Raw genomic sequence first — 57671 nt, 5'->3', positions numbered from 1 at the left:
TTCAGACGTGTTCAAAGTGTTTACAGTTTGTTGATCAATATGAACATTTCATGCACGTCTTACTTATCAGGTGACGGTGCAGAGGAGTCGGTAATGCCAAAAGAAGAACAAAAACAGATCAATGAACATGAATTGCACACTGAGTCACACAAAGAACGCATTCAGGCGTCTTGGTATCGTTGTGAGCAGTTTGGTCTGGATCACACCAGCCAGCCCGATTTTGCCACCTTAGGAAAGGGGACGCTCAATGACTTGGTGGATCAGCATCGTAGTTTACTTGAGACCACAGAAAATGAAGTGTTGCCCTATTATGAAAATATTCTGAGCAACTCTGCTTGCATGATTGTTTTGGCAGATCGTCAAGGTCATGTCTTGAATACCTGGGGGCAGCCACGTTTTGGCAGTGCCGCAGAGCACGGTTTAGTGGGGGGCAATCAGTGGACTGAAAAGGGCGTGGGCACCAACGCGATTGGTACGGCGTTGATGACGGGTGAAGCCATACAGGTGGGGCGAGACGAACACTACCTTCGCGCGAACCGTTTTATGGTCGGTTCCGCATCGCCCATTTACAACACAAAAAACGACCTTGTCGGCGTGCTCGACATTTCTTCCGACGCCTATTTACCGCAGGATCATACGTTCGGCATGGTAAAGCTCATGTCGTTGAGTGTTGAAAATAGACTGATTTTTTCCGCGTTTCAGCAAGAGTACTTTATCCTCAGTTTTAATACCAATGTGGTCAGTTTGGACAGTCATTGGTCGGGTATTTTGGTGCTCGATGAAAACGGCACCATTGTCTCGGCCAATCGCCGTGCTGAAGTGGTGCTGGCGCGGGATTTGGCCTTGCTTAATATCAATCAAATTTTTGATATCGAAATGCGTGAAATCAAACACCACCCCGTCAGTTTGCCGCTGAAACTGATGGCCATGGGGCGTTACCAATTCTACGTCAAAGTCATTCCGCCGACACAGCAAGTGATGCGTGTTCCAGATTTTCGTCATCACAGTGAGTATGTTGCGCCATCGCCACAGTCCAGTATAGGAACAGCGAAAACGGGTGACGCTGTCAAAACGAGCGCCCCTGTTAAGGCGAGTGCCCCTGTTAAGACGAGTGCCTCCTTGCCAGAAAATGTTATTCCACTTGATGAATTGCATCACGGTGATGAGCGTGTTGAGCGCCTTGTGCGTCAAGCCCATAAGATTATGGAAAAAGACATCCCTATTTTGATTCATGGGGAAACAGGCGCAGGCAAAGAAATCTTTGTACGCAGTTTGCATTACCACAGTTCTCGCGCCAAGGAGATGCTGGTGGCGGTGAATTGCGCAGCGATTCCAGCCGAACTGGTGGAGTCAGAGTTATTTGGTTATGAAAAAGGCGCGTTTACCGGCGCACAAAATCGTGGCTCCATTGGCTTAATACGTCGGGCTCATCGAGGGACGTTATTTTTAGATGAAATTGGCGAAATGCCCATGGCGGTACAGTCGCGTTTGTTGCGTGTGTTACAAGAGCGCGTGGTGACACCTTTGGGTTCAACAGAGACCTATCCCGTGGATATTAAGTTGATCTCAGCGACCAATCGTCATTTAAAAGAAGAGATCAAAAGTGGTCAATTCAGACAAGATTTGTATTACCGTATTTCAGGGCTAAACATAGAATTACCGGCCTTGCGAAAGCGGGCAGACAAGGCGGCTTTGATCCGTTATTTGCACAAACGCTTACGTTTTGAAGAGCCTGGTCCCGACTTATCGCCGAAGATGCTTGATCTTCTGGTCAGTCACCCTTGGCCAGGGAACATGCGACAGTTGGCACATGTATTAAAGGTTGGCATGGCAATGGCCGATGAAGAAGTATTGGAAGAGTGGCATTTGCCGGACGACTTTTTCGATGATCTAGAGGCAATGGCGTCATCGCCTGAACAGACACAGGATAGGATTCCCTCAACAGCAACAGAAGCGACCCTAGGTCGAGGGTCAGAAGGGGTTGAAGCCCCCTTAGAAGAAATGATTCCGTATTTATTAGGCAAGTTTAAAGGCAATGTGACGCAAACGGCCAAGGCCGCAGGCGTCAGTCGCAATACGGTTTATAAATACGGCAAATTAAAAAATACGCTAAATTAGTCAGATTAGTTTCGCGTACACAACAGTGGGTAATACTATGTCAAGATCGCAAGAACGTACGTAAAAAAATGATTTGTTCGTTTATCGAACATTAATGGCGCAAGTGCCAATACTGCTGGTGAGTGGGTTGATCGGTGAGCAGTTGTTTTCCTTCACGCTGTTTGCGTCGGTTTTTCTCGCGGTGGCGACACAGCTGGCCTACAGCTTGTTTAAAGGTCAACTGGCGTTTTCGGTGTTGGCTGGCATATTGATGATGGTTGTGTCTTCTCTGTTGATTCAAAGCCAATACGGTTTAACAGAGATGCACTTTCATATTTTTGCTTCCATGGTGGTGTTGCTTATCTACCACAAATGGCAACCGATTATTGCCGCCTTGGTCACCACCGCTTTGTATCACGTGGTGTTTATGTACGTGCAAATGGCGAATGTGCACGTGGGTGACATGCCCATCATGGTTTTCTCAGGCCACCACAATATGAATTTAATGCTGGTTCATTGCTTGTTTGCCACTGCAGAGGCGGGTGTCTTGATTTACATGGCGCACCTTATGACAAAAGCGTCTTCCAGTAACAATAAAGTGGCGTCTGCTATTGAGCAGGTGTCGAAAGAAAATGATCTGTCGGTTCGCGTGCCAAACCCTTCCTCTTCAGCGGAATATGCGCTTAATCAATTGCTTGATACTCTGTCTTCGCTGTTTGGTGATTATCAGAGAATTGCGGCGACATTAACTCAATCAAGTGATCAAATTAGTTGTGTTGCTGACAGGGCAAACGCGAGTGTGGAGCAAAGTAAGCACCGTTCAATAGAGACGGCTTCTGCCACAGAAGAAGTGTCGCAGTCCATGAAGTCTGTGGCTCAGAGCAGCTTGGAGTCAGCAGACATTGTGGGTGCGTTAGAGAAAGAAATTATTGAGGATCAACAACAAGCCTTGACCATCATGAAAGACATGGAGTTATTGTCAGACGACACCAAGCGTGTATCGGATTCGCTTCAAGCTCTGACGTCGGATGTTAATGCCATCACGTCGTTGCTGCAGTCGATTCGAAGCATTTCAGAGCAAACCAATTTGCTGGCTTTGAACGCGGCAATTGAAGCGGCTAGGGCAGGCGAAACCGGTCGAGGTTTTGCGGTGGTGGCGGACGAAGTCAGAGCCTTGGCGTCCCGTTCGAGTCAATCAACAGATGACATTGAGAAGGTGTTAGAGCGACTGAATGCCAGCGTCGCAAACACGGTCACGTCGATGGAATCGGGGCAGAAAAGAACGCAGCTCAACGTCGAGCACGCATTGACCATTTCTAATGGCCTAAATAAACGAGCAGAAGACGTCAGTGCCATCGCGGTGAGCAGTCAGACAGTAGCGCAAAGCACTCTTGAGCAAGATAAGGTGGTTGCGTTGATCAGTCAAAAAGTGACCGAAAATGCGGACACTATCCAAGTCTTGTTTGATTTAATGACGGAGTTAGCACAAAGTCGAAATGATGTGAACCGGGTGACGCAGGAGTACCAAGAAAAAGCCCGTCTGTTTAAAATATAAACAGACGTTAGGGCGGCCGTAAGGCGAGTCAATAGGTCTCGTTTTCAGAATGCACATAGAGTGTCTGTGTGCCTTCAAAATCCACATCGATATGAAACACAATTGGGCGACAGCAAACTTGGCAATCTTCAATGTATTCCTGGTTGTCGTCCATGGGTTCAATAATGACGTCGATGTCTTCCCCACAGTAAGGGCAGTTGATACTTTCTTCAGTTAATCCGGTCATAGCGTGTCCTTAATGGGATGTTATTGCCTTAGTTGTGCGTTTATTTGAACGCTGGCTCTTTAGAACGTAGCAAATACACATTTGGATTGCCTGCCTCTTAGTCTTTCAAATCTCTTCGGACCATACAGCCCATTCAGGTAACACGTTAGCTTGTCTTTAGAGGGCCAATTTTTTCAGCAATCACTGCGCTACGGCTCACCCAGACTTGATTTCGACCTTTATTTTTCGGCTGCTTCAACGCTTTTTGGGCGTAACTTAATACGGTTTCAGGGGAGTCGTCTGGGTCAATAAAGAAGGCCAGCCCCACCGAGACAGTAATATTAAGCGATACATTGTAGTATTTGGACACGAAAGGTTTTTTCTGAACAAAGGCTTGTATTCGTTTTACCAAAGACAACACCTCGCAAGGCGTCAAGTTGTCGGTGCAAATAACAAAGTCGTCGAGGTGATGTCGAGCGGTAAACAGGGTCTTGTGTTTGCAGATGTGTCGAAGCACTTCCCCCATCCAAGTGATCAGCAGATTTCCCACATCGCGGCCATGGGTGTCGGTGATTTTTTTAAACAAATCCACGTTAATCATCATGATGCTTAATGGTGTTGTATGCTTGGTGCTGCGCCATTGGCTGTGCAGCTTATCGCTGTATAAATCGTAACCTCTTTGATTATTAAGGCCGCTCAATTCGTCGTGTAAAATTTCCTTCGATGCGATTTCTAAATCATCAGAAATAGAGGCAAGGTTGGTTTCCATGTTCAATAGTTGAGACTGCTGCGCTTCAATAATCGCCTGTTGCTCTTCAATGACTTTGGACTGTCTTTCAATAAAGTCACGGGTTGAAAGTTGCATCGACTTTATGTTGGAAAAGACCGCTTCTTTAAGTTGCTCTATGGTGCACTCACTTTTACTGAAGGACTCAAGGTCTTTCAAATGCTGATCAAATTCGGTTTCAAAGTCCCCCAAAAACGATAAAGATTTATCATTCACATTGTTACTGTTTTGTATCTTGGTCGACATGAACTTGAAGTAGTGCGCTAGGTTACCTAAATACTCTTTGTCTTTTTCAACGCGCTTATCGTTTAAGCGATGCATTGACCAGGATAGGCGTGACAATATGTCCATGGACTGAAAAAATTTGGTTTTGCCTTCGTGTATTTTCAGGCCAATGATTTCTTCTCGAATGGCTTGGATGTCGCTGTTCTTTGGGTTTTCTCGACAAAGGATGCTGCTTAACCTGTCTAAATCAACACCAAGGCGATTAGTGGCAATGACGATGTCAGCGTGCATGATTTTTTCAACGCCTTCTGAGTACAGGCTGGGTAAGAGGCTTTTCCCGCCGTAGCTCGCTTCCATCGCCGAGCTGACGGCAATGGAAATGTCTTGTGAGATGTGTGCGATTTGATCGAGTGCTTCGTGTGTTGACAACTCACCTGAAAGAAACTGCGATTTTAATGACAAGATAGTGCGTTCTTGGTGTTTATTGAAGATTCGTTTATCAAAGGATTCAAAGTTTTTTGCCAGCGCCGTGATCGCCTTAGTAACGTCTTTTTTGTCTTCTTTGATACCGTCTTTTATTTGTCCAGAAACAATGATGAGCTGCGAATAAATCGCTTTCATATTTTCTGACGCCAATAACCCATTGCATGAGCTAATAGCCTTATCAATTGAGGGGGCAAGGCTTGGGTGCAATTCTTTTAAGGGGGTTAAGATCGCGTAAACCCCTTCTAGCATGATGGTGCTTTTTGCTTGCTCGCTAAAAGCATGTGGCTTTTTTGTTGTGGGTTTCGTCATTGGATACACATAAACCTGGTCAATCGTTATCGTGGTATTCGATTTTTAGAAATAAAATCAAGATAATATAAGAAAAGCTTAAGAGCAAAACTTAATAAAATAGAAACGTGAAATAAGCTTCTTGTTCAGGGAAAAGGAGTGACAACGGTCATAGAGTAATATCCCTATAGTTTTACAAAAAATCATTATATTTCAGTGATTAAGGCTGTCTATGATTGGGTACAAAAGATTACAAAAAAGAGTGGAAAGTAACAATGAAGCGCTTTACAGGTCGTGTTGAATTTGAATTCGCTGGCAGAGCGGTAGAATAAAAAACAAAAAAAGCACGACAGTCACTTTAGCATGTCGTGCTTTTGTAGAGCAGGAAAAGGCGGCCTTACTTAAGGTGCCTTTGTTAGGCTGCGATCAACGTGTCGCGGTCAAAATTTTACGCACGATATCCAGTGTCAAATCGCCGGTTTCGGACAGCGCTGTCAGCCCCATTTTTTCCATGTTCACAACGACACTGTCAATGCCCGCATCGTCGATGCCATAGTGGGTCAGGTTGGTGACGATGTCCAATGAGTTGAAGAACGCTTCTGTTTTGTCGATAGCAAGATCAATTTTCTCGTCGTCTGTGCCTTCGGTGATGTCCCATACGCGTTCAGAAAATTGCAATAGCTTGGCGCGTTTATGCTCTTTGCGTTCACGCAGTACGTTCGGCAAGATGATTGCGAGTGTTCTGCCGTGGGCAATACCAAATTGTGCGGTCATTTCATGGCCAATCATGTGTGTAGACCAATCTTGGGGAACACCTGCACCAATAATGCCGTTCAGCGCGTTCGTTGCTGACCAGATAAAGTTTTTGCGAGCGTCTATGTCGTCATTGTCTGCGTAAGTGACTGGGCCGTCTTCAATCAATGTTTTTAGTACGCCTTCACCGATACGGTCCTGCACTTTTGCATTGACGGGCTGGGTTAAGTATTGCTCGATAACATGCACAAACGCGTCAGCAACGCCGTTGGCAATCTGCTCTTTTGGCAGTGTTTTGGTAAGGTCTGGGTCAAGTACGGAGAACTTAGGGAAGACCAGCGGTGACATAAAGGGGTATTTTTGTTCCTTAAAGGTGATCACGCCCCCCATGTTCATTTCAGAGCCCGTTGCCGGTAAGGTGGCCACGCAGCCTAGCGTAATAGCATCGTTTGCTGGGACGGGATTGAAGCCATGGAACAAAAGTTCATGGTAATCCTCTGAAGGGTGTTTGGCCGCAAGCGCAATGAATTTTGTGCCATCCATGACTGAACCACCACCGACGGCAAGAAGGAAATCAACGTTTTCCGTTTTTACAATCTCAATGGCGTTTAACAAGGTGGTGTATTGTGGGTTTGGCTCTATACCGCCAAACTCAATAATATCTCGGTGTCCAAGACTGGCGCGAACCGTGTCGATCGTGCCGTATTTTTTTGCACTTTGACCGCCAAAGGTAATCATCACTTTGGCGTCCGCTGGAATTAACTGGTCAAGCTCTGCTAAACGATCTTGGCCAAAGACAATGTGCGTTGGATTGTAGTAATCAAAGTTATTCATGTCATACCTCGTTGGTGGTGTTGATTTCGATGTATGCACTATAGTGAGATTGAATGGTTGATTATAGGCACAAAAGACCTTTTATGATGCCTAATCGTTCAGATGGGGTTTGAAATGTGCAATTAAGGTGTTTATTTTAAACAGTCACGTTATTATGGCGGCTTACGCAGTGGGAGAAAACGATGACTGAGAAATTGACAAGGTATCAGCAATTACTGACAGAGCTGGCGGCAGATGAGGGATTTAATGCTTCTCTTATTTCTGGTGTGGGTTGCTTTCGTGCGTCACAGCCAGAATCAAAAACACACGCTTTTTATGAGCCGCTAATCTGTTTAATGGGGCAGGGCACAAAGCGCTGTTATGTGGGCGACCGTGATTTTACCTATCAATCAGGGGATTTCTTTATTAATTTTTTGCCGATGCCGGTAAGTACCGAGGTGGTGTCGGCCAGTGTTGATCAGCCATTGCTGTCCGCTTCTCTGGAAATCAATTTGATTAAATTGGCAGACATGGTGCTGCGCATTGAGCGTTTAGCTGGCCAAGCCCCTGAAATCAGCTGTGAAAAATCTTCTTCTTTGATGATAGGCAGAGCGGAAAATACGTTGGTTGAGTTATTTATCAAGCTGTTAGAAATCAGTCATGACCCTTTGGATGCAAAGATCTTAGGTGAGCAAGTGGTCGACGAGATTTATTACCGTCTATTAACCAGTGAGCACGGTCATGCCTTGCGTTTGCTGCTAAATCAGTATGGTGAGATTCAGCCGATTTCTCGGGCGGTGAATTATATACACTCTCACACCCATCAAACGATTCACGTGCAAGAGTTGGCTGAGTTGGCCAATATGAGCAAAACACGCTTCTTTACGGCTTTTAAGCAGATTATGCATGTCCCACCCATGCAATACATTAAATCCAGCAAGCTGCAAAAAGCGCAAACACTGTTAAGGCAAGGTATGAGCGCTACCGAGGCCAGTTTCCAAGTGGGTTACAACAGTTTTTCTCAATTTAGCCGAGAATATAAGCGCTTCTTTGGCTTCTCACCATCAAAGACTCATTAGGTTAGAGGGTTTGATTTTCAAGCATTCGCTGTAAAAAAGCACCGGACGTTTGTGTGCACTGACGTCCGGCGCGGTCTTTTGTTCAGGTGTGAATTAATGCGCTCGTAGGTTTTTGTACGATTTCAAAATAAACATGTCTTTTTGCTTCATGTTCACCATCAAATTCATTGTCGTTACCATAAAGGGCAGTTGCACTAAGCCCTGTTGTTGGCCGACGGGAACAAGCGCCATCATTGGGTTGGGTTTGTATGCTTTTGGGCTTTTGCTGTCGCTGAGTGCAATCAGTGTTTTGGCAAGAGCATTCGCTTGCTGATCAGCAAGGTAGCCCAATTTGCCTTCTGGCACATTGGCGCAATCACCTAGGGCAAAAAGATGTTGGGTGCCTTCCACGCGAAAATGACCGTCGACTTTTAGGCGGCTCTGGTCGTCCAGTGTATGACCGAAATGCTGACTCATGATGTCTGTGTTCGGTGTGACGCCTGCGCAGGTGTATACTAGGTTGGCTTGATCTAAGAGTGGGTCTTGATCCGTCAGGCGTTTGTTATAAATAAGGTGAACGCCGAGTTTGCGCAGCTGCTTGTCGGCGACTTTAGCGGCTTTCTCGCTTAGCTCTGGGACAAGGCGTGCTCCGCCGTGCACCAAGGTCACTTTTTTATCAGGGTGGTGGTCGGCTATTTCTCCGGCCAACTCAACACCGACAATGCCGCCGCCAATAATAAGAACGTTATTAGCTTGTACCAGCGTTTGGTTGGCATCGATTAATTCGATTTCTCGCTCAGAAAGTTGCATCGCCTGTTGAGATTTTGCAAGGGGTAAGGAAGCGTATGAAGAGCCGCTGGCAATGACGGCCACATCAAATTCCAATCTGCTGCCGTCTGTCAGTTCTGCGTGGTTTGGTGCAAGAGTCGCGACTTCACCTTGATGAAAGTGACCCTGAATAAACTTGGCATAAGGCAGTCTTGAGCGTAATCCAAGTTCAGGTTGTGCGAGGGTTCTTAGTGCGGCGTAAGTCACTTCAAAATAGTCTTTTTTATCAACCAGTGTGACATGGTTAAACCCTGCTTTTGCAAGATCTTGAGCAACACGAGCACCGGCAAAACCGCCGCCGATGATTAATACTTTGCTGTCTTTCTTCATCATTAATCCCTGAGGTGTCTCTTGTATTATTGAAATGGCTTTTATCGCGTATTTAGTGGTGAATGGAGCGATAAAGTTCAATATTAAGGAAAGTTAATATAACAGGTTTTATGTTGCAAAAGGGCAAGTATTTAGCGTGTACTTCTTTTTAAGTAAATTTAATCATAAAAATACACTATTTATGATTGAGCACAGTAGCCACATTAATACGGCGTGAAAGGCGCTGTTTTTGACAATGGTTTTAGCGGGTATCTGATAACGACTTGTCATAAAGACCCCAACCCCTGTTAAGCCACTGCTCCCCGCGGAAATAGCCCAAGCACTGAGAAATAAAAATCCTAGAGACGTCGGATTTGGCGATAAGGGCAGCAACATCGGACTAACGATGGCAATAGTGACAATAGGGTGTACGCCAATTAGGCTCATTAAAATCATGCCCGCTAAAATCAATGCAAACATGACGGGACTAAAGGTGAAGTTATCCAGGTTAAAGAGTTCAGGGTAGCTCATGATGACGGCGCTAATGCCGCTTGAAAACAGTCCGGCGGCAAGGAACAACGAAAATTGGCTGCCAATTCGAGGCAGTTTGTCATGAACGAAGCGTTGCAAGCGGTCTTTTCGAGAAGGGGCCTTCATCAGAAGCAAGGTTGCGCCAGGCGCCAATAGGCAAATTAATACTAGGATACTGATGTCTGGCCAAATGAAGTGTCCAACAATGACGGACACCGCCAAAAATAAAGGCGTAAGCAAGCTTTCTCGACGAATCGGGTAGCCCTCAAAGTCGCCTTTGGTTTTTTGATAGGCTTCGGCACTGGAAAGTATCGCGGTAATGAGTCCCATGACTAAGCCCGGTATCAGGGTTTTCTGCCATTCCATGCCGGGCGCATAGATCAAGGCAACGCCTGTTGCGACGAAAAAAGGTGACCACCAAGCGGCGGCAGAAAAATTTCGTGTTAAAACAAATTGTTGTGTAGAGGTGAGCTTTTTTGCTCCTTTCATGCGATCAGCAAAAACCATGATGGCCGATAGGTTAATAACAGCGCCCAGCACTTGCACACCGACGGCGGTGTTTAAAATAGCGTGCAAGCCTTTTGGTAAGCTGCGATCTTGATCCGTTGCGTTGGTTAAATCCAAAAAAGACACAGCAACAAACATCGCAAGCATGGGGATGTTGACGGCAAAGATTTTTTCCCATGTCATCCAGTTTCCCTTAAAGGCGGCAAATGAAAGTGCCGCAAGGCCAATGCCCATTAACCAACCCACTTGGCGTTTTGCGCTTGGGGCGAGGGTTCGCCACATGGCCATGTTGGCAATCCATGCCGCCAGTGTTGGCCATAGCACAGAAAGGTAGTCAAAGGCTGAGCCCAAATACAGCACCAACGTGGCCAGTACGAACCACCCGGTGAGGGTGTTTATCCCGTGTTTTAATAAAAAGAGCAATCGAACTGTCCTTAGTGCTGCGTATGGCGGTTAATCGAATAACGCGTGTGTGTGATAGTGATTGTTTTCTAGGTAGGCGATATGCCCTGCGGGCACCAGTGTCCAGCTGTCAGTTCGGTGATCCAGTGGCTCTGAACCAATCACGATGTGGTCATCAAATTGCTTTGCATAAAGGCTCGGGGCTTTGTCGTCGCTAGAAAAGCGAACCGCAATGATGCGTTTTCCATCGGAAAAAACAGAAGTAAAACGAAACGGTTCGTCGATATTTTTGTCTTTCATTAGGTCGAGAATTTGCAAAAGAGTGACGCGAATGGCTTGCTCGGCATGTGTTTCTAAACCGTTTGCGATCATCAATAGAAAGATGAGTTCGGAGTCGGTGGCACCTTTGCGTTCTTGATAGAGGTGCTCTGGTATCAGTCTATCCAGTTGCCAGCGCAGTGCTTCATAGCCCCCAATCTGGCCATTATGCATAAATAACCAATTTTTATAGCCAAAAGGATGGCAGTTTGCTCGGCTGGTTTCCGTGCCGGTTGAGGCTCGAACATGAGCAAAGAACAACCCGCTCTTGATGTGCTTCGCGAGACTTTTTAAATTGCTGTCGCTCCAAGCGGGGAGGATTTCATGGTAAAGACCAGGTTCTTCCCGCTCGTCATACCAACCAAGCCCAAAGCCATCGGCGTTGACGGTAACAGAAGATTTTCTGGCGCTTAGGCTTTGATGTATTAACGAGTGCTCCTGTTTAAAAAGCAACGATTCAAGGTAAACGGGCAGGCCTTGATACGCCATCCAACGACACATGATTTTCTCCTCGCAAGTCAGCGATGTTTAATGAAATGAGCATACTCCCTTTTTACAGTGTTTGCCTATCCGCTCTAATGCGTAGGGGCAGTGCGGATGACCACTTGATCGCCATCTACCGTAAAAAAGAAGCAATCGCGTCGATTGGTGTGACAGGCAGGGCCTTGTTGATCGACTTTCAGTAAAATGGCATCACCATCGCAGTCAAAAGACAAAGACACCAAGGTCTGCCTGTGCCCTGAGCTTTCTCCCTTACGCCAGTAGGTTTGACGGGAACGAGACCAGTAGCACACTTGACCTGTTTCTAGGGTTTCTCGAATGGACTTTTCATTCATGTAAGCCAGCATCAGCACTTCGCCGGTATCGTGTTGCTGTGCGATGGCCGCAACCAAGCCATGCTCATCGGTTTTTAAATTGGCCAATACGGTATCAAGAGACAATGTTTCGCCTTTGGCAAGGTTTTCGTACGCTTTTAAACTCATGCTGTTTCCCTATGTGTAAGTAAGAGAATATCTTAACTTAAATGCCTAAGCCGACCTAGCATCAAAGAAAAGGTAACGAGACAAATGCCAAGAGATTATCCAACAATTTTTTAAGTAATTGAAAATACGTAAGAAAGGCGGTTGATATTTCGGATTGGCTGCGTATAATTGCGCACCAAGGTCAACGAGACCTCCTTTATGGTGTCTCTGCTGGTCCCCTCGCAACAATAAACCGTTAATCTGGTCAGGTCCGGAAGGAAGCAGCCACAGCGGTGGCCTTGTGTGCCGAGGTGCGGCTGGTAGAGATGCCACCTATTATCTCCCCATTTTATATATTCAATTCTTCCTACCTCTAATAAATACCATTTCATTTACTGTAAAACAGTTTAAATTTTTGCTGATAAGCCAAGTTCTACATTTACGCTCCTGCTAGGAACGTGGCGTGAGGGGTTGACAGTTTAGTGCCATAGGTGCACTTTGATTTAACAATTCATTTATGTTTATGGATCACATTAAATGCCTAAGATCGGAATGCCTGAAATCAGAAAGCCGCAATTAATTGACGCTACAATGGAAGCGATAAATGCGGTGGGCTTGCAAAAAGCGAGTGTGGTGATGATAAGCAGCTATGCTGGCGTATCACCGGCCATTATTAACCATTATTTCGGAGGGAAGAGCGGTCTTCTCGAAGCGACAATGCGATCGGTTTTGCAGCAACTTTCTGAAGGCGTGAAAAGCCGTTTAAGAGCGGCTGGACCAGACAATCCCGTTTTGCGTATTGAAGCGATAGTGGGCGGTAATTTTTCTCAGAATCAGGTTGAAAATAAGGTGGTTAAGACTTGGTTAGCCTTCTGGTCTCAATCAATGCACGATGAAGCGCTCTTTCGATTGCAGCGAGTGAATGAAAAGCGTTTGTTATCACACCTCTTGTTAGAGTTGAAAAAATTGCTACCGGCTGAAAAAGCCTTATTTGTCGCACAAGGTATTGCTGCGCTGATTGATGGTATTTGGCTAAGAGGTGCGCTGTCACCAGAAGGGATTAATACAGAGTTAGCGCAACAAATGGTGACAAACTATTTAGAATTGCAGTTAGCCTAGTCTGATTATAAAGGTGTGCGATATTAATTTTGCGCTGTTGTTGGCGTTGCAGTTATTGCCATTAATGTCGCACACAGTTATCTAAGCGTTCTCTGTTTGCTCCGTTGTAAAATGCTTTCCGAGTAGGGCGTAATAAAAGTTTTTATCGCCTAGAACCCCCACTAGCGTCCCATTTTCAACCAAAAGAACAGGATGGCCTGTACGGTAACGTATTTCGATGGCATGACGCATAGAGATATCAGGATTTGCCATGGCGAACGAATCCGTTGGCAGTTGATTAATGTCTTCGCCGTCTTGCCATTGGCAGAGGCGAATTGATGTCCCTTGCTGCGTAGCAGACTGTACTTGGCCAGCAGAGTCTGTCGTTAAGAACGTCTGATTATTCGAATCCAACACGAGTGTGCCATTCTCTTGCGTAAGTTGGTTCGTTTCTGTCATTAACGAACGGCCTTTTAGCACATTAAGTGGGTTGGTATGGGCAACAAATTGCGCAACGTATTCGTTGGTAGGATTGAGCACGATCTCTTCAGGGCTGCCATGTTGAATGATCTTGGCTGACTCCATAATCGCGATGTTAGTGCCGATTTTGAGCGCTTCATCAAGGTCATGACTGACAAATAAGATCGTTTTATTAAGGCGTTGCTGTAGTTCGATCAACTCATCTTGCAATTGGCTGCGAATCAAAGGGTCTAGCGCTGAAAAGGGTTCATCCATTAGCAATATGTCCGTATCCATGGCGAACGCTCTGGCCAAACCAACGCGCTGTTGCATCCCGCCAGACAGCTCATGGGCGAATTTGTCGGCCCATTCATTCAACCCCACCATTTCAAGCTTTTCCATTGCCTTTTCGAGGCGTTCTTTTCTACCCATGCCTTGCATCTCTAGACCAAAAGCCACGTTATCAAGAACCGTTAACCAAGGCATGAGGGCGAAATTCTGAAACACCATAGAAATACGACGCGTGCGCATACTGCGTAATGTGGCATCATCACAAGAGCCGATATCGACCATGGCATCCCCGTCACGAACTAAGAGTTCTCCTCGGGTCACGGGGTTCAATCCATTCACCGCCCTAAGAAGGCTGGATTTGCCTGAGCCAGACAACCCCATTAGGACGCAAATCTCACCTTCGGCGACATTCAGATTGGCATTGTGCACACCGACAACGTTGCCTCCTAAATCAATGATTTCTTGACGGTTTTTACCTTGGTCCAACAACGAAAGGCTGTTATCCGGTTGATCTCCGAATACAACATCAAGGTTACGAATACTAATAGCGGACATGATTAACCTTCCTCTTTGGCGCCGGGTTTTTTAAAGATACGATCAAGAATGATGGCAACCAGCACAATAGCGAGTCCGGCTTCAAAACCTTGAGAAATATTGACCGTGTTGAGTGCGCGGATAACGGGTTTGCCGAGGCCATCTGCGCCCACGAGTGCGGCTATGACTACCATGGACAAGGACAGCATGATGCACTGGGTGATTCCGGCCATAATGCTGGGCATGGCGGCGGGTAGTTCGACCTTAAAAAGCAGTTTTGACGGTGTCGCGCCAAAGGCTTTACCGGCTTCAATGAGGTTGTCAGGCACTTTGCTGATACCAAGATAGGTCAAGCGAATGGGCGCAGCGATGGCGAAGATAATGGTGGAAATAAGGCCGGGCACAACCCCTAAACCAAACAACACTAAGGTCGGTATAAGGTAGACGAAGGTGGGAATGGTTTGCATCATATCGAGCACAGGGCGCATGAAGGTGTATAGCTTTGGTTTATGGGCCGCCAAAATACCAATCGGAACCCCCATTACTACCGACAGTGTGGTGGCGGTTAATACCAAGACAAAGGTTTCAATCATCTCTTGCCAGTAACCCAAATTCAGGATGAGTAATAAAGCGACAACCACAAAGATGACCAAAGAGAGACTGCGATGCAGGGCCCAAGCAATGGCGGCCGTCATAATCATAGGAACGTAAGGAGGAAGCCACTGGAACAGTTCAACAACCGTGAGAATAACCCACTCTAAGGAAAGAGAAATAGCATCGAAAAAACCTGCAGCATTAAATGTTAACCAATCAATAAACGCTTCTGTCCAATCACCGAGGGGTATTTTATGTTCTGTAATCCAATTCATAGAATGGCCTTTTTTTACACGTAGATATCCAATAAACAGTGCAAATGCACTGAATATTGGAGTATTGAATGAGATCTCTAGATTGAATTAAAGGTCAAGATAGTTGCGAACTGCTGGCAATGCTGCGTCGCCGTTTTTCGTTGTAACGCCTTCAAGCCAGTCGTTTAATGCCTCTGGATTTGCTTGTAACCAAGTGCGAGCGGCAACTTTTGGTTTCATGCCGTCATTAAGAATAGAACCCATAATCTCGTTCTCCATTTCTAAAGAAAAAGACAAGTTTTTCAACAAAGTTCCAACGTTCGGGCATTCTTGCGTGTAGTTTTTTCGTACGTTTGTATGAACACTGGCGCCACCATAATTAGGGCCAAAAAAGTCATCACCACCCGATAGGTAAGTCATGTCTATATTGGCATTCATTGGATGAGGAGCCCAACCTAAGAAGACAACCCACTGCTCACGTTTAGCCGAACGTGAAACCTGAGAAATCATACCCGCCTCACTGGATTCAACCAATTTGAAGCCTTTAAGACCAAAAGCGTTGTCGTCAATCATGCTTTGAATAAGACGGTTGCCGTCGTTACCAGGCTCGATGCCATAGATACGATTTTTCAGTTCGCCTTTAAATTTAGCGATGTCAGCGAAGCTTTTTAAGCCAGCATCATAAGCATATTGAGGCACGGCGAGGGTATATTTTGCACCTTCAAGGTTCGCGCGAACCGTTTCAACCGTGCCATTTTCTCGGTATTTGGCGATGTCGGCTTCCATTGTTGGCATCCAGTTACCTAGGAATACGTCGATGTCTCCATTTGAAAGAGAGGTATACGTAACCGGCACTGAAAGAAGCTGTGTGGAAGATTGATACCCCATGCCATTAACCAATTCCGTCGCAACGGCGGTTGTTGCGGTAATGTCAGTCCAGCCTACGTCAGAGAAGCGCACGGTGCTGCATTGTTCCGCGAACGCGGCAGGCGCGGCCAAGCTGGTCGCGACGGTGAGGCCAACCATACAGGTTAAGCGTGCTAGTTTAGGGCGAATGAGTGTGTTTTTTTCCTGTCGTGATGTCATGTCACTGTCCTTTTATTAAAATAGTGTTTTATCGTGTGGTGCTTACGATTCTGATTGCGTTTGTTCAAGTGGTTTGCCTAAAGCACGTTTGGGCTTGCCTAGGCGTTGTCGACTTTGCCATTGGTCATCAATCCAGATGTCAACATCGGTCTTTTCTAAAGCGGGCTTGCCTAAAATCATGTCTGCGGCTTTTTCGGCCACCATAATCGTTGGCGCATTGAGGTTGCCGTTTGGAATGGTTGGGAAAACAGAAGAGTCGACGATACGAAGGTGTTTGATCCCTCTTACACGGCATTGGTTATCGACAACCGCCATGGCGTCGTCATCGCTGCCCATCTTACAAGTGCAAGAAGGGTGATACGCGCTTTCAACATTCTCACGAACCCACTGGTCGATTGCTTCATCGGACGTTATCTGTGTGCCTGGTTGAATTTCTTCACCTCGAAACGCATCCATAGCCGGTTGGTTGAGCAATTCGCGCGTAAGACGGATGGTGTCGCGCCAATCTTGCTTATCTTGCGGTGTACCAATGTAGTTGAATAAAATTTTGGGAAAGGTTTTAGGGTCCGAAGAGGTAATCCAGACGCGCCCACGGCTTTGTGGTTTATTCGGTCCTACGTGAACCTGAAAACCATGCCCATCAATGGCTTTTCCGCCGTCATAGCGCATCGCCGCGGGTAAAAAATGGTATTGAATATTCGGCCATTTTATATTGGCTCTTGAGCGAATAAAGCCGCAAGATTCAAAGTGGTTGGTGGCGCCCAGTCCGCTCTTAAACATCATCCAGCGTGAGCCAATAAGGCCTTTACTGACCAGGTTAAGCTTACTGTTTAGGGTGATGGGTTGTTTACAATGGTATTGAAAATAGACTTCTAAGTGATCTTGTAGATTTTCTCCGACCCCTGGCAAATGCTGGACAACCGGCACACCTGCGGATTGCAGAACGTCTTCAGGGCCGATGCCTGACAGTTGTAAAAGTTGTGGCGAGCCAATGGAACCCGCGGCTGAAATGACTTCTTTGTTAGCCAACACTTCATTGACTTGGCCGTTTTGCTCGTATTGCACACCAACAGCTTGCTTGCCGTCTAACAGCACTTTTCGCGTCAATACGCCGCTTAACAGTGTCAGGTTCGGGCGTTTCAATGCATCGCGTAAGTAGGCATTAGAGGTGGAGGCACGCACACCATTTTTTACGGTCATGTGCATGGCGCCAAACCCTTCCTGACGGAAGCCGTTATAGTCTTCGGTTGTCGGGTAGCCTGCGTCTTTACCTGCATTAATGAAGGCCTGATAAAGCGGATTGAGTGCCATGTCATTGCCATTGCAAGTGGCCAGAGGGCCATTGCTCCCTCTGTATTCGTCGCCCCCTTTGTCCCAACTTTCTGCCTTCTTAAAATAGGGCAGACAGTCCTGATAGCTCCAGCCGTGTGCGCCGTGTTCTTGCCATTCATCAAAATCACAGGCATGCCCACGCACATACACCATGCCATTAATCGAAGACCCGCCGCCCAATACCTTGCCTCTAGGGCAGTGCATGGCGCGATAATCTAAAAAGGGTTCCTTTTCGCTATGAAATTGCCAAGCGTATTTTGGCGTATTCATGGGATAAGAAAGGGCAGTTGGCATCTGAATAAACAGACTTTTGTCGCTGCCACCCGCTTCTAACAGTAAAACCGTGTGTTTGCCGTCTTCGGTAAGGCGGTTAGCCAAGACGCAGCCCGCTGAACCAGCACCAATGATGATGTAATCGTAAGTATTTTTATCTGACATTTTTAGATCGCCCATCGTCAAAGGTTACTGGTAAGGACACTCAACGTTGCCCAGTTCTACATAAACGCTTTTGACTTGAGTGTAATGATTCAGCGTTTCCATGCCGTTTTCACGACCGATGCCCGATTGCTTGTAACCGCCGACGGGCATTTCTGCAGGAGAGGCGCCCCAAGTATTGATCCAGCAAATGCCCGCTTGGAGACGTGCAATAACACGATGAGCGCGCGAGAAGTCGGTTGAAAATAACCCGGCAGCCAAACCATACTCGGTATCATTGGCTCGCTGAATGACTTCTTCTTCGTCGCTGAAGCGTAGAATGGACATAACTGGCCCAAAGATCTCTTCTTTCACATTCGGCATATCGTCGGTGCAGTCGACAAAAACCGTTGGCTGTACGAAGAAGCCCTTGTCGAAAGGATGGTCTGTAACCCGCTCTCCACCGCATGCCAAGCGAGCGCCGGCGGCTTTTGCGTCATCTATGGCAGACAATACTTTTCCTAGGTGTTCTGCTGAAATGAGTGCGCCTACTTGGGTGTCTAAATCCGTTGGGTCACCAATGATCATTTTTTTAGTACGTTCAACGATCTTTTGCACAAACTCATCGTAGATGGCGTCATGAACAAAGACTCGAGTGCCGTTTGTACATACTTCGCCTTGAGTATAAAAATTGGCCAACATGGCTCCGGAGACGGCGTTATCAATGTCAGCATCTTCGAAGACGATTAAAGGAGATTTGCCCCCCAGCTCCATTGTCACTTCTTTTAATGAACCGGCGGCATCGGCCATGACTTTTTTTCCGGTACCGCATTCACCGGTAAAAGAGACTTTGGCGATTTCTGGATGACGGGATAGGGCTTGACCCACGCGATAGTCACCTTGTACTACGTTAAAAACACCATCAGGTAAGCCCGCTTCGGTGAATATTTCAGCGAGTTTCAGAACACTCAGAGGGGTTTCCTCTGAAGGTTTAAAGATCATGCAATTGCCGGCTGCAAGGGCAGGGCCTGATTTCCACATGGCAATTTGAATCGGATAGTTCCAAGCACCAATGCCTGCGCAGATGCCAAGGGGTTCACGGCGACTGTAAAAAAAGTTATTGCCGCCTAGATCTTGCTGTTGTCCGTGCAATGTTGGAGCCAGACCGGCGTAATATTCAATGACATCTGCGCCCGTGACGATATCAACGCAGTTGGCTTCTTGTAAGGGTTTGCCCGTGTCCAGCACTTCTAAAAGCGCCAGTTCATCATTCCGCTCTCGAAGGAGGGCAACCGCTCGCATTAATATTCTGCCTCTTTCAACACCGCTCATGGATGACCACACCTTAAAGCCCGCTTTGGCCGATTCGACCGCAGAGTCAACATCAGCGAGAGAGGCTTGTTGTACTTCCGCTAGGACGTCTCCGGTTGCTGGATTGATGCTGTTAAAGGTTTCACCAGAGGTGGCTTCTTGGTAACGACCATTGATATAGAGTGCTGTTTGCATGACTGTGTATTCCGCTAATAAATTCGCTTGGATTAAAGAACAATAAGACCGTAATGTGAGTGCTTTTTTGTTAATTAATCATTTAATTAAAAATAATACTGTCAATTTCTTGCACAAATGTCAAAGTTGCTTCTTAAAGTTTTAAGTGTACAAATGGATTTCAAGGCAAAATTAAGAGGCTTGGCGCTCTAAAATGGCAGAGTGGCTTTTTTATTTAAATTATTGATTTTAAATAAATTATTTATATTTTTTCTTCTGGTTTACGTGCTTTTATGAGAGGGGGAATTGCCTTGGTGTGGCGTTTTTTCATTTGAGCTATTAATTTATCGACTGAGTCGGTCATTAAAGAGTAGAAAAAGACAAAAATAAGTAAAAAAACAAGAGCGCCCAGTCAAGAGCGCTTTGCGTATCACGCATGTTAGCTGACAAATTTCATAGAAATAGAATTGACACAATGTCGTATGTTTTTGTCTGTCAGTCTTTCGCCTTCAAAGACGTGACCCAAGTGCCCATGACATTGTGAACAGACAATTTCGGTTCGTCGACCATCGGCGTCTGGTACTCGGGTAACCGCACCAGGAATCTCGTCGTCAAAACTTGGCCAGCCACAATGAGAAAGAAACTTGTGCTCGGAGGTGTAAAGAGGGGCATCGCATTGGCGACAAACGTACAAGCCTTGCACCATGGTGTCTGTGTATTCGCCAGCAAAAGGAGGCTCTGTGCCTTTATCAAGAATGACACTGGCTTCTTTTGGGGTAAGTTTGTTGTATTCTTTCTTCATATCACTTTACTCTTGTTTGTTGTGATGCGTTGATCGGACCTTAAAAAGGATGGCTTGATTATGTCATGCTTTGACGGCAAATTTTGCGATCAAAAAGGCTTTAATTTACGGCACATCAAGGCGTGTTTATTTTGTATACTTGGCGCGATGCGGTTTTGGATTGATTCAGCCGTTTACTCTTAGCGCCAACTACCTCTAAGGTGGACGGGGTTTATTTTTTATTGTGTTGAGTGCGTATGTCACTCGTTATGAGTAGGAGTGTTGAATGTCTTTAAAAAATTCGGTGTCTGCGTTGGCCTTGAGTGTTGCTTGTCTTGTTGGGTCCACCAGTGTCTTTGCGTTGGAGGATTTTTGTTCGCCACGATTAGACACTTATTTGAAAGGGTTGCAAAAAACCGTGGATTCAAAGTACATGCCAGATAGCCAGAAAGAAACAGCGCAAAAAGTTATGGACAAAATTAAGGCCAGTCGCAACGAGACTCAAGACTGTGTATTAATGGAAAAGCTTAAATCCTAATTGACTTATTCATCATCAATAACGCCATACCCGCTTACAGAGAAGGAGCCACGCTAATATGTCGATTGTGATGACGCAAAGGCGTACGGTACAAACACTCAAAGATCTGCATGAGGTGACGGCAGACAATACGTTGTCCTTAGACAGTAAGTTGCAAAAAATCCTTCAAGTTGGTGTGGCGCAGTTTTCTTTGCCATTTGGTCTGATCAGTTCCATCAAGGGGGATCGGTATCGGGTGGAATACAGCCAAACGCCGAACGGAGAAGTGCTGCCGGGCACTGAGTTTGAGCTTGGTGATACTTACTGTGTTCATACTCTGCAAAGCGATGCGCCGACGTCTTATTTTCATACCGCGTTGAGTGATATTAAAGAGCACCCTTGTTATCAAAACTTCGGCTTAGAAGCGTATATTGGTGTTGTGATTTACGTGGGGGGAGAGCGTTGGGGCACCCTCAACTTCTCCAGCCCCGACCCAAAAGAAGCGGCCTTTGGGGAAGACGATGACGAGATTATGAAATTACTGGCTCAGTGGGTCGGTAATGAAATGACTCGGCATCAAGACGAAAGCCGTTTAAAAGAAGCCGAACGTCATCAACGCCTGATTTTAGAAGCCATTCATGAAGGCCTGTTTGGTGTTGACTTGGAAGGGCGTATTCGTTTTGCCAATCCAGCGGCAAGTCAAATGCTGGGTTATGCGCCCGATGATATGCTCGGGCAGTCTATTTTCACCGTGCTTGGCGGGAGCACTTTGAGCACACAGACTCCGTCCGCCGTTCTTCAACCCGTTCTTCAACCTATTCAAGACACCCTACAAACGGGCAAGACGCGTTCGGTATCGGGTCAGCGTTTTTATCGTCGCAATGACACGTCTTTTGCCTGTGAGTACACCTGTATCGCGTTACGCTCTGAATCCGGTGCATTGGATGGCGCCGTGATTTCTTTTCAGGACAGAACGGAGCAGCTCCAATCTGAACAGGCAATACTTGAACAAAAAACCCTGTTTGAATCTCTGTTTGTGAATGCCCCTGAAGCCGTGGTGTTAGTGGGCGCCAATCGAAAAATAAAGATGGTCAACCCTGCTTTTACTTCCCTCTTCGGCTACGTTTTAGAAGATGTTGTTGAGTTAAGTTCAGAGATCCTTTACTCCGACAATGATGACTTTGTACGTCAGGGTCAGGCGTATCATATGGCGGGCAGTGATGTGCTTGACCGGAACAGAGTGAGTTATAAGGATAAGCAGGGCCAGCATTTTTGCGCTGAGACCATCGGTAGCATTATTCGTCATCCCGATGGCAGTTTAGGCGGGTATATTGCGCACATTCGAGACGTGAGAGAGCGGCTGTCTTTTGAGCAAAAAATGTTGGATACCCATTTGCGCCTTTCTATTGCAGCCGATGCAGCCGGTATTGGTGTATGGAAACTGGATTTACAGACGGGGCATTTGGATTGGGATGACTGGATGTACCGCTTGTACGGTGTCGCTCCGGACGAAAAGGTAGCGCCTTGGCAAGTCTGGGAAGCCAGTGTTTACCCAGAAGAGAAGCGCAAGCTTAAGGCCATAATTGCGGATTTGCAGGGGTGCCAAGTCAAGATGCGGGGGCAAGGTTCGTCATTGATTATTGATGAGTTAGATGTGGATTTTAGAATTTCACGTCAAGACGACCAGATTCGCTATTTAAAATCCAATGCCTCTCTCATGTTTAATAGCGACGGTATCGCCACGTATATTATCGGCGTCAACATAGACATTACGTCTCAAAAAGAGACGGAAGTTATGTTACGTAAAGCAAGTGAACAAGCGCTTGCCGCGAGTAAGGCGAAAAGCGATTTCTTAGCCACCATGAGCCACGAAATCCGTACGCCGTTAAATGGGGTGCTCGGCATGGCTGAGTTGCTTGCAAGCTCAGCGTTAAGTGAAGAACAAAGCGAGCGTTTAAAGATTCTGCAAGAGTCGGGCAATGGCCTATTAGGGCTGATCAACGACTTGTTGGACTTCTCAAAAATTGAAGCCGGCCAGCTGTCAATGGAATGCGTGGACTTTGACCTGGAAAAAGCCCTTTATGACGTGATTTGTCTGCTTACGGTCAAAGCAGAGAAGAAGGGAATTGAGTTACGTTTGGCGTATCAAGAAGATTGCCCGCGATATTTTGTCGGCGATGTGTACCGAATTAAGCAGATTGCCACCAATTTGATCGGTAACGCCATCAAGTTTACCCATGAAGGCCATGTGAGTGTCTATGTTGAAGGGACAACGGAAAATAATGGTGTCACCTCGCTCACATTGCGTGTGGAAGATACCGGTGTCGGCATAGAAGAAAGTGCGCAATCAGCTTTATTTAGTGCTTTTACTCAGGCGGACAGCACCATCACCCGTAAGTTTGGCGGTACGGGCTTGGGGTTAGCCATTACTAAACAGCTAATTGGTTTGATGCAGGGTGAGATTCATCTTCAAAGTCAGTTGGGGAAAGGCTCTACCTTTACGGTTACCTTGGCATTGCCTGAGAGTCATTCAACCTTGCCGTCTGTGCAACCACCATCGCGTTACAATGCCTTACAGGAATCACTGTCTTCTGAGGGTATGCTAGGCGGCTCGGCGAGTGGGCATGGTCATCGTGGACGCGTGCTGGTGGTGGAAGACATGAAAACCAACATGGCCGTTGCCCAAGGCATTTTAACCAAGTTAGGTTGCGAGGTCATTGCGGCGCAAGATGGGGCCATGGGGGTTGAGCTATGGGAAGCGCATCACCCTGATCTAATACTCATGGATCTGCATATGCCTGTTATGGACGGGTTGACCGCCATGCGACATATTCGCCAATCAGAGAAGCAAAAAAAGGGCAAGCGTGTGCCGATATTGGCCTTAACCGCAGATATTTTGGCTAAAACAGTGACCGAGGTCTCACGCGCAGGCGGTGATGGCCTTATTCCAAAGCCCTTCAATCAAAAGGAGATTATCGTAATGCTTGACAATTGGTTGCCAGTCCAAGAGCAACACGTTTTCCAAAACCTGTCAGATGTGGTGTTGGATGAGGCTGTTTTGGAGGAACTGAAAACCGTATTGGAAGACGATTTTTATACCTTGGTCGATGCATTTTTTGCGGATGCAGACCGCATTATGGACTTTTTTGAGTCGCTTGTTTCTTCTGGTGCAGAAAAAGACAGCGAAGGAATTTGCCATTCAGCGCACAGTTTGAAGTCCATCAGTCGCAGTATGGGAGCATGGCGTTTGTCGGACATGGCACAATACATGGAACATGAGAGTCGAGAGGGCGGTGTGACATTACTCCCCGAAAAACTTCATGCCATACGAACATGCTACGTTGAAACGAAAACAGCGTTACAGGAAAAGGTAAAAAACCTATGAAGGTGCTGATTGTTGATGACACCAACACAGATCGACTGCTTCTAAAAATGTACCTGTCTAAACTGGGTTACGAGGTGCTTGAGGCCGATAATGGTCAATCGGGTATTGATCTGTTCATGTCACACGTCGATGAATTAGATCTGATCCTAATGGACGTCAACATGCCAGGTTTGAATGGTTTTGACACGGTGAAGCGGATTCGTGATATCCAGAGACAACATCAGCAAGAGTGGTTGCCCATTATCTTCTTGAGTGCCAGCGCCAGGGACGATGACATTGAAGAAGGTATTTTGGCCGGAGGTGATGATTACCTGACCAAACCAATCAGTCAGAAAATACTGGCAGTGAAAATGTTGGCGATGCGACGTATTGCCGATATGAGACGTCGTTTGGTTGACACTAACTTGGTGTTGGAGCGGCTGGCGTTTGTGGACTATTTAACCGGTGTCGCCAGTCGTCGTGCGTTTGATGATGCGCTTGATAAGCAGATGGCTTTGACGCAAAAAACCGCCGTGCCCTTTGTCTGTGGTGTGTTTGATTTGGACAATTTCAAACGCATTAATGATACCTTCGGTCACGATGCTGGAGACGCCGTTTTGGTGTCTATTGTTGATCGTGTAAAAGCGCAACTAACAGAAGAGGATGTGATCGGTCGTCTTGGTGGGGAAGAGTTTGGGCTGATTCTGACGGGTGTTGATCAAAATGATGCATTTCAAGCACTGGACACCCTCCGCAAAAAAATCATGACGGGGTTAATACAGTACGGTATGGAAGAAATAAAAATGACGGCTAGCGTCGGCGGAACGGTTTTTGTAAAAGGCAGTCAGCTAGATAAGGTTGCTTTGGTCAAGCAGGCCGATCGAGCCTTGTATGAAGCGAAAAACACGGGACGAAATAAGGTGGTTTGTTGTTAACAACTAACGACTCACAAAGCATCGACCAGAACCAAAAAAACCGATCACGTTGTGATCGGTTTTTTTATGGCATTATTAACGACAATGTCGTTAATAATGCGTCAGTTCAGTGCTAGGCAACAGAAGCTGTGTCGTTTTCGGCGATTTTTTGGTTTACCGTCGCTAATAAGGCTTGAATTGAAGAAGAAACAATGTCGGTATCAATGGCCACGCCATTGAAACGATCACCATCAATATTGACTTGAACATAAGCGATGGCTTGAGAATCACTGCCCACTGTTAATGCGTGTTCTTGGTATTGAATAATGTCGACACGCATATTGAAGTGTTGCCCCAACGCTTCGCTAAAGGCAGACAAGGCACCGTTACCATTACCGGCAATTTTGACAGTGCCATCTTGTGTGACCAATTCCGCTTGAACCGTGTCCACATCGTCTTTGGTTAGATCGTATTTGCCCAATCGATAAGGGGTTGTGCCTGTCATAAAGCTGCTTTCAAACAAGTCTTTCATTGACTGTGCATCGACGACGCCACCGTCTTTTTCAGCCAGCTGTTGCACGATGGGGCTGAATTCCACTTGCAACCAGCGTGGCAAAGCCAAACCGTATTCTTGTTCAAGGGTGTAGGCGATGCCGCCTTTACCAGACTGGCTGTTCACACGAATGACTTCTTGGTAACTACGGCCCACATCACGAGGGTCGATAGGCAAATACGCCACGTCCCAAGGTTTGTCGTCTGTCTGGTTGGCCAAGCACTTCTTAATGGCATCTTGGTGAGAGCCAGAGAACGCGGTAAACACCAATTCGCCCGCATAGGGGTGACGCGGATGAACTTGCAACAAGGTGCAGGCTTGAACCACACTGATAATACGGTCCATATCGTTCAATGAAAGTTTTGGGTCAATGCCTTGGCTGTACATGTTCATCGCCATGGTCACAACGTCCATATTGCCGGTACGTTCGCCGTTGCCTAGCAAGGTGCCTTCGATGCGATCGGCGCCCGCCATAATGCCAAGCTCTGCTGCTGCCACGCCACAACCACGGTCGTTATGGGTGTGAAGGCTAACAAGCATGCTGTCGCGCTTCTGTACATTGCGGCAGAAGTATTCGATTTGATCGGCGTAGCGGTTTGGTGTGGAGACTTCCACTGTTGCTGGCAAGTTAATGATAACTTTGTTATCTGGTGTAGGTTGCCAAACGTCGGTTACGGCATCGACAACTTCTACGGCGAAATCCATTTCGGTGCCGGTGAAGCTTTCAGGTGAATATTGAAAGACCCACTCTGTTTCAGGGTGTTTTTCAGCGTGCTCTTTGACGCATTTTGCACCATTAATAGCAATTTTTTTAACGCCTTCTTTGTCCATGCGGAACACTTGCTCGCGCTGTGTCGTTGATGTGGAGTTGTACACATGAACGATGGCTTTTTTTGCGCCTTTCAAGGATTTATAGGTGCGTTCGATTAACTCAGGGCGGGCTTGTGTTAATACTTGAATATACACATCGTCTGGCACTTGATTTTCTTCGATTAACCAGCGAACAAAGTCAAAGTCTAACTGAGACGCAGCAGGAAAACCCACTTCAATTTCTTTAAAGCCAACGTCCACCAAAAGTGCAAAAAATTGTTTTTTCTGCTCAACCGTCATTGGCTCAACCAAGGCTTGGTTGCCATCACGAAGGTCGACACTCGACCAGATAGGAGCGTGAGTAATGTCGTTGTCAGGCCAAGTACGATCTTTTATCGCAACAGGTTTAAACGGCGTATATTTGGTGTGATCAAAAGCGGTCATGGTGTTTCCCTTATTCATGTGGTCGAGCGGGTAAGCTCTGTTTGTTATTTGAGTCACTTGGTTAAGTGATTGTCTATGTCTCTATCATAGCGGACTTTGTTAGGTAAAAGATTGCGTTTTTAGGTGGAAAAATCAATACAAATAGCATTATATTGCGTATTCCTTTCGTAGATTGGCAGTATAAGGTAGTTTAAATGCGCTTTGATAAGATTGATTTAAAAATATTACAGGAATTACAGCAAGATTCTAGCTTAACTAACCAAGAATTGGCGGATCGTGTTGGCTTATCGCCATCGCCCTGTTTGCGCCGAGTTAAGGTGCTCGAAGAGTCTGGTGTCATTGATCGCAGTGTGACCTTGTTGGATCAAAATAAATTAGGGTTAAAGCTGACGGTCTTTATTCAAATCAGTATGGATCGACACACACCAGAGCGTTTTGAACTGTTTGAGTCAACATTAGAGTCTTACCCAGAAGTGAAGTCCTGCAATCTGGTGACGGGGCAATCTGCCGACTATTTAATTGAGGTTGTAGTAGAAGACATGGATCGTTATCAAGAGTTCTTACTGGGCCGATTGACTCGAATTCCCGGTGTGACCGGTGTGCACTCCAGCTTTTTGTTGCGAAAAATTCTCAATAGAACCTCTCTGCCTTTAGATCATCTCATGTAAAGGTGCACTTTTGCCTTGGTGTTGGTATACAATCTCTCGACTTTTTTGCGGAACAGTACAATGATTTTTAAGCGTTTTGTGTCTCTTTTGGTATTGTTTTCAGCCATCGTCATCACGATCACTTACCCTATTTACTCTCAATATTATAAGGGAGTGCAAGCCCGGGTGCTGGCGACAGAAGAGATTTCAGTGGTGGCCGCAAGCCAAATGATTCAAAAGGAAATGTACGAACAAGTGCATTTACTGGCCGCTTTAAAAAATTCCGTCTTGTTAACCCGTTATGCTACCCATTTTACCGAAGAAAATCGTCTTGCCTTAGAAGCCAGTTTTGTCAATGTATCGACAAACTACCACCGTTTTGATCAGGTGCGTTTTTTGGATAATCAGGGGCATGAGCGGGTCAGAGTGAATTTTGAAGACGGCAAAGGGGTTGTGGTGCCTCAAGCTGAGTTGCAAAACAAAGCGCATCGTTACTATTTTAAAGACACAAACCGTTTTTCTGATCACCAAGTGTATGTTTCACGGCTGGACCTGAATATAGAGCATGACCAGATTGAACGGCCCTATAAACCCATGTTGCGTCTTGCGACCCCAGTTTTGGATTTAGAAGGTCGCAGGGCGGGTGTTTTGGTGCTGAATTATTTGGCTGAGGGTATGCTGGATAATTTTCGTTATCAAATGTCTCAGCGTGTTGATCAGCAAGGTATGCTTATTGATCGAGATGGCTATTGGCTAAGCAATCATGAGCGTAATCATGAGTGGGGTTCTGATCTCGGACAGACTGAGCATACCTTTGCAAACTTTTACCCTGAAGCATGGACAACGGTAGCATCAAGTGCCTCAGGGACCGTGGAAACGGCGCAAGGGGTGTTTCGTTTTAAACGCATTGAGCCTTTTAATTTCTCTGCCTCTAACCATGGACACTTTAGAGCGGACCATTACCCATTATTTACGCCTTTATCGATCTCTAACAGTGATTGGAAATTGGTTGTGTTCATTTCTCATGATTTTATAAAGTCTCAATCCTTATTATATCAACCTCTTGGCCATTTATTGTTGGCGCTACTGGTGCTGTTGATTATTGGGGCGGCTGGTTTGGTGGCGACCCTGATTACCCAACATCAAGCACGAGAAAAAGGACGACAAGAGTTAAGTAATGTGCTTCATGATTTATACGATAACGCCCCTTGCGGTTATCACAGTTTGGACTCAGACGGTTGTGTTGTGCGTATCAACCAAACAGAACTCGATTGGCTAGGGTATTCTCGAGAAGAGGTGCTTGGTCAACCCTTCGTGCGTTTTTTAACGGCGGGAAGCCAGCAACACTTTCTGTCTCTTTTTAAAGAATTAAAAAACAAGTCTGTGCTAGAAAATGAAGTCTTAGAAATACAGCGCAAAAATGGCACCACTTTTTATTCATCCAGTTCTGCCACGTCAGTAAACAAGCAAAGCGGCAATTTTGCTGTGGCACGGGCAAGTCTGTTTGATATCACTGATCGTATACGACTAGAGAAAAAACTGGAAACACTTGCCAATGTTGATTCCTTGACCGGTATTAGTAATCGTCGTTATTTTTATGAACAAGCGACGGTAGAATTTCAGCATGCGACGAGCGATCAAAAGGAGTTGGCAATAATGATGTTTGATGTCGACCATTTCAAACACGTAAATGATCATTATGGTCATGATGTCGGCGACCTCGTATTGAAACGACTGGCTCAAGAAATACGTCACTGTTTAACAGACAAAGATTTGTTTGCGCGTTTCGGTGGCGAGGAATTCATTGTGTTACTGACTGAACAGGCAGAGCAAGAAGTGATGCGAGTGGCAGAATCTATCCGAGCACGGGTTGAGGGTCTTAATATCGAGACACCATCCGATAATGTTCAGATAACAGTCTCTCTTGGTGTCGCTACGTTAACACCTCAAGATAAAAAATTGGATGCGTTGATTAAAAAATCCGATGTCGCCTTGTATGACGCGAAAAAACAAGGACGTAATCGGGTAGTTCAGTCTGTTTCATAAGATAGTGAGCGTTTTAGGCATTGATTTTTTGCCTTTTGACCAAATTAACAAGAGTAATAATTTACACCGTACAGTCTCCAGAAGAGAAGCAATTATGAGCGAGTTGACAATAAAGCGTCGAGTAATGATCCCCATGCGAGCGGGCGACGTGATGGCAGAATTCATTTCCTTTGATGGCGATGATTCAGGCAAAGAGCATATTGGTATTTATTTTGAAGGAACCCAGGAAAAGTCAGAAGGGCAGCTTCCTCTAGTGCGTCTGCATTCTGAGTGCCTGACGGGTGACGTATTCGGTTCAGGTCGTTGTGACTGCGGTGAACAACTTGATGAAGCGATAGATCGCATCAACGAGGTGGGAGGGTACATTCTGTACTTGCGCCAAGAAGGGCGCGGTATTGGCTTATACGCCAAGCTGGAAGCCTACGCCTTGCAAGACAAGGGCTACGATACGTATGAAGCCAATGAAATGTTGCATTTGCCCGACGATGGCCGCGATTTTGGTATTGCTGCGGATATGCTAAAAGCCCTTGGTGTTGATACGGTGCGTTTGTTAACTAACAATCCAGATAAAGCCAAACAACTGGCTGATAATGGCATTAATGTGGCTGAACTGGTGCCGACGAAAGTGCATGTTAACCAACACAACCGCTTGTATTTAGAAACCAAAGCGAAACGCAAATTTCATACCCTCACCTTTGAACCTATTAAGTGATTGGCCGCTTCATTTCTTAGCGAACCATTTCCTAGCAGGCATGACAAAAAGGCGCTTTAATTTTCATTAAAGCGCCTTTTTCGTTTCTATTTTATGTTGATTTGTGACTTGGGTTATTTCTTTTTCACTGTTTTCTTAGTTGCTGTGGCTTTTTTGTCTGTCACTTTTTTCTTTTTCTTCTTACTGCTCGGTGAGCGTGCCTTGGTTTTGGCTTCTAGCCCTTCGATGCGACCAAATTTGATGTTGGTCTGCATGAATCGTTGTATTTTCTCGATCATTGGTAGATCGTTGATGTCGATTAAGGAGATGCAGTCACCTGGTTCGCCTTCGCGTGAAGCTCGTCCAGCACGGTGAATATAGGAATCGGCTTTACGAGGAAGGCGCAGGTTAATCACGGTGTTGATTTCAGGTAAATCAATACCGCGAGACGCAACATCCGTTGCCACGAGCACTTGTAAGCGTCCGCGTTTCATTTGCTTCATATGCTCGCTGCGGTCGCCTTGCTTCATTTCACCGTGCAAACCATCACACATAAAGCCCATTTTGCGAATACGCTGCACCCAGACATCGACGTGTTCGCGATTAGATACAAACAACACGGCCTGCTGAACACGCTCTTGCGTCAGTAAATGCTGCAGTATGGCTTCTTTATGTTCTTCGCTGTCCACACGATAAGCAATTTGACGGATCTGGCTAGGCACAGTTCTAGAAGACTCTCCAAGGCGTACTTGCTGAGTGTCGCTGTCTAATAAAGCACCGGCGAAACGCCCCATTTTCTCACCTTCGAGGGTGGCTGAAAACATCAAGGTTTGGTGTTCGGCGGGCAGCTCTTTGGCGATATGATTAATGGCGTTAACAAAGCCCATGTCTAGCATGCGGTCGGCTTCATCCACCACGAAGTAAGATACATCGGTTAAGTCGAGCCATTGTTTCTCGTCTAACTCCACCAAGCGACCGGGAGTCGCCACCAGAATATCGCACGACTCACTCAGTTGCTGTTGCTGCATGCCGTAGGGTGTGCCGCCAATAATGAGGTGAGATAAGATGCGAGTGTGTTTGGTCAGTTGTTCGACCACATTAAAAATTTGACGAGCCAGTTCGCGGCTGGGTGCTAAGATCAATACTTTAGGCGCCGTGGTAGAGGCTTCATTACGATCAAGAATATGTTGAATCGCAGGAGCACAAAAGGCGATGGTTTTGCCTGTTCCTGTCGGCGCGGTGGCTAATAAATCCGAGCCCTCTAAGGCAAGTGGAATGGCTTGTTGTTGAATTTCTGTCGGTGTTTCGAAGCCAAGATCGTTGATGGCTTGTTCTATTGTTGGATCCAAATCTAATTCGGCAAATGACATGTAAGCTCTCTGTAGCGGAAGAAAACGGCACAACACGCGATTGGTTGTGCTTTATGACATTTATAATACCTTGTTTTAATCGGATTCGAAATTGAAAGTCATCGGCAGTGTAATAAAAGGATAAATGTCATGGTATTAAGTGCTTAGGATCATGCTTTGTTTTAGAATAACCCTGACAATCAATGAGAAAATATGACCGTATGTTGTTATCCGACGAGTTAGTAACGGCTCAGACTATGAGCTGGGTAAAAGAATTTATTGTGGCGTTCAATGTGTGTCCCTTCGCTCAGCGTGAAGTGGAAAAGGACAGTGTGCGTTGCGTTGTGCTTCGTTCTAAAAAGATGAATGTGGCACTGGAAGAGTTGATGGCTGAAGTGCAGTGGCTTGACGAACACCCTGAGACGGAAACCACCTTGTTGGTCTTCCCAACTTTATTTCAGGATTTTCATCGTTACCTAGATTTTGTAGAAACCGCAGAAGACCTTATGGCCGATCAAGGTTGTGAAGGGGTGTATCAGTTGGCTACTTTTCACCCAAACTATTGTTTTTCAGGCGCAGAGGCTGATGATGTGTCTAACTACACCAATCGTTCGCCTTACCCCATGTTGCATTTGCTTAGGGAGGCGAGTTTAGACAAAGCCATTGAGTTTTACGGCGATACATCCGATATCCCCAATAACAATATCGATAAGATGGAAGCCCTGGGTAAGCCCGCTTTAGATGATGTGTTTTCAGGGTGTATGCGAGCAAGGCCCGCAGAATAAAGAAATAAAAGAGACCTGTATTGCACTCATAAGTGAAATGCGTATAGTGCGAAAAAAATGCTATTGGAGAAAACATGGCTACTCAAATTGGACGCTTAAATACATTAAGAGTCGTTAAAGAAAAAGATTTTGGTGTGTTTTTGGACGCGGGTGACCTAGGGGAAATCCTGTTGCCACGACGTTATGTGCCAAAGGATGTGTATGTCGATCAAGAAATAGAAGTATTCGTTTATCTGGATTCTGACGATAAACTGATTGCAACGACCGACTTCCCAAAAGCGCAAGTAGGCGAGTTTGCTGGCTTAACAGCGATTGCGGTTAATCAGGTCGGTGCCTTTTTTGACTGGGGGTTGCCAAAAGATTTATTGGTGCCTTTTAGTCAGCAAAAAAACCGCGTCGAAGAAGGTGAGACGCATTTATTGTTTATTTATTTGGACAATATTACCCACCGTATTGTTGCAACCACTCGTATTGATGCCTTGTTGAATCGTGAAGAAGCGCCGTATCGTGTCGGTGATAAGGTATCGATTATCATTGGTGACAAAACCAATATTGGCTTTAAGTGCATTATCGACGATCGTTTTTGGGGCGTATTATTTTTTGAAGACGCTTTCCGTCAACTCCGCAAAGGCGAGAAGACCGTTGGTTTTATCAAACAGATGCGTGAAGATGGCAAGATTGATTTAAGCCTGCAAGAAGTCGGCTATAAAAAAGTGCGTAATATTTTAGACGATATTCTAGAATATCTTGATGCGCACGGCGGTGAGTCGCCTTTGACAGACAAGGCCTCGCCCGAAGCGATTTATGCTGTGTTTAAAGTCAGTAAAGCGACTTACAAAAAAGCCCTGGGTGCGCTCTACAAAGACAAGAAAATATTGTTGACCAAAGAAAAGATTTCAAAGATCTAAGGGTTATTTGGCTGAATGCTCACCAAAAAAAGCGCCGCTGTGATTCAGCGGCGCTTTTTTTTATGGCTTCTCAGCGCACTGTAGCTTCTCATCGCATTATAGAGATAGCGTCAGCAGCTTTTTCTTAATGTCTTCTCGCTGTTCGGAATAGGCTACACCATCATGCAATAAACGCTGTATTGGCAACTCAATTGGGCTGCTGGCCAACAAGAAACCCGAAATAAAATCGTTCTCCGTACGGCGATGTAAACGAACGTCTTCGTGCATCGAAGATCGGTTTAACCGTGTCAGTTGGGCAATGGTGTTGATACGGTTTTTGAGGTTTTCAGCGGTTAAGTGTTGGCTTTCTTTTACGTAAGTGAATTGGCGGTGAGCAAACACCTGAGCCAGTTCATTTAAAGTGGCATTCATTAACGTGGCGTACTCATCGTTTAGAATATCGCCATTGTGAATATTGAAAATCGCCGTGATAGGGTTAATGACCGCATTGACCGCCAGTTTCTCAAGCATTCTTTGATGGATATTCACCACCGTCATGCCCTCTAAAGGGAAGGGCGAGCTTTGTCGATCGGTCTGCCAAAGACCAAAATAAGTATCGCCGAGCCCAGTATGCTTAATGTGATTGGCTTCTATTTTTAAAACGCCTTCGGTGGTGGTGCCTGCCCATAAAGTTTGTTCTGGCAATGTGAGTTGCTGTAAGGCTTCTTGGGCGCCGATACCGTTGCAAAGGCAGGCAATATGGGCGTCGTGGGTGAGTTTGTCGGCAATTTGTGAAAAAGCGGTAGTTAGGTCAAAGGATTTCGTGCAAAGCAGCACTTTATTGTATTGCTTAGTCAGTGATTCGGGCTTGAAGCTTTTTACCTTGTGTTTGGAAACACGGATTTGCTGGTGGCCCTCTTCATCGGTAAGAGATTCGAGTGTTATCTTGCTACCAGGGTTTTCGGATCGATACACGAGATGGACTTTGTGACCAAGCTTTTCGAGCTTACAGGCCCAAAAAAGACCGATAGCGCCAGCGCCGATGACTAACCAGGGCGTGTTCTTCATAATAGGTTTCCATTAGGTGTTTTATTTCAATCCCTGTTATTATCGCGCCAAATACCCATTATTGAAAAGGTTAAGGAGCAGAAAATGCCATCATTTGACGTAGTATCTGAATTAAACTGGCACGAGGTCAGCAACGCCGTGGATCAAGCGAACCGTGAAATCACGACGCGCTATGATTTCAAAGGGGTTAAAGCACATTATGAGATCAAAGATAAGGCCAGTGTGGTAATGGAAGCGGAAGCGGAACCACAACTTAGACAGATGTCCGATATTTTAAATCAGAAGCTGGTTAGTCGCGGTATTGATCTGAAAAGTTTAGAAAAAGAGGATGTTGTGAAAGGCAATATGCGCGCTTCTCAGGGCGTTAAAATGAAAGAGGGTCTTGAGACGGATGAAGCGAAACGCATTGTCAAAATGATCAAAGAGAGCAAAATTAAGGTACAGGCGCAAATTCAAGGCGACCAGCTGCGCGTAACAGGCAAAAAGCGTGACGATCTGCAACAAGTTATGACGCTATTGCGTGGTGCAGACCTCGCGCAGCCTGTGCAATTTACCAATTTCCGCGACTAATCTTTTTTGCTTGTGTTATTTGAGTTTATCGTTGGTGACTAACTTATTGCCAACGATAAGCCAGCCTTCCTCCTCTAATGCCTGCCTTTGACGCAAATAGGCGTCGCTGTTCTCGGCAAAACTGATTTTTCTTTGTGCATTGACAACCCTGTGCCAAGGCAATGATGTGTCTTCAGGTAAGGATTTCAGTAACTGCCCAACCTGTCTGGCGTAACCTGGATACCCCGCTTGCTTTGCCAGTTCACCATAGGCAATGCAGGTGCCTTCAGACAGAGTGCTTAGCGTGTATAAGACGTGAGATTTAAATGTGTGCATCGCTTGATTAGTCAAGGGGTCGCCCATAAGTAGTAAGTACAATATGAATTAAGAAGGTGATCATGAGATTTGCGCTTTTACTCTTTATTTTAGTGCCTATCGTCGAAATGACGGTATTGATACAAATTGGTGGCAAAATTGGTAGTTTGGCCACTGTCGGTCTGGTTTTCTTAACCGCCATTGTAGGGGTGACATTGATTCGCAAGCAAGGCTTGCAAACATCTCTTAAAGCGCAAGAAAAAATGCGCCGTGGAGAACTGCCTGCGGCTGAGGTCGCTGAAGGCATGATGTTGATCTTTGCGGGTATTTGCCTGCTTATTCCAGGGTTTGTAACCGATGCTTTCGGTGCCTTATTGCTTGTACCACCCCTGCGTAAAGTGTTCGCCGCGGGTATTGTTGTTAAGTTATTCAGCTCCATGATGGCGAGAGGCACACAGTGGCAGAGCAGTCGATACAGTGGCTCTCGTCAACAAGATGGTGAGATCATCGAAGGGGAGTTTGTCAGTGAAGAAAAAGAAAGCATTGAAAGCAAAATAGACAAAAAATAATTGTTGGGTTGGGTTGAAATACAAATTGTCAGCCGTATATAGAAAACGAAATAGATTCCCGCTTATTTCTAGTGGGGTAACGTCCTGCCAGGGGCATCCTGGTATTGTTTTAATTGGAGAAAATGATTGATGAATATTCGTCCTCTGCACGATCGTGTCGTTGTTCGCCGTAAAGAAGAAGAGACAACAACCGCATCTGGTATTGTTTTACCGGGATCGGCTAAAGAGAAACCAACACAAGGTGAGGTTTTGGCTGTGGGCACGGGTCGCATTCAGTCTAATGGCGATGTGCAAGCATTGGCTGTTAACGTTGGTGATACAGTTATGTTCGGCCAATACTCAGGTCAAACTGTAAAAATCAACGGCGAAGAGCTGCTTATCATGAAAGAAGAAGAGATTTACGGCGTTATTGAAGCCTAAGCTTTTTCATTATTCCTATTTGATTTGTAACATTTAAAACAGTTAAAGGTAGAAAAGAATGTCAGCGAAAGAAGTGAAATTTGGAGACAGCGCACGTCAGCAAATGCTACGAGGTGTTAATGTCCTTGCCGATGCAGTAAAAGTTACCCTAGGGCCTAAAGGCCGCAACGTTGTTATCGAAAAATCTTTTGGCGCACCTTTGGTGACCAAAGACGGTGTGACCGTTGCTAAAGAAATCGAGTTGGAAAATAAATTCGAAAACATGGGCGCACAAATGGTCAAAGAAGTGGCATCACAAGCGAATGATGTCGCAGGTGACGGTACAACTACTGCTACTGTTTTGGCGCAAGCACTGGTAACGGAAGGTTTGAAGTCGGTTGCAGCGGGTCGTAACCCAATGGATCTTAAACGCGGTATCGATAAAGCGGCAGCGGCTGTGGTAAAAGAGTTGGCTGTATTGGCAACGCCTTGTGCAGATAATCGTGCTGTTGAGCAGGTAGGTACTATTTCAGCGAACTCTGATGCGTCTGTGGGCAAAATCATTGCTGAAGCCATGGAACGTGTTGGTAAAGAAGGGGTTATTACCGTAGAAGAAGGGTCTGGCTTTGATGACGAGTTGGCTGTCGTTGAAGGTATGCAATTTGACCGTGGTTATTTGTCTCCTTACTTCATCAACAACCAAGAAACCATGAGTGCGGAACTTGAAAACCCATTCATCTTGTTGGTTGATAAAAAGATTTCAAACATTCGTGAATTGCTTCCTGTTTTGGAAGGCGTTGCGAAATCATCACGTCCTCTGTTGATTATTGCAGAAGATGTGGAAGGTGAAGCGTTAGCTACCTTGGTTGTGAACAGCATGCGCGGTATTGTGAAAGTGGCCGCAACGAAAGCGCCAGGTTTTGGTGATCGTCGTAAAGCCATGCTTGAAGACATTGCCATTCTTTCTGGTGCAACCGTGATTTCTGAAGAAGTGGGCTTATCACTAGAAGCTACTACGATGGAGCAACTTGGTACCGCGAAGCGCGTTACTTTGACTAAAGAAAGCACAACGATCGTTGATGGTGCTGGCGTTGCCGCGAACATCACAAGTCGTGTTGAGCAAATCCGTGCTGAAATTGCTAACTCTTCTTCTGAGTACGATAAAGAGAAGTTGCAAGAGCGCGTTGCGAAATTGGCAGGTGGTGTTGCCGTTATCAAGATCGGTGCAGCCACAGAAGTGGCCATGAAAGAGAAAAAAGCCCGTGTTGATGATGCCCTTCATGCCACTCGTGCCGCAGTTGAAGAAGGTGTTGTTGCTGGTGGTGGTGTTGCACTGGTTCGTGCATTGACAAAAGTCATCGATCTTCAAGGTGATAACGAAGACCAAAACGTTGGTATTGCTCTTGCCTTACGTGCGATGGAAGCGCCTATGCGTCAAATCGTTGCGAACGCGGGCGATGAAGCGTCTGTGGTTGTTGATAAGGTAAAACAAGGCGAAGGTAACTACGGTTACAACGCAGCAACGGGCGAATACGGTGACATGTTGGAAATGGGTATTCTTGATCCAGCAAAAGTAACCCGTTCAGCACTTCAAGCGGCTGCCTCTGTTGCGGGTCTAATGATCACAACAGAAGCCATGATCGCAGAATTGCCGAAAGAAGAAGCGCCAATGCCAGATATGGGTGGCATGGGCGGAATGGGTGGCATGGGCGGAATGATGTGATGCGACGAGAGTCGCAGGGGTAGCTAGCCTCGCGGGGTCCAACGTCAGTAAATACTAACATAATGTTGGTATTTACTCCCACCCGCAATAACTAGTATATAAGAAAACCCGATGTTCGGGCGTTAAATCCCGAGCATCGGACTCTCTAATGAGAGATCTAAACTCGGGCGTTTATAGCCTATTGAAATAAAGTTCGCAAAGTGAACCCGAACTTATTAAATCGATTTCAGTTGTATAGCTGAGTCATTTTCACAGAGATGAATCCTGATTTATCGGATTTCGTCCATTTCAAAGCCATACTAAGGTAAATCTGCTTTTTACGGGATTTATTGAGGTAGGCATCATTGTGTTCTTCTAATACTAGACTGGCAAACGCTTGCGCGTAAGCTGGTATTTTCATTGTCTCACCTGTTCGCAGTTAGCGAGACCTAATGTTCAGCCATTAGTAGCCTAAGGATAGTGCGTCACTGGTAACGGTGGGGTGCGGAGCTTCCTTACAATGTAGTCCCCATCACGGGTATATTTCATCCGTGAGGGTGGATATAGATATTGCGAACAACACGCGATTGAGACACTAGGCTTGTTGGTATGGTTAACGTACGTGAACTACTGATAAACACCGTCATCCGCAAAGAGCTAAGTGTTGTTATAAGGCTCTGACCAAAATGGTATGTGGTTGGTTGTACTCTTCACATCTGGGTACACGCTGACTTTAAACCACCGGTGGATAGGTAGAACCTAAACCAATAGTGTGAAAATACTGGAACTCGGTAAGCCCGTAACTCTGCCCTCTGGGCAGGTGATCCGTAAGGAAAGCTGTTGGGGTTGCGGGTAAAGGAGGATGGAAAAAGCGAATGCTGACCTGTAACGGGTTGGATAGAGGTTCGAACTTTGCCTTGGCTCGAAAGGGCGCAGACTTCCATCTGGTCTTTAATCGTGTGAAAGCCTGTAAAGCTTTCTATTAAATAGAAAGTGGAGTCTTCGGGCTCCATAACCAATTGAACACCCACGAGGGGAAAGATTTATTTCCCCTCGTGGGGATAAATCCGTCTCCATCTTGTGGGTGCTCTTTAATCTAGGAGGACTGCAAGATGAGCAATTCATCAAATGAAGCGCCTGCGTCATCCCGCTTTGCTAATTCATGGCATGAGATTGATTGGGAAGCCAGTTATCTTAAAGTGAGGGAGCTACAGGTACGGATCGCGAAGGCAGCTAAAGAAAAGCAATGGCGGAAAGTAAAGCAACTCCAACGAATGTTGGTGGGCTCATATTCTGCTAAAGCGATTGCCATTAAACGTGTCACAGAAAACCGTGGTCGAAAGACTGCGGGAGTGGACGGTGAAACGTGGGATACGCCCGCGAGTAAATGGAGTGCCATAGGAAGGATGAAGCGGAATGGCTATAAGCCAAAACCGTTGCGTCGTGTATACATTCCCAAGTCGAACGGTAAACGCCGACCGCTTGGGATACCGACTATGTTGGATAGAGCAATGCAGGCACTTTATATGCTTGCTCTTGAACCCGTATCGGAAGTGCATGGCGATCCAAACTCTTATGGATTTCGGCCTCTACGCTCGACAAAAGATGCGATCGAACAATTGTTCGTTAATCTGAGTCGCGGCAATTCTGCCGAATGGGTGTTAGAGGGCGATATAGAAGGGTGCTTTGATAACATCAGTCACGAATGGTTAATCCATAATGTTCCTATGGACAGAGTGGTGCTCCGTAAATGGCTGAAAGCTGGCATCATGGAACAAGGTAAGTACTTTGATACGGAAGCAGGAACCCCGCAAGGTGGAATCATTTCTCCACTGTTAGCGAATTGGGCTCTTGATGGGCTAGAGCCGATTTTACGTGAACGATACGGAAAGATCGGCTCGAAGCTCGCCGGACGGTCAAAGGTAAACTATGTACGTTATGCTGACGACTTTGTGATCACCGGAATTTCGCAAGACATTCTGGATAAGGAAGTGAGACCTTTGGTGGAAGCCTTTATGGCGGAGCGTGGGTTGAAGCTTTCAGAGAGCAAAACGGTTATTACGAATGTGCATAGAGGCTTTGATTTCTTGGGTCAGAATCTTAGGAAGTACGGTGAGAAGCTTTTAACGAAGCCATCAAAGAAAAACCTGAGAAATATATTGGCGAAGATTAAGTCCATATTTGATCGAAACAAAATGGCCATTACTGCGAACTTGATTAGGCAGCTCAATCCCGTTATACGGGGCTGGGCATATTTTCATAAAGCAGGAACGTCAAAAGAAACATTCAAATACTTGGATCATCGAGTTTGGAAAATGCTCTGGCGTTGGTGTTGTCGTCGGCATCCCAATAAAGGTAAGCGTTGGATTGCTCGTAAATACTTCACAACCATAGGCAAGAAAAACTGGGTCTTTTATGACTCGGATTTGAAAGAACAAAGTATGACTTTGTTTTATGCCTCGGATGTGGCGATCAAGCGTCATATAAAGATCAAAGCAGACAAGTGCTTTTACGATCCAGCGGATGAGCTTTATTTTGAAAATCGTCTCGACTACAAAATGAAGAACTCAGAATTTGGACTCAAGAAAGCGTACTCGTTGTGGAAAAGGCAGCAGCGAAGGTGTCCTTGTTGCAACCAACTGATTACGTCGGAAACAGGGTGGAATATTCACCATGTGGTAGAGCGTCATCGGGGTGGAAGTGACAATATGGATAACTTGCAGTTGTTGCATCCCAATTGTCATCGGAAGATACATTTAGCCGTGTAATCGGATTGATGGTTGTTGTAGAATTGAGTTAACAGTCGGGTTGCCACTTACCGAGCGACTGTCGCTAAACTTGAATGGGGTGGCAAGGTCTGAACATGTCTGGAATCCTGGCTCAATAAGAGATCCCAGATGACACATATACAAGGAGTCCTTATGGATAATTCTGTTAATGTGGGTTCTGACGTTCTAGCCAATCGCATCAATGCTTTTGTGGGTTTGACTTTAGCTCTTTCGAGCTTGGGTTTCTCCCCAGTTGCTGTTGTATTGCTTGCCGGAGGAATTACATTTGCTCTTGCTAAGCTACCGAAAGGCTAAAGCGTTAAGCTGAGGAGCTTTGCTCCTCGGCGGACTTTAATTACCGATTGAACTTACCTTGAGCTGCTGGTCTAGTTTGCTAGACTTATAAAGGCTTGAGCCGGATGCGGGGAAACTTGCTTGTCCGGTTCTTAGGGGGCGGCGGTACAGTAATGTACTGCTGCTACCCGGCATATCCTCCTAAACCATTGAAAGATAAAGAAAACCTCGCTTTTTAGTGAGGTTTTTTTTTATAATGCTAATGTGGTTTAATGGTTCTTATTATCATAAATGGATATTGTTCATGGCTTCGTTATCAGAGACAGCGTTACTTGAGTTGGTTGAGGCAAAACGCTTTGGCGTTGAGTACCAGCCTATTGTTGAGGTTAAGACAGGGGATGTTTTTGCTTATGAGGCTTTGTCGCGGTTTAGAACAACTTGCGGAAGTTTGATTCGACCAGATTACGTATACGCCGCCTTGCATGATAATCCACTTTTATTATTTCAAGTGGAATTAGCGCAGAAAAAAATACAACTTGATCGCCTTTCAAGTGCTGAAAAGGTTTTTGTTAATTTAGATCAAGATGCGTTTTATGCCTGTGGTCAAGAAGTGGAAGAAAATGCGTTTGTTAGGCTTATTGAAAAAGAGGGTAAAGATAGGGTTGTTGTCGAGTTAATTGAAAACTCAGAAATGAGTGACGCCCTAATGAGTCTGTCAATGATAGAACTTTTTAATGGGCTTGGTGTTCGAACGGCATTGGATGACTTATGTAACCCCAAGTCCATGCTGTCGGTTGCCGTATTGCAGCTAGTAGAATGGGTCAAGCTTGATCGTTGTGTGTTACTGAATCGTGATGATAAAAACTTCATGGCTTTTGTGTCGAAAATTATTGATTTTGCACACATCACGGGCAAAAGAGTCGTGCTGGAAGGAGTCGAGACACCTGAAGATTTGCTTTTTGCGAAACAAATCGACGTCGATTTCACACAAGGGTTTCATTATCGACCACTGTTTTTAAACTACTAAATCAGATAGCTAAGAATGACTGTGTTATCACCTTGGTTGGTAAGGTATCGTGGCTTACCCAAACCATTGATTCTAAAGCTATTGATAATTGCCCACCTGTGTAAGATACTTGACGAAGTATTTATGCTCATTATTGATTAACAAAGGGAATATTATGCTCAGAAAAACCCTCATTAGTATTGCTGTGTCAGGCGCTTTGCATGTGACCAGCAGTTACGCATTGGAACTGGGCGAATTAACCTCTCAATCAAAAGTGAACGAAGCTTATCGGGGAAAAATTACTTTATCGGATGTAGGTAACCTGACAACTAACGATATTCTAGTTCGCCTTGGCAGTGAAAGTGAGTTTCAGCAGGCGGGTTTTGTGCCAACCAGCGTGATTTCACAATTGCGTTTTGACGTGGTAAGAGAAAATCGTGACTTAACGATTGCGATCCGTTCAGATCGACCGCTTCAGGTAGATGAGTTGCGTTTTGTCCTTGCGGCTCGTTGGCCAAGTGGTCAAGTGGTTCGAGAATACAAGACACCGTTGAACCCATCCGCACTGGTGGGTAAATCAGGGAATGAGGCGATTCAAGCCGTCAACCAAGGTGATACTGGCAGCGTCTTGCGCAATGCAACTGCCACAGCTCAAAGAATGCCGATCAGCGGTCGACAAAATGTATTGAAGGGCAACACACTTTGGTCTATCGCTGGACAAAATCAACCTTCGAACCAATTATCTATCTATCAGACCATGATGGCGATTCAAGCCCTCAATAAAGACGCATTCTATTCCGATAACATTAATTTATTGAAAGAGGGTGTGGTTTTACGACTGCCGACACAAGAACAAATCGCGCTTTTCAATCAATCAATCTCAAAGCAAGAGTTTGATCGTCAACATGCCGCATGGATGGCGTCAAAGAGTCAAAAAAATGCGAAAACGGTTGACCAAGCCCAGCTTAATACCCAAGCAAAGGCAAAAGCCGCTTCAAATGCTCCGCAAGAGAAAGGCGATACGCTGACATTGGCCTCAGGTCAGAGTTTGTTGCCAGAAGATGCTTCCAGTTCCAATACAGGTGAGGACAGCCAAGCCTTAGAAGCATTACAGAATAAGTTGTCAGCTTCCCAAGAAATGCTGGACAAAGAGCAGCGAGAAAAGGCAGAGATTTCAGATCAACTTGAAGAACTGAATAGCCAATTAGCCACGCTTGAGCAACTTATTAGTCTAAAAGACACTCAGATGGCTCAGTTACAGCAAGAGTTTAGCCGTGCTCAACAGGCGTTGCAGGAACAAAAAAATACCGTTGATCAATTGTTAGAGGCCGATCAACTAAGAAGAGAGAAAGAGCAAGCCGAAGCCGACTCCTTAGTGAATAAGATATTTGGCAACCCTGTTGTGGTTTCCATTGGCGCCGTTGTTCTTTTACTGCTGGGCTTCCTGCTCGGCTGGTTGATGCGTCGTGGAAGTAAGGGTAAGCAAGAGGAAGCGACAACGGCAAAAGACGAATTTGACCTGGCTCAAGCGGCTGTTCCCGCGGCGGCAGCTGCTGTTGCCACAGAGACTGTGGCGGCTGATGATGAAGTGTCTCATTTTGAAGAAGACCCTTTTGCTTTTGATTTAGATGAAAAAGACGACGGCCTTAGTGATTTTGGTGCTTTAGAAGAAGACCTTGCTAAAGATGATCTACCAAGCTCTATCTTTGATGAAGAAGAGCCTACGGATTCATCGGACAGTGCGCCTGAAGAAGCGTCCTCTGATGAGGATATTGATGACATCTTTGCAGCTTTTGAGGATTCTGACGATTTGCCAGAGCCTGAGATCGACTTTAGTGAGGAAGATGACCTCGAAGCAGTGGATGAGGAAGATATCCCAACCATGTCACCTGAGTCCATCGAGCCTGAACCAGAAGAGATTCAGGAGGAGCCGGTTGAGCAGGCTGAAAGCGAGGTTGACAGTGTAGAAAGTGAAGAGGAATCCTTCGTGTCCAGTCTGTTAAACGATGTTGAATCAGACGAGGCGGCCGACCCAGCCGCTGAAGAAGACACCGACGAATCTGAACTCTTTGCTGCGACACCTGATGATAGCTTATCAAACTCTATTGAAGAAACATTGGCCGAAGCACAGCAAGACGAGGAAGATCTGGATGTTCCATCTTTTGGTGAATCAGAAGCCGCAGCGGAAAGTGAAGAGTCAGATGAAGAGGAAGAATTTGATTTCTTCGACGCCAGTGGTGACGAAGCAGCGACAAAGTTAGATTTGGCAAGAGCGTATTTGGATATGGGGGATGAAGAGGGTGCCCGTGTTATTTTAGAAGACGTCGTAGAATCGGGTAACGAACAGCAAGTTACTGAAGCACAAGATATGATGGAGCGCATGTTCCCAAGTGAATAAACCACAATCTAATAAAATCGCCCTCGTTATTGAGTACGACGGTTCGAATTATAAAGGCTGGCAAGCTCAAAAGTACGATGTTCCCAGTGTTCAAGAGAATTTAGAGAAAGCGCTGTCTGTCGTGGCAGACCATCCCGTTAGTGTTGTTTGTGCTGGTCGTACAGATTCTGGTGTGCATGCTTGTGCCCAAGTTGTGCATTTTGAAACCCATGTTAAACGCCATGAGCGCGCTTGGACGTTAGGGGTAAATACCTATCTTCCTAAAGACATTAGCGTCGTGGCAGCGCGTCATGTTGACGACGATTTTCATGCTCGATTTAGCGCGTTAAGTCGTCGTTATCGATATGTTATTTACTCCTCTCCTTTGCGTCCTGCTTTGCTTTCAAGTGGTGTCACTTGGACTTATAAGCCTCTAGATGTCTGTTCGATGCAAGAGGCAGCAAAGGTCTTTGTTGGTCGTCATGATTTTTCTTCCTTTAGAGCGATAGGCTGTCAGGCTCATACACCGGTGAGAACGGTAATGAATTTTAATGTCCAGCAGCTTGGTCAATACATCGTGTTAGACGTACGTGCTAATGCTTTTTTGCATCATATGATACGAAATTTCGCTGGCGTTCTGATGTCAATTGGCGCGGGTGAAAAACCGGTATCTTGGGCAAGTGACGTATTGGCTGCGAAAGACCGAACGAAAGGCGGGATTACAGCGCCGCCAACTGGGTTGTATTTTGTTGATGCTCAGTATCCTGAGTCTTTTGAGCTTCCTGTTCGCCCTTTAGGTCCTCATTTTTTACCGTTTGTTGAAGAGCCTTCCTATGCGTTGCCGAGTTAAAATTTGTGGTATTACCAATGTTGAAGACGCACTCATGGTGTGTCGTCATGGTGCTGATGCGTTAGGTTTTGTCTTTTACGCAAAAAGCCCCCGCTATGTATCTCCTGAAAAAGCAAACGATATTGTTGCTCAGTTGCCGCCTTTTATCACCCCCGTTGCCTTGTTTGTGAATGCGGAGGAGGCAGAGATACGTACGGTGATCGACAGAAATCCGCGATGGATGATCCAATTTCATGGTGATGAAGACGAATCCGCTTGTCTTCATTATCAGCGTCCATACATGAAAGCATTTCGTGTTAAAAAAGAAGACAATATTATTGACCTGATCGACGCTTATCCAAGTGCCAGTGCTGTGTTGCTAGACGCCTACAAAGCCGGTGTGCCGGGTGGGACGGGGGAAATGTTTGACTGGTCGTTGATCCCAAGTAATCTGAATAAGCCGCTGGTATTGGCGGGCGGGTTAACCCCAGAGAATGTTGGTCAGGCCGTTGAACAGGTTGCGCCTTATGCCATTGACGTGAGTGGTGGGGTAGAATTATCAAAGGGCCTGAAAAGTGAGGCCAAAGTAACCGCTTTTATGAATGGAGCAAAATGTGAATAGTACCGATATCAATTTAGAACTGCCGGATTCCCATGGTCGTTTTGGCCCCTACGGCGGTGTTTTTGTTTCTGAAACGCTGATGTCTGCTTTAGACGATTTAGCAAAAATGTACGAAGAGCTATCAAAAGACAGCGACTTTCAGGCCGCATTTGATCAAGATTTAGCCCATTACGTTGGTCGCCCATCGCCTTTATATTTTGCCGAACGTTTAACACAAAAAGCCGGTGGTGCGAAAATATACCTGAAACGTGAAGATTTAAATCATACAGGTGCACACAAAATCAACAATACGATTGGCCAAGCATTGCTTGCCAAGCATATGGGCAAACCCAATATTATTGCTGAAACGGGAGCGGGTCAGCATGGTGTCGCATCTGCCACCGTGGCAGCGCGCTTAGGCTTAAAATGTAAGGTATTTATGGGAGCGGAAGACATTAAGCGTCAGTCGCTCAACGTCTATCGGATGAAGTTATTAGGCGCCGAAGTGATTTCGGTTGAATCCGGCACGAAAACGCTCAAAGATGCGCTGAATGAAGCCATGCGTTACTGGGTTGGAAACGTGGACGATACTTTTTACATTATAGGTACAGCGGCCGGTCCTCACCCATACCCCAAACTTGTGCGTGACTTTCAGTCGATTATTGGTCGTGAAACAAGAGAGCAGTGTTTAGCACAAGAAGGGCGCTTACCGGATGCGTTAGTAGCGTGCGTGGGTGGTGGTTCTAATGCGATCGGCATGTTCCACCCTTTTATTAAAGATGAAAGTGTCGCTATGTACGGTGTTGAGGCAGGAGGCGATGGCCTTGAAACCGGTCGACACGCCGCGCCGCTCAGTGCAGGTCGTCCAGGTGTTCTTCATGGTAATCGTACGTATGTTATGGCCGATGACGATGGTCAGATCATTGGTACGCATTCAATATCGGCGGGTCTAGATTACCCAGGTGTCGGTCCGGAACACGCTTGGTTAAAAGACATAGGTCGTGCGCATTATGTTGCCATTAACGATGATGAGGCTATGGCAGGATTCCGAGATTTAACCCGTCTAGAAGGTATTATGCCGGCGTTGGAGTCAAGTCATGCGATTGCTTACGGTATGAAGCTCGCTGCAACGATGGAAAAAGATCAAATTGTTGTTATTAACTTATCGGGCCGTGGTGATAAAGACATCCTTACGGTAGCAGAACTGGATGGAATTGAAGTATGAGTCGCATTAAACAGTGTTTTGAAAACCTAGAAAAAGCAGGCAAAAAAGCGCTTATCCCTTATATTACTGCAGGGGATCCGAGTCCAGATCATACTGTCACCTTGATGAACTCTTTGGTTGAGGCCGGTGCTGATATTATTGAAATTGGTATGCCGTTTTCAGATCCAATGGCGGACGGCCCAGTTATCCAGTTAGCTTGTGAACGCAGTTTAGAAGCCGGTACAAGTATCAGAAAAGTATTAGAAATTATCCGTGTTTTTAGACAAAATAATGAGCAAACACCCATCGTCCTAATGGGGTATTTAAACCCTATTGAGTTCTTCGGATACCAAGCGTTTTCCGATGCCGCCAAAGAAGCGGGTGTGGATGGTATTTTATTAGTGGATCTGGCTCCTGAAGAAGCCACAGATGTAGTAGAATACTTCCAGGAAAATGCAATTGATCTGATTTATCTGCTTTCACCGACAACAACCGCGGAGCGTGCCAAGAAAATTTGTGACTTGGCGTCAGGTTATGTGTATTACGTTTCAGTGAAAGGGGTGACAGGATCAGCAGAACTGGATGTAAACAGTGTAAAACAGCATGTTGATTCACTGCGAGCCATTACCAAGCTTCCTATTGGCGTAGGCTTTGGTATTCGCGATGCGGCAACGGCCGCAGCGGTAAGTCAATGTGCAGATGGTGTCATTGTTGGCAGCGTTTTAGTCAACGCCATTGCTGCCAACAAGAACGAGACAAAAGAATACATAGCGGGTGCTTTGCGCGATATTTTGTTGCCTATGCGCAATGAAATGGACGCTTAAGCCACCGTCAATACGTGATTTGGAGTAGTAAATGAGTAGCTGGTTAGACAAATTTGTACCATCCATCGTTCGCAGTGAGTCGAAACGAAATGCTTCTGGCTCTGTGCCTGAAGGTCTTTGGAAAAAATGCCCAAAGTGTGAAAATGTTCTGTATCGTCCAGAGTTGGAAAAAAATCTGGATGTGTGTCCAAAGTGTAGCCATCACATGCGTGTTGGTGCTCGTCGTCGTTTGGATATCTTTTTAGACAAAGAAGATCGCCATGAAATCGGCGCGCATCTTGAGCCAGAAGATAAATTAAAATTCAAAGACTCAAAGCGTTACAAAGATCGCCTAGTGGATGCTCAAAAAACGACTGGGGAAAAAGATGCGCTTATCGCAATGGAAGGCGCGCTGAACGGTATGCCCGTTGTGGCAGTGGCTTTTGAGTTCCGCTTTTTAGGCGGTTCTATGGGCGCAGTCGTCGGTGAGCGTTTTATCCAAGCGATTAATGTGTGTTTGGAAAAACGTATTCCCTTGGTGTGCTTTTCGGCCAGTGGTGGTGCGCGTATGCAAGAGGCGTTAATTTCTCTTATGCAGATGGCAAAAACCAGTGCTGGTCTTGAGCGCTTAAAACAAGAAGGTATTCCTTATATTTCTGTGATGACAGATCCAGTATTTGGTGGTGTTTCTGCCTCTCTCGCTATGTTAGGTGACTTAAATGTGGCTGAGCCAAACGCTTTGATTGGTTTTGCAGGACCTCGTGTTATTGAGCAGACAGTGCGTGAAAAATTGCCTGAAGGTTTCCAGCGCAGTGAATTCCTGCTTGATAAAGGTGCGTTAGATATGATTATTAAGCGTGATGAAATGCGTGACCGCTTGTTTAATATTCTGTCTTTACTTACCCAGTATAAGGTAGCTTAATTCAATGACGCATACGTCATTATCCAGTTGGCTCTCATATATCGAGAGCCAACACCCTTCTGAAATAGAGTTAGGTCTAGAGCGGGGAAGCGAGGTATTGCGCCTTCTGAATCTATCGCGACCTAATAAGAAGGTCATCACAGTGGCCGGCACAAACGGCAAAGGGTCTACTTGTGCCATGTTGACTCAATATTTGTGCTCTTTTGGCCATTCTGTTGGTACTTACACTTCTCCTCACTTTCTTCATTTTAATGAGCGTGTTGCCCTTAACAATGTACCTTGCTCTGATGCGTTGCTTTGTCAGGCATTTGAAGTCATCGAACAGGTGAGAGGTGAGACGCCTCTCACCTATTTTGAGTTCAGTACTTTGGCTGCACTGTGGGTATTTGATCAATCTGATTTAGACTATTGGGTGTTAGAAGTGGGTCTAGGTGGACGTTTGGATTCGGTTAATATGATCGATACAGATGTCGCGGTGATGACTTCCATTGCCTTAGATCACACCGACTGGTTAGGTGATAATTTAGAGGTTATTGCACAAGAAAAAGCCGGCATTGCCCGAAAAGACAAGTTGCTGATTAGCGGCGTCGTTAATCCACCAGCAAGCATCCAAACAACAGCGGCCGACATTGGTGCGCTATTACGTCAAAAAGGCAAAGACTTTAATTTTACTCTGACAGACCAAACTTGGTGCTGGGAAGCCGGTGATGTTAGGTATGAAAACTTACCTATGCCTGGCTTACCCTTGCAAAATGCCGCTACCGTGGTGGCTGTTTTGGTTTACATGGGGTTTGAACCGGATGAATCAGCGTTAAGAGTCTTGTTTAACACGGCGCAATTAACGGGACGCTTCCAGAAAGTTCAGGATTCGCCGGATGTGTACATCGACGTCGCTCATAACCCAGAGGCGGCGCAAGAGCTTGTGCAGCGTATTGCTCAGTTGCCCAGCGCTCCTATTGCTGTGTGTGGTATGTTGAAAGACAAAGACATTAATCGTGTTATGTCATGTTTGGCGGATCAATTTTCTGCATGGTTTTGTGCTGATTTGAGTGGTCCTCGTGGCGCAAAAGCGGAAGCGTTAGCCATCGCGATTGCGTCACAAAAAGAAGGCGACAGATCCAATATACACACTTGTCATTCGGTTGCTGATGCTTTTGATAAAGCGATTGATCAAGCCGAGCTTGAGAAGAGGCCGGTTATTGTTTTTGGTTCTTTTGTCACCGTTTCAGATTACTTGGCATTAAACCAAGATAAAGAGTAGGGCATGTTAGATAAAACCATGAGATACAGATTGATCGGAGCTGGCATTATGGTGTTATCGGCTGCCACGGTGTTACCGTTGATTTTAGACGGTGAACGTCCTGCAGAACTGGACATAAATGTTCAAGTGACGTCACCGCCTGATTTTCCTGTTATTGATATTCAGCCCGTTCAACCTGCTGGCAGTATGGCCTCAGCAGATTCTGCCAGCGGTACGCCAACAACAGAAGATATTCAGCTTATTCCTGTTCCTAAGCCGGCCAAAGATGTCAGTAAAATCGTTTCGTCTTCTTCATCTGTTGCAACGCCTAAGGTTGCATCCGTTCCTACCAAGTCATCATCAAGTGCTTCTCAGTCGTCAGAGCCTATTGCTGAGCGTTGGACGTTGCAGATTGCAACATTTAAAAGCAAAGACAATACGGTGCGCTTGGTTGAGAAACTTAAAAAAGCGAACTATGACGCCTACAGCATGACAACGAATTCGCTTTATAAAGTGTATGTTGGCCCCGAATTTAAGCGTTCTGTGTCCGAGAAAAAGCGTGAAGAGATCAAGGATAAATTTAAGTTGAACGGCATTGTCATTCGATATTCAGTGAATTAATTCACGTGCTGTTTCCGTTGTCATTATTTAGAAAGTAACAGTGATCTGTTACACTGCCCAGCGTTTTTAGAGGTGTTCATGGAGCAAGTGAGTTCAATGTCAACGGTTGATTGGTTGATCATCGCTGTTGTGGTTTTATCGACGCTATTAAGCCTGAAAAGAGGTTTTGTTAAAGAGGTCTTATCATTACTGACTTGGGTGGTCGCCTTTGTTGTTTCGGTCAAATTTTCCGACCAAATGCAGGGCTTGTTAATGGAGCAAGTACAGAATGACCAGATCCGTTACATCGTGTCGTTTGTGTCATTGTTTATTGCTACTTTAGTCGTGGGCGTTCTGGTGAGTTATTTATTGAGCTCTTTGATTCAGGTCACAGGGTTATCCAGCACAGATCGTGTCCTGGGTATGCTGTTTGGTTTTGCTCGTGGCAGTCTCATCGTGGTTGCTTTCGTTTCTTTATTGAGTCTGAGTCCAGCCATCGAAGAAACCAGTTTTTGGAAAACATCTCAACTGATTCCTCAGTTGGGTCAATTAAATGAATGGACACGGGATGTGTTAGGCAAGAGTTCGGATCTTATTGATACGACTCTCATTGATCGTGCCCTTGGAAACTAGCGGCTTAACAGCCCAATACAGATAAAAATCTGCGAGTGATTCGCAATTCCCCAACACGAGGATTTAGAACATGTGTGGTATCGTTGGTGTCGTAGGCACGTCTATAGTTAACCAGGCAATTTTTGATGCGTTAACGCTTTTGCAGCATCGTGGGCAAGATGCTGCAGGTATGGTGACCAGCCATAATGGACGATTGTGTCTGCGCAAGGACAATGGTCCGGTGAGTGAAGTCTTTCGCACTCGTCATATGAAAAAGCTCCACGGCAACATAGGAATAGGGCACGTTCGTTATCCAACCGCCGGTACTTCTAGTTCGGCCGAGGCGCAACCTTTTTATGTTAACTCGCCTTATGGTATTTCTCTTGCCCACAATGGTAATTTGACCAATACCGCGAAACTCAAGCAAGAAGTGTTTGAATCTGACCTTCGTCATATTAATACAACCTCTGACTCAGAAGTGTTGGTGAACGTACTCGCACATGAGCTTCACCAAGAAGGTAAGTTCATTCCCACTCCCGAAGATATTTTTAATGCGTTAGAGCGTGTTTATCAGCGCATTGAAGGCGGCTATGCTGTCGTTGCCTTGATCACAGGTTACGGCATTTTAGCGTTTCGTGACCCCGACGGTATTCGTCCGTTAATCTATGGTTCGCGACAAACTGAAGCGGGCATTGAGTACATGGTTGCTTCTGAAAGTGTGGCCTTAGATGCAGCGGGCTTTAAGATTGAGCGGGATATACGACCAGGTGAAGCACTCTTTTTTGACCTTAAACATCAAGTGCATACGCGCCAATGTACGCCTAAGAAAGCGCCGCGCCCTTGTTTGTTCGAATATGTGTATTTTGCACGACCTGATACCGTAATTGACAGTATTTCTGTGTATAAAGCGCGCATCAACATGGGTGATCGATTGGCTGAGAAAATCCAACGCGAATGGGCTGGTCATGATATTGATGTGGTTATTCCTATTCCTGATACCAGCCGTACGGCAGCATTACAAATCGCTCAGGCGTTGAATATTCCTTTTCGTGAAGGGTTGGTAAAAAACCGTTATATTGGCCGAACGTTTATTATGCCTGGCCAAGAAGTGCGTAGGAAATCTGTTCGTCAGAAGCTAAATCCAGTACCTTTTGAGTTCAAAGACAAAACGGTTTTGTTGGTGGATGATTCGATTGTTCGTGGTACGACCAGTAAAGAAATCATTGAAATGGCGAGAGAAGCCGGTGCTAAAAAGGTGTATATCGCCTCCGCCGCTCCAGAAGTTCGCTACCCCAATGTATACGGTATTGATATGCCTGCTGCAGTAGAGTTAATTGCACATAACCGCAACGTAGAAGAGATTTGTCAGATCATTGGTGCGGATAAGTTAATCTTTCAAGATCTTCAAGATCTAATTGACGCTTGCATTGACGAAAAGCACTCAGACGTTCGTGAGTTTGATACCTCGGTATTTGATGCCACTTACATTGCAGGAAATATCGACGACGCCTACCTTGCAGGTGTCGAAGGTGCTCGTAATGACATGAAAAAGGTGTCTGTTGAAGATCAGCAAAGTAATGACATGATGCACCCTATGTAACTGTTATGAGAGACAGGCAATAGGGTAATGTTAAGCCAGGTTTTGCCTGGCTTAATTGTTTTAGATGATATTTTATTCAATGTGCTGTGGAGTAGGTAAATGTCAGAGTTTAAAGATGCAACGAATGCGATCCGAGCAGGCGCTCGTCAGACACAAGAGCAAGAGAACAGTGAAGCGATTTTTATGACATCAAGCTTTGCTTATTCAAGTGCAGAAGAAGCCGCCGGTAAGTTTTCAGGCAATGAAGAGGGAAATGTTTATTCACGTTTTACTAACCCAACAGTAGAGCAGTTTGAAAAACGTTTAGCCACTCTTGAGAAAGGGGAAGCTGCCATTGCAACCAGTTCAGGCATGGCCGCGCTGATGACTCTAGCATACAGCCTTTTGAGTGCAGGCGATCGCATTGTGTGTTCACGCAACATCTTCGGCTCAACCACAAAATTTTTTAACGCTTACACCAGAAAATTTGGCGTTGAAGTGCTTTATGTGGACGCAACCGATTACGCTGCATGGGAGGATTCGATTAACGACAATACGCGCTTTTGTTATTTTGAAACCCCTTCGAACCCTCTTTATGAGGTTGTTGACGTTGAGCGTGTCGCTGCACTGGCTCACGCCAAAGGCGCTTTGCTGTGTGTTGATACGGTACTGGCAACGCCAGCGCTTCAAAATCCGTTGACCCAAGGTGCTGACATCGTGATGCAGTCAGCGACCAAATTTATTGATGGACAAGGGCGTTGTCTGGGTGGTGCTCTGATTTCGAGTCAAGCCTTGGTGAATGAGTTTACCGCTTTCATGCGCAGTGCGGGACCTTGCATGAGTCCCTTTAATGCTTGGGTGTTATTAAACGGCCTTGAAACATTGTCATTGCGAATGACAGCGCATTCCTCTAATGCATTAAAGCTCGCACAACGTCTGGAAAATCATCCCGCCGTTGAGAAGGTCAACTATGGCGGCCTTCCAAGTCACAAGTATCATGAACTGGCAAAACGTCAGCAAAAAGACTTTGGTGGTCTCTTGTCGTTTGTTGTAAAAGGTGGGCGTGAATCGGCTTGGAAAGTGATTAACAGTGTGAAACTGATGTCGATTACTGGCAACTTAGGCGATACTAAAACGCTGGTTACACATCCAGCCACTACGACGCATGGTCGCTTATCCGATGAGGAGAAAGCGAAAGCAGGTATCACGGAAGGTTTGATTCGTGTTTCGGTGGGTTTAGAAGACATTGACGACATTATTGCGGATGTGGAGCAGGCGTTAGGACAGTTAACCGAGTAAAGCGTTATCTTTTAGTAGTATGACACTTTAATGAATGGCCATTAACGGGCTCAGTGCAATACTGGGCCCGTTTTTTTTGTGCTAAATACAGGCTTTTTTTGTTTCATTTCTGATAACTGCCATAAAATTGATTTAAGTGGTGTCTATATTAGTATGTTCCGTTATATTATTCTCTTATTAATAATCGATATCATTAGGATATCTGCTGAATCAACATGGTTTTGCGTTAAAAATCAGATGACTTTAATTTTAAGGTGAATGTTATGGATAAACTTCTTCAGAAAATGTTCTTGATTGCGGCATTGGCGCTTCCGGTTTGTTCAGTCTATGCTGAAAAGATTGGTATTAGTACGTTAGAAACACAGTCTTTGATTCAAAGTCGTGATGATGTGCTTTTTGTTGATGTGCGTGATCCTGTTGAGATTATGTTCATTGGTTTTACCGATGCGGTGGACGTGAATATCCCCTATTTAATGGTGGATCGTTCTAACTGGGATGAGTCTAAGCAACGTTTTTTCCTCTACAGAAATCCTAATTTTGTGAAAGATATTCAAGCTGCGTTGGCAAAAAAAGGACTGGATGAAAATGCCACCATCATCACAATGTGCCGATCAGGAAGCGAACGAGGGTTGCCGAGTGCAGAATTTCTACAGCAAAATGGTTTTAAAAATGCTCGCTATGTTGTGCATGGTTTTCAAGGTGACCGTATAAAGGAAGGAAAAGAGGCAGGGTTTAGAACGAAAAACGGTTGGCAAAATGATGGCCTACCATGGGGATCTAAGCCCAACACAGACAAAATCTATCGTGTAGATAACTAACTTTACTTATATAAAAGAGACGCTTTGATTGCAAAGCAGAATAAAGAAGGATAAAAATATGGCCATTAGCCGACGTAATCTTCTCATCTCTGGGGCGACTCTGGGAGCAGTTTCAGCAACCGGTCTTATCGGATGGGAGCTAAACAAGCAAGATACAAATGCTAAGATTCTTATTGCAGGCGGTGGCGCTGCAGGCATGGCAATTGCGAATAAACTGCAAATGTATCTCAATGGGGCACAAGTGACGGTTGTTGATCCTCGCCCTTATCATTGGTATCAGCCTGGACAAACACTTTTGTTAGCCGGTGTATACAACACGCGTGAAGATGTGATCAGTACAAATAAAGAGTACAAGGATGCAGATGTTCGCTGGATAGAAGATGCTGTAACAGAGTTCGATCCTGATAATAATCAAGTGCTAACGGCAAAAAGCGGTAAGTTGAATTATGATTATCTGATTGTCGCAACAGGATTAGAGCTACGCTACGACCTTATCGAAGGGTTTGATCCAGCACAAATTGGTCAAGACGGTGTTACTTGTATCTATCACAGCCCAGAAGCAGGGATTGCCAGTCACAAACAAGCGCTTGATTTTGCTCAATCTAAAGGTGGGAACGGTGTATTTACTCGTCCACATGGGTCTTTGAAATGTGCAGGCGCTCCTTTAAAAGCGACAAATCTTGTTGAGTATTTTGTGAAAGAGGCGGGGCAACGTGATCGTTTTAAATTCGATTATATGACAGCCGAAAACTTTTTATTCAGTGTGAAAGTGTTTAATGAGCGTCTTGAAGGTATCTGGCATGAAAGACAGATTGACTACCATTACGAATACGATCTTAAAGCCATTGATACAAAATCGAAACAGGCTTATTTTACGTCGTTAGCTGGGGAAGAGATGCAAACCCCTTGGGACTTTATCCACGTTACTCCGCCGATGACCGCTATCCCCGCTGTTCGTAATTCGCCATTGGCCGATACAGGGGATTTTAAAGGGTATGTCGATGTTGATAATTACACGCTGCAGCATAACCGATATCCTAATGTCTTTGGCTTAGGTGATACCGCCGGAACCCCCATCGGTAAAACGGCCGCGTCTGTGAAGGCACAACTCCCTGTTGTGGCAACCAACATCACTGCACTCATTCGTAATGAGAGTTTACCGGCTAAGTGGGATGGTTATACTTCATGCCCAATGATCTTAGACGTTGGTCATGCCATGTTGTGGGAGTTCGACTACACCTTGCAGCCTGTAACCGCCTTGCCGTTTGAAGTGGTAGACCCGCTGAAGAAAAGTAAGTTGTCCTGGGTAATGGAGAAGTCTTTGTTAAGACCTATTTATGACATCATGCTTGAAGGCTATACACCGGTATAAACATAACAAATGAATAACCTAAAACATGGACGTAACAAAGCAGGTAAAAGATACATGACGTATATAATCGCTTTTTTGGTTATTCTCATTGTTGCACTGTCTGTGTTTGCTTTAATGATTCATTTTGGGTTTCGTGCGCCTCGTGAAGTTAATAAAGAAACACCTCAAAGCCAACTTGCAATTGATTATGTTCAATTAACCATTCCAGCCGAAAATAACAAGCAGCTTTCAGCTTGGTTATTGCCGGTGAAAGACGCTCAAAGTACTGTGGTTATTTTACATGGTTGGGGCAGCAACTCTGAAATGATGCTGCCCTTGGCTAAGCCTTTCTACGATGCGGGTATGAACGTTTTGTTGTTTGATGCGCGAAGCCATGGAGACAGCGAAGGGGATACCTTTTCATCTTTACCGCGTTTTTCTGAAGATCTGCACAGTGCCTTAGATTGGTACAAACAACAATACTCAGAACGATCTAAAAAGTTAGCGGTGTTGGGGCATTCTGTTGGTGCAGGTGCAGTGCTATTGGCCGCTTCTCAGCGCCAAGATGTGGATGCTGTTATTAGTATTTCAGCGTTTGCTCATCCAAAGTGGATGATGCAGCGTTATTTGTCCAGTGTTCATATTCCTCCGTCTTTTCAAGCACCGGTTATACGCTATGTTGAGTGGGTGATTGGACAGCCATTCGATTCGTTTGCTCCGATAAAGACCGCTTGTCAGATCCAAAGTCCTGTTTTGATTGTTCATGGCAATGCCGACCGTGTCATTCCTGTGGATGATGCAAGAGTGATCATGAATCACTGCACCAAAGGCCACCTTCAGCTTATTGAAGTAGACGGAGCAGGGCATGATTCTGTCGACAAGATAGAGCTACACAGTCAGCAGTTGATTGATTTCCTTAGATTATCCCGTGTTATTTGATAAACACGTTATTATTTAAGACCGCCAAAACGCTGATTGAACGCGTCGTTTGCACTGGGTAGAGGGCCAACTGCCGACTCCATATTGTGTTCTATCCAATTTTCGGCCGCTGAGGTGATTTTGCGGTAAATATTGCGGCACAATTGACGAGCAGACTTACCTTCCCAATCAAGCGGCAAAAGTTCGTCAGGTAGCTGTGGGTCTCTTAATTGTAATTTTCGATACTCATGAATCAGTAATGTGCGTGTTAAAAAGCAAGACTTTGGATCTAGCCTCTTTTTATCTGAAAGCTCAAGCCAGACAGGGTGAAATAGGGTAATAAACTCTCTATATTGCTCAGCTAACGCATCCATTTCCCAGCACTCTTT

At 45.5% G+C, this 57671-nt stretch carries 52 protein-coding genes and 1 other RNA gene (1 of these 53 cut by a window edge); 34 read left to right on the top strand and 19 right to left on the bottom strand.

Features of this window, described 5'->3' with window-relative positions; genetic code table 11:
- The first annotated feature begins 93 nt into the window (after positions 1 to 93).
- On the top strand, positions 94 to 2118 hold the full coding sequence (locus LG368_RS00825) for a sigma-54-dependent Fis family transcriptional regulator (protein ID WP_226752837.1): 2025 nt from the start codon (positions 94 to 96) through the stop codon (positions 2116 to 2118).
- A 94-nt stretch (positions 2119 to 2212) separates the two neighbouring features.
- Complete coding sequence (locus LG368_RS00820) at positions 2213 to 3652, top strand: methyl-accepting chemotaxis protein (protein ID WP_226752836.1); 1440 nt, start codon at positions 2213 to 2215, stop codon at positions 3650 to 3652.
- 28 nt (positions 3653 to 3680) lie between these two features.
- Here the strand turns inward: LG368_RS00820 and LG368_RS00815 are convergent, their stop codons facing one another.
- The 3 genes from LG368_RS00815 to LG368_RS00805 all read right to left on the bottom strand — a co-directional run bounded on the left by LG368_RS00815 (position 3681) and on the right by LG368_RS00805 (position 7230).
- The gene (locus LG368_RS00815; RefSeq protein ID WP_226752835.1) at positions 3681 to 3878 is read right to left on the bottom strand and encodes a CPXCG motif-containing cysteine-rich protein; all 198 of its coding nucleotides are present in this window, start codon (positions 3876 to 3878) and stop codon (positions 3681 to 3683) included.
- A gap of 145 nt (positions 3879 to 4023) precedes the next feature.
- Entirely contained in the window at positions 4024 to 5664 is a 1641-nt protein-coding gene (locus LG368_RS00810; RefSeq protein WP_226752834.1) for a GGDEF domain-containing protein, read from the bottom strand.
- A gap of 405 nt (positions 5665 to 6069) precedes the next feature.
- Positions 6070 to 7230: an iron-containing alcohol dehydrogenase gene (locus tag LG368_RS00805; protein ID WP_226752833.1), complete on the bottom strand. Its 1161-nt coding sequence runs from the start codon at positions 7228 to 7230 to the stop codon at positions 6070 to 6072.
- 182 nt (positions 7231 to 7412) lie between these two features.
- On the opposite strand from LG368_RS00805, the gene LG368_RS00800 reads away from it, so the two are divergent.
- Entirely contained in the window at positions 7413 to 8288 is an 876-nt protein-coding gene (locus LG368_RS00800; RefSeq protein ID WP_226752832.1) for an AraC family transcriptional regulator, read from the top strand.
- A 93-nt stretch (positions 8289 to 8381) separates the two neighbouring features.
- On the opposite strand, the gene LG368_RS00795 is transcribed toward LG368_RS00800, so the two are convergent.
- The 4 genes from LG368_RS00795 to hisI form a co-directional block, all read right to left on the bottom strand.
- Positions 8382 to 9428 carry an NAD(P)/FAD-dependent oxidoreductase gene (locus LG368_RS00795; protein ID WP_226752831.1) on the bottom strand — a complete coding sequence of 349 codons (1047 nt, stop codon included), beginning with the start codon at positions 9426 to 9428 and terminating at the stop codon, positions 8382 to 8384.
- A 159-nt stretch (positions 9429 to 9587) separates the two neighbouring features.
- A complete protein-coding gene (locus tag LG368_RS00790) occupies positions 9588 to 10865 on the bottom strand; it encodes a hypothetical protein (RefSeq protein WP_226752830.1) in 1278 nt (425 codons plus the stop codon).
- A gap of 30 nt (positions 10866 to 10895) precedes the next feature.
- Positions 10896 to 11663, bottom strand: a complete 768-nt coding sequence (locus LG368_RS00785; RefSeq protein WP_226752829.1) for a class II glutamine amidotransferase — start codon at positions 11661 to 11663, stop codon at positions 10896 to 10898.
- Between the two features lie 74 nt (positions 11664 to 11737).
- Positions 11738 to 12145 carry a phosphoribosyl-AMP cyclohydrolase gene (hisI, locus tag LG368_RS00780; RefSeq protein WP_226752828.1) on the bottom strand — a complete coding sequence of 136 codons (408 nt, stop codon included), beginning with the start codon at positions 12143 to 12145 and terminating at the stop codon, positions 11738 to 11740.
- A 208-nt stretch (positions 12146 to 12353) separates the two neighbouring features.
- On the opposite strand from hisI, the gene ffs reads away from it, so the two are divergent.
- Both ffs and betI read left to right on the top strand, forming a co-directional pair.
- Positions 12354 to 12450, top strand: an RNA gene (gene ffs / locus LG368_RS00775) — signal recognition particle sRNA small type.
- 211 nt (positions 12451 to 12661) lie between these two features.
- Complete coding sequence (gene betI, locus LG368_RS00770) at positions 12662 to 13243, top strand: transcriptional regulator BetI (protein WP_226752827.1); 582 nt, start codon at positions 12662 to 12664, stop codon at positions 13241 to 13243.
- A gap of 81 nt (positions 13244 to 13324) precedes the next feature.
- On the opposite strand, the gene choV is transcribed toward betI, so the two are convergent.
- The 6 genes from choV to LG368_RS00740 all read right to left on the bottom strand — a co-directional run bounded on the left by choV (position 13325) and on the right by LG368_RS00740 (position 20473).
- The gene (gene choV / locus LG368_RS00765) at positions 13325 to 14527 is read right to left on the bottom strand and encodes a choline ABC transporter ATP-binding protein (protein ID WP_226752826.1); all 1203 of its coding nucleotides are present in this window, start codon (positions 14525 to 14527) and stop codon (positions 13325 to 13327) included.
- A gap of 2 nt (positions 14528 to 14529) precedes the next feature.
- Positions 14530 to 15375, bottom strand: a complete 846-nt coding sequence (gene choW / locus LG368_RS00760; RefSeq protein WP_226752825.1) for a choline ABC transporter permease subunit — start codon at positions 15373 to 15375, stop codon at positions 14530 to 14532.
- A gap of 87 nt (positions 15376 to 15462) precedes the next feature.
- The gene (locus LG368_RS00755) at positions 15463 to 16380 is read right to left on the bottom strand and encodes a choline ABC transporter substrate-binding protein (RefSeq protein WP_226753018.1); all 918 of its coding nucleotides are present in this window, start codon (positions 16378 to 16380) and stop codon (positions 15463 to 15465) included.
- Between the two features lie 102 nt (positions 16381 to 16482).
- On the bottom strand, positions 16483 to 18210 hold the full coding sequence (gene betA, locus LG368_RS00750) for a choline dehydrogenase (RefSeq protein WP_226752824.1): 1728 nt from the start codon (positions 18208 to 18210) through the stop codon (positions 16483 to 16485).
- A 24-nt stretch (positions 18211 to 18234) separates the two neighbouring features.
- Positions 18235 to 19692, bottom strand: coding sequence for a betaine-aldehyde dehydrogenase (gene betB / locus LG368_RS00745; protein WP_226752823.1), 1458 nt, complete (start codon positions 19690 to 19692; stop codon positions 18235 to 18237).
- 418 nt (positions 19693 to 20110) lie between these two features.
- The gene (locus LG368_RS00740; RefSeq protein WP_226752822.1) at positions 20111 to 20473 is read right to left on the bottom strand and encodes a methionine-R-sulfoxide reductase; all 363 of its coding nucleotides are present in this window, start codon (positions 20471 to 20473) and stop codon (positions 20111 to 20113) included.
- Between the two features lie 265 nt (positions 20474 to 20738).
- Between LG368_RS00740 and LG368_RS00735 the strand changes: the two genes are divergently transcribed.
- The 3 genes from LG368_RS00735 to LG368_RS00725 are packed head-to-tail and all read left to right on the top strand — an operon-like array spanning position 20739 to position 25268.
- Positions 20739 to 20990 (top strand): hypothetical protein, encoded by a 252-nt coding sequence (locus LG368_RS00735; protein ID WP_226752821.1) that lies wholly within the window; start codon positions 20739 to 20741, stop codon positions 20988 to 20990.
- Positions 20991 to 21048: 58 nt separating this feature from the next.
- On the top strand, positions 21049 to 24354 hold the full coding sequence (locus LG368_RS00730) for a PAS domain S-box protein (RefSeq protein ID WP_226752820.1): 3306 nt from the start codon (positions 21049 to 21051) through the stop codon (positions 24352 to 24354).
- A complete protein-coding gene (locus LG368_RS00725; RefSeq protein WP_226752819.1) occupies positions 24351 to 25268 on the top strand; it encodes a GGDEF domain-containing response regulator in 918 nt (305 codons plus the stop codon). The genes LG368_RS00730 and LG368_RS00725 overlap by 4 nt, the downstream gene beginning before the upstream one ends.
- Positions 25269 to 25380: 112 nt before the next feature.
- Here the strand turns inward: LG368_RS00725 and leuA are convergent, their stop codons facing one another.
- On the bottom strand, positions 25381 to 27054 hold the full coding sequence (leuA, locus tag LG368_RS00720) for a 2-isopropylmalate synthase (RefSeq protein ID WP_226752818.1): 1674 nt from the start codon (positions 27052 to 27054) through the stop codon (positions 25381 to 25383).
- Positions 27055 to 27248: 194 nt separating this feature from the next.
- On the opposite strand from leuA, the gene LG368_RS00715 reads away from it, so the two are divergent.
- The 3 genes from LG368_RS00715 to ribA all read left to right on the top strand — a co-directional run bounded on the left by LG368_RS00715 (position 27249) and on the right by ribA (position 30459).
- On the top strand, positions 27249 to 27722 hold the full coding sequence (locus LG368_RS00715) for an Lrp/AsnC family transcriptional regulator (protein WP_226752817.1): 474 nt from the start codon (positions 27249 to 27251) through the stop codon (positions 27720 to 27722).
- Positions 27723 to 27782: 60 nt separating this feature from the next.
- Complete coding sequence (locus tag LG368_RS00710) at positions 27783 to 29747, top strand: sensor domain-containing diguanylate cyclase (protein ID WP_226752816.1); 1965 nt, start codon at positions 27783 to 27785, stop codon at positions 29745 to 29747.
- Between the two features lie 94 nt (positions 29748 to 29841).
- Positions 29842 to 30459, top strand: coding sequence for a GTP cyclohydrolase II (gene ribA / locus LG368_RS00705; protein WP_226752815.1), 618 nt, complete (start codon positions 29842 to 29844; stop codon positions 30457 to 30459).
- Between the two features lie 113 nt (positions 30460 to 30572).
- On the opposite strand, the gene LG368_RS00700 is transcribed toward ribA, so the two are convergent.
- Complete coding sequence (locus tag LG368_RS00700) at positions 30573 to 31808, bottom strand: DEAD/DEAH box helicase (RefSeq protein WP_226752814.1); 1236 nt, start codon at positions 31806 to 31808, stop codon at positions 30573 to 30575.
- Positions 31809 to 32008: 200 nt separating this feature from the next.
- Between LG368_RS00700 and LG368_RS00695 the strand changes: the two genes are divergently transcribed.
- Together LG368_RS00695 and LG368_RS00690 are read left to right on the top strand one after the other, a co-directional pair.
- The gene (locus LG368_RS00695; RefSeq protein WP_226753017.1) at positions 32009 to 32572 is read left to right on the top strand and encodes a DUF1415 domain-containing protein; all 564 of its coding nucleotides are present in this window, start codon (positions 32009 to 32011) and stop codon (positions 32570 to 32572) included.
- Between the two features lie 74 nt (positions 32573 to 32646).
- A complete protein-coding gene (locus tag LG368_RS00690; protein ID WP_226752813.1) occupies positions 32647 to 33480 on the top strand; it encodes a CvfB family protein in 834 nt (277 codons plus the stop codon).
- Between the two features lie 96 nt (positions 33481 to 33576).
- Here LG368_RS00690 and LG368_RS00685 read toward each other — a convergent pair whose 3' ends face one another.
- On the bottom strand, positions 33577 to 34527 hold the full coding sequence (locus LG368_RS00685; protein WP_226752812.1) for a ketopantoate reductase family protein: 951 nt from the start codon (positions 34525 to 34527) through the stop codon (positions 33577 to 33579).
- An 84-nt stretch (positions 34528 to 34611) separates the two neighbouring features.
- On the opposite strand from LG368_RS00685, the gene LG368_RS00680 reads away from it, so the two are divergent.
- Positions 34612 to 35097, top strand: coding sequence for a YajQ family cyclic di-GMP-binding protein (locus LG368_RS00680; RefSeq protein ID WP_226752811.1), 486 nt, complete (start codon positions 34612 to 34614; stop codon positions 35095 to 35097).
- A 15-nt stretch (positions 35098 to 35112) separates the two neighbouring features.
- Here the strand turns inward: LG368_RS00680 and LG368_RS00675 are convergent, their stop codons facing one another.
- Positions 35113 to 35427, bottom strand: coding sequence for an MGMT family protein (locus LG368_RS00675; RefSeq protein ID WP_226752810.1), 315 nt, complete (start codon positions 35425 to 35427; stop codon positions 35113 to 35115).
- Between the two features lie 47 nt (positions 35428 to 35474).
- On the opposite strand from LG368_RS00675, the gene LG368_RS00670 reads away from it, so the two are divergent.
- The 3 genes from LG368_RS00670 (at position 35475) to groL (ending at position 38082) form a co-directional block, all read left to right on the top strand.
- A complete protein-coding gene (locus tag LG368_RS00670; protein WP_226752809.1) occupies positions 35475 to 35960 on the top strand; it encodes an FxsA family protein in 486 nt (161 codons plus the stop codon).
- 129 nt (positions 35961 to 36089) lie between these two features.
- Positions 36090 to 36380 carry a co-chaperone GroES gene (locus LG368_RS00665; protein WP_226752808.1) on the top strand — a complete coding sequence of 97 codons (291 nt, stop codon included), beginning with the start codon at positions 36090 to 36092 and terminating at the stop codon, positions 36378 to 36380.
- 58 nt (positions 36381 to 36438) lie between these two features.
- The gene (gene groL / locus LG368_RS00660; RefSeq protein ID WP_226752807.1) at positions 36439 to 38082 is read left to right on the top strand and encodes a chaperonin GroEL; all 1644 of its coding nucleotides are present in this window, start codon (positions 36439 to 36441) and stop codon (positions 38080 to 38082) included.
- 226 nt (positions 38083 to 38308) lie between these two features.
- On the opposite strand, the gene LG368_RS00655 is transcribed toward groL, so the two are convergent.
- On the bottom strand, positions 38309 to 38482 hold the full coding sequence (locus tag LG368_RS00655) for a hypothetical protein (protein ID WP_226752806.1): 174 nt from the start codon (positions 38480 to 38482) through the stop codon (positions 38309 to 38311).
- Between the two features lie 691 nt (positions 38483 to 39173).
- On the opposite strand from LG368_RS00655, the gene ltrA reads away from it, so the two are divergent.
- From ltrA to LG368_RS00570, 17 genes are all read left to right on the top strand, one after another.
- Positions 39174 to 40829: a group II intron reverse transcriptase/maturase gene (ltrA, locus tag LG368_RS00650; RefSeq protein ID WP_226752805.1), complete on the top strand. Its 1656-nt coding sequence runs from the start codon at positions 39174 to 39176 to the stop codon at positions 40827 to 40829.
- Positions 40830 to 40982: 153 nt separating this feature from the next.
- Positions 40983 to 41144 (top strand): hypothetical protein, encoded by a 162-nt coding sequence (locus LG368_RS00645; RefSeq protein ID WP_226752804.1) that lies wholly within the window; start codon positions 40983 to 40985, stop codon positions 41142 to 41144.
- Positions 41145 to 41427: 283 nt separating this feature from the next.
- Entirely contained in the window at positions 41428 to 42150 is a 723-nt protein-coding gene (locus LG368_RS00640; RefSeq protein ID WP_226752803.1) for an EAL domain-containing protein, read from the top strand.
- Between the two features lie 154 nt (positions 42151 to 42304).
- Positions 42305 to 44527: a FimV/HubP family polar landmark protein gene (locus LG368_RS00635; RefSeq protein WP_226752802.1), complete on the top strand. Its 2223-nt coding sequence runs from the start codon at positions 42305 to 42307 to the stop codon at positions 44525 to 44527.
- A complete protein-coding gene (truA, locus tag LG368_RS00630) occupies positions 44520 to 45356 on the top strand; it encodes a tRNA pseudouridine(38-40) synthase TruA (RefSeq protein WP_226752801.1) in 837 nt (278 codons plus the stop codon). Before LG368_RS00635 ends, truA begins: the two co-directional genes overlap by 8 nt.
- Positions 45340 to 45957, top strand: a complete 618-nt coding sequence (locus tag LG368_RS00625; RefSeq protein WP_226752800.1) for a phosphoribosylanthranilate isomerase — start codon at positions 45340 to 45342, stop codon at positions 45955 to 45957. The genes truA and LG368_RS00625 overlap by 17 nt, the downstream gene beginning before the upstream one ends.
- Entirely contained in the window at positions 45950 to 47161 is a 1212-nt protein-coding gene (gene trpB / locus LG368_RS00620) for a tryptophan synthase subunit beta (RefSeq protein ID WP_420827956.1), read from the top strand. The genes LG368_RS00625 and trpB overlap by 8 nt, the downstream gene beginning before the upstream one ends.
- Positions 47158 to 47964, top strand: coding sequence for a tryptophan synthase subunit alpha (gene trpA, locus LG368_RS00615; protein ID WP_226752798.1), 807 nt, complete (start codon positions 47158 to 47160; stop codon positions 47962 to 47964). Before trpB ends, trpA begins: the two co-directional genes overlap by 4 nt.
- Before the next feature lie 31 nt (positions 47965 to 47995).
- Entirely contained in the window at positions 47996 to 48865 is an 870-nt protein-coding gene (accD, locus tag LG368_RS00610) for an acetyl-CoA carboxylase, carboxyltransferase subunit beta (RefSeq protein ID WP_226752797.1), read from the top strand.
- A gap of 4 nt (positions 48866 to 48869) precedes the next feature.
- Positions 48870 to 50126: a bifunctional tetrahydrofolate synthase/dihydrofolate synthase gene (gene folC / locus LG368_RS00605; RefSeq protein WP_226752796.1), complete on the top strand. Its 1257-nt coding sequence runs from the start codon at positions 48870 to 48872 to the stop codon at positions 50124 to 50126.
- Between the two features lie 3 nt (positions 50127 to 50129).
- Entirely contained in the window at positions 50130 to 50726 is a 597-nt protein-coding gene (locus LG368_RS00600; RefSeq protein ID WP_226752795.1) for an SPOR domain-containing protein, read from the top strand.
- A gap of 96 nt (positions 50727 to 50822) precedes the next feature.
- Complete coding sequence (locus tag LG368_RS00595; RefSeq protein ID WP_226752794.1) at positions 50823 to 51338, top strand: CvpA family protein; 516 nt, start codon at positions 50823 to 50825, stop codon at positions 51336 to 51338.
- Between the two features lie 70 nt (positions 51339 to 51408).
- A complete protein-coding gene (gene purF, locus LG368_RS00590) occupies positions 51409 to 52917 on the top strand; it encodes an amidophosphoribosyltransferase (RefSeq protein WP_226752793.1) in 1509 nt (502 codons plus the stop codon).
- Between the two features lie 99 nt (positions 52918 to 53016).
- On the top strand, positions 53017 to 54195 hold the full coding sequence (locus LG368_RS00585) for an O-succinylhomoserine sulfhydrylase (protein WP_226752792.1): 1179 nt from the start codon (positions 53017 to 53019) through the stop codon (positions 54193 to 54195).
- A gap of 263 nt (positions 54196 to 54458) precedes the next feature.
- A complete protein-coding gene (locus tag LG368_RS00580; RefSeq protein ID WP_226752791.1) occupies positions 54459 to 55013 on the top strand; it encodes a rhodanese-like domain-containing protein in 555 nt (184 codons plus the stop codon).
- A 58-nt stretch (positions 55014 to 55071) separates the two neighbouring features.
- Positions 55072 to 56385: an NAD(P)/FAD-dependent oxidoreductase gene (locus tag LG368_RS00575; RefSeq protein WP_226752790.1), complete on the top strand. Its 1314-nt coding sequence runs from the start codon at positions 55072 to 55074 to the stop codon at positions 56383 to 56385.
- 54 nt (positions 56386 to 56439) lie between these two features.
- Positions 56440 to 57303 (top strand): alpha/beta hydrolase, encoded by an 864-nt coding sequence (locus LG368_RS00570; protein WP_226752789.1) that lies wholly within the window; start codon positions 56440 to 56442, stop codon positions 57301 to 57303.
- 11 nt (positions 57304 to 57314) lie between these two features.
- Here LG368_RS00570 and paaX read toward each other — a convergent pair whose 3' ends face one another.
- Positions 57315 to 57671: the 3' end of a phenylacetic acid degradation operon negative regulatory protein PaaX gene (gene paaX, locus LG368_RS00565; protein WP_226752788.1), read on the bottom strand. 567 nt of this gene lie beyond the right edge of the window; only the last 357 of its 924 coding nucleotides appear in the window; its start codon lies off the right edge, out of view — the gene reads right to left on this strand; its stop codon occupies positions 57315 to 57317.

The sequence above is a fragment of the Marinomonas algarum genome (assembly GCF_020532605.1).
GTDB lineage: Bacteria > Pseudomonadota > Gammaproteobacteria > Pseudomonadales > Marinomonadaceae > Marinomonas > Marinomonas algarum.
The sequence above is the reverse complement of the archived record's forward strand: the minus strand, read 5'-3'. Positions and strand labels throughout refer to the sequence as shown.

Excerpts from the sequence above, each read along its gene's own strand:
- LG368_RS00700 (WP_226752814.1), bottom strand. The coding sequence starts at position 31,808 with ATGTCATTTGCCGAATTAGATTTGGATCCAACAATAGAACAAGCCATC.
- LG368_RS00685 (WP_226752812.1), bottom strand. The coding sequence starts at position 34,527 with ATGAAGAACACGCCCTGGTTAGTCATCGGCGCTGGCGCTATCGGTCTT.
- LG368_RS00755 (WP_226753018.1), bottom strand. The coding sequence starts at position 16,380 with ATGGTTGGCCTCACCGTCGCGACCAGCTTGGCCGCGCCTGCCGCGTTC.
- betI (WP_226752827.1), top strand. The coding sequence starts at position 12,662 with ATGCCTAAGATCGGAATGCCTGAAATCAGAAAGCCGCAATTAATTGAC.
- groL (WP_226752807.1), top strand. The coding sequence starts at position 36,439 with ATGTCAGCGAAAGAAGTGAAATTTGGAGACAGCGCACGTCAGCAAATG.
- LG368_RS00645 (WP_226752804.1), top strand. The coding sequence starts at position 40,983 with ATGGATAATTCTGTTAATGTGGGTTCTGACGTTCTAGCCAATCGCATC.
- LG368_RS00735 (WP_226752821.1), top strand. The coding sequence starts at position 20,739 with ATGTCTTTAAAAAATTCGGTGTCTGCGTTGGCCTTGAGTGTTGCTTGT.
- LG368_RS00595 (WP_226752794.1), top strand. The coding sequence starts at position 50,823 with ATGTCAACGGTTGATTGGTTGATCATCGCTGTTGTGGTTTTATCGACG.
- LG368_RS00665 (WP_226752808.1), top strand. The coding sequence starts at position 36,090 with ATGAATATTCGTCCTCTGCACGATCGTGTCGTTGTTCGCCGTAAAGAA.
- LG368_RS00810 (WP_226752834.1), bottom strand. The coding sequence starts at position 5,664 with ATGACGAAACCCACAACAAAAAAGCCACATGCTTTTAGCGAGCAAGCA.
- LG368_RS00815 (WP_226752835.1), bottom strand. The coding sequence starts at position 3,878 with ATGACCGGATTAACTGAAGAAAGTATCAACTGCCCTTACTGTGGGGAA.
- leuA (WP_226752818.1), bottom strand. The coding sequence starts at position 27,054 with ATGACCGCTTTTGATCACACCAAATATACGCCGTTTAAACCTGTTGCG.
- LG368_RS00600 (WP_226752795.1), top strand. The coding sequence starts at position 50,130 with ATGTTAGATAAAACCATGAGATACAGATTGATCGGAGCTGGCATTATG.
- LG368_RS00740 (WP_226752822.1), bottom strand. The coding sequence starts at position 20,473 with ATGAAGAAAGAATACAACAAACTTACCCCAAAAGAAGCCAGTGTCATT.
- LG368_RS00725 (WP_226752819.1), top strand. The coding sequence starts at position 24,351 with ATGAAGGTGCTGATTGTTGATGACACCAACACAGATCGACTGCTTCTA.
- betA (WP_226752824.1), bottom strand. The coding sequence starts at position 18,210 with ATGTCAGATAAAAATACTTACGATTACATCATCATTGGTGCTGGTTCA.
- LG368_RS00625 (WP_226752800.1), top strand. The coding sequence starts at position 45,340 with ATGCGTTGCCGAGTTAAAATTTGTGGTATTACCAATGTTGAAGACGCA.
- LG368_RS00730 (WP_226752820.1), top strand. The coding sequence starts at position 21,049 with ATGTCGATTGTGATGACGCAAAGGCGTACGGTACAAACACTCAAAGAT.
- LG368_RS00785 (WP_226752829.1), bottom strand. The coding sequence starts at position 11,663 with ATGTGTCGTTGGATGGCGTATCAAGGCCTGCCCGTTTACCTTGAATCG.
- LG368_RS00805 (WP_226752833.1), bottom strand. The coding sequence starts at position 7,230 with ATGAATAACTTTGATTACTACAATCCAACGCACATTGTCTTTGGCCAA.
- LG368_RS00715 (WP_226752817.1), top strand. The coding sequence starts at position 27,249 with ATGCGCTTTGATAAGATTGATTTAAAAATATTACAGGAATTACAGCAA.
- trpA (WP_226752798.1), top strand. The coding sequence starts at position 47,158 with ATGAGTCGCATTAAACAGTGTTTTGAAAACCTAGAAAAAGCAGGCAAA.
- LG368_RS00800 (WP_226752832.1), top strand. The coding sequence starts at position 7,413 with ATGACTGAGAAATTGACAAGGTATCAGCAATTACTGACAGAGCTGGCG.
- LG368_RS00690 (WP_226752813.1), top strand. The coding sequence starts at position 32,647 with ATGGCTACTCAAATTGGACGCTTAAATACATTAAGAGTCGTTAAAGAA.
- accD (WP_226752797.1), top strand. The coding sequence starts at position 47,996 with ATGAGTAGCTGGTTAGACAAATTTGTACCATCCATCGTTCGCAGTGAG.
- betB (WP_226752823.1), bottom strand. The coding sequence starts at position 19,692 with ATGCAAACAGCACTCTATATCAATGGTCGTTACCAAGAAGCCACCTCT.
- LG368_RS00695 (WP_226753017.1), top strand. The coding sequence starts at position 32,009 with ATGTTGTTATCCGACGAGTTAGTAACGGCTCAGACTATGAGCTGGGTA.
- LG368_RS00670 (WP_226752809.1), top strand. The coding sequence starts at position 35,475 with ATGAGATTTGCGCTTTTACTCTTTATTTTAGTGCCTATCGTCGAAATG.
- LG368_RS00580 (WP_226752791.1), top strand. The coding sequence starts at position 54,459 with ATGGATAAACTTCTTCAGAAAATGTTCTTGATTGCGGCATTGGCGCTT.
- choV (WP_226752826.1), bottom strand. The coding sequence starts at position 14,527 with ATGTCCGCTATTAGTATTCGTAACCTTGATGTTGTATTCGGAGATCAA.
- LG368_RS00680 (WP_226752811.1), top strand. The coding sequence starts at position 34,612 with ATGCCATCATTTGACGTAGTATCTGAATTAAACTGGCACGAGGTCAGC.
- LG368_RS00655 (WP_226752806.1), bottom strand. The coding sequence starts at position 38,482 with ATGAAAATACCAGCTTACGCGCAAGCGTTTGCCAGTCTAGTATTAGAA.
- ribA (WP_226752815.1), top strand. The coding sequence starts at position 29,842 with ATGAGCGAGTTGACAATAAAGCGTCGAGTAATGATCCCCATGCGAGCG.
- LG368_RS00825 (WP_226752837.1), top strand. The coding sequence starts at position 94 with ATGCCAAAAGAAGAACAAAAACAGATCAATGAACATGAATTGCACACT.
- LG368_RS00635 (WP_226752802.1), top strand. The coding sequence starts at position 42,305 with ATGCTCAGAAAAACCCTCATTAGTATTGCTGTGTCAGGCGCTTTGCAT.
- LG368_RS00585 (WP_226752792.1), top strand. The coding sequence starts at position 53,017 with ATGTCAGAGTTTAAAGATGCAACGAATGCGATCCGAGCAGGCGCTCGT.
- LG368_RS00710 (WP_226752816.1), top strand. The coding sequence starts at position 27,783 with ATGATTTTTAAGCGTTTTGTGTCTCTTTTGGTATTGTTTTCAGCCATC.
- hisI (WP_226752828.1), bottom strand. The coding sequence starts at position 12,145 with ATGAGTTTAAAAGCGTACGAAAACCTTGCCAAAGGCGAAACATTGTCT.
- LG368_RS00575 (WP_226752790.1), top strand. The coding sequence starts at position 55,072 with ATGGCCATTAGCCGACGTAATCTTCTCATCTCTGGGGCGACTCTGGGA.
- ltrA (WP_226752805.1), top strand. The coding sequence starts at position 39,174 with ATGAGCAATTCATCAAATGAAGCGCCTGCGTCATCCCGCTTTGCTAAT.
- choW (WP_226752825.1), bottom strand. The coding sequence starts at position 15,375 with ATGAATTGGATTACAGAACATAAAATACCCCTCGGTGATTGGACAGAA.
- LG368_RS00820 (WP_226752836.1), top strand. The coding sequence starts at position 2,213 with ATGGCGCAAGTGCCAATACTGCTGGTGAGTGGGTTGATCGGTGAGCAG.
- LG368_RS00640 (WP_226752803.1), top strand. The coding sequence starts at position 41,428 with ATGGCTTCGTTATCAGAGACAGCGTTACTTGAGTTGGTTGAGGCAAAA.
- LG368_RS00795 (WP_226752831.1), bottom strand. The coding sequence starts at position 9,428 with ATGATGAAGAAAGACAGCAAAGTATTAATCATCGGCGGCGGTTTTGCC.
- folC (WP_226752796.1), top strand. The coding sequence starts at position 48,870 with ATGACGCATACGTCATTATCCAGTTGGCTCTCATATATCGAGAGCCAA.
- purF (WP_226752793.1), top strand. The coding sequence starts at position 51,409 with ATGTGTGGTATCGTTGGTGTCGTAGGCACGTCTATAGTTAACCAGGCA.
- LG368_RS00570 (WP_226752789.1), top strand. The coding sequence starts at position 56,440 with ATGACGTATATAATCGCTTTTTTGGTTATTCTCATTGTTGCACTGTCT.